The following is a 55451-nucleotide window of genomic DNA, read 5'->3' on the forward strand; positions in this document are numbered from 1 at the left end:
CGCGTGCGGCACCTTCACCGCCACGGGCGGTAGTGATGCCATGGGCGTGCTCGCGAACAAAGGCTGCCGCGTTGGCGACCGCCATGCCCAGGCCCACTCGGCGGATCACCGGCAAGTCGGGCAAGTCATCGCCCAAGTAGGCGACCTGCTCATAGCTTAGGTTGAGTTGGCCAAGAAGCTCGTCCAGAACCACCAGTTTATCCTCGCGGCCCTGATACAGGTGAGGAATCCCCAGGTTTTGTGCGCGACGTTCCACAACGGGGGTTTTTCTGCCGCTGATAATCGCCGTTTGCACGCCCGACGCCATCAGCATCTTGATGCCCTGGCCGTCGAGGGTGTTAAAAGTCTTGAATTCACTGCCGTCTTCGAGGAAGTACAAGCGGCCATCGGTCAGCACGCCGTCAACGTCGAAAATCGCCAGCTTGATGTTTTTACCGCGTTGCAACAGGTCGCTGGTCATTTACATCACTCCCGCACGCAGCAAGTCGTGCATGTTCAGGGCGCCAATCGGGCGGTCGTCGCCATCGACCACCACCAGTGCGCCGATCTTGTGGTCTTCCATGATTTTCAAGGCCTCGGCTGCCAGCATTTCGGGGCGCGCGGTCTTGCCGTGAGGTGTCATCACTGCGTCGATGCTGGCGGTGTGGATGTCGATGGTGCGGTCCAGGGTGCGGCGCAAGTCACCGTCGGTGAACACCCCGGCCAGGCGGCCATCGGCTTCCAGGATCACCGTCATGCCTAAACCCTTGCGAGTCATTTCCATCAGCGCGTCCTTCAGCAGGGTGCCGCGCTGGACGTGGGGCAACTCATCACCCGAGTGCATGACGTTTTCCACTTTCAGCAGCAGGCGGCGGCCCAGGGCGCCCCCCGGGTGCGAAAACGCAAAGTCCTCGGCGGTAAATCCACGCGCCTCCAGCAGCGCCACCGCCAGGGCATCACCCATCACCAGGGCGGCAGTGGTGGAGGAAGTCGGCGCCAGGTTCAGCGGGCAGGCTTCGTGGTCCACGTGAACGTTGAGGTTGACTTCGGCGGCCTTGGCCAGCGTCGATTCCGGGTTGCCGGTGATGCTGATCATCTGGATGCCCAGGCGCTTGATCAGCGGCAACAGGGTCACGATTTCGTTAGTGCTGCCGGAGTTGGACAGCGCCAGGATGATGTCATCCTTGGTGATCATGCCCATGTCGCCGTGACTGGCTTCGGCGGGGTGCACGAAAAACGCGGTGGTCCCGGTGCTGGCCAGGGTGGCGGCGATCTTGTTGCCAACGTGGCCCGACTTGCCCATGCCGACCACGACAACGCGGCCCTTGCTGGCCAGAATCATCTCGCAGGCGCGTACGAAATCTGCGTCGATATGCGCCAGCAAGCCTTCTACGGCTTCAAGCTCGAGGCGGATGGTGCGTTGTGCGGATTGAATAAGGTCGCTGGATTGGCTCATGTCTGAAATCGTATAGCCTGACGAAAAGTCGGCGATTATAGCGGTAATGATCAATTCCCTCACGCAAGTTCGTCAGGGTTTGTTCGCGGTGCGCTTGGGATTCCCTCCTTAGTAACATAGCTGGCAACGTTTTTTCCCTGTCCCGGATCTGAACAAGCACTGTTCCGGCCTTGGGCGCCCTGCACCAGCAGTGATATAGTTCGCGGCCAGTTCGGTCCGCTCTGCCCATGTGGCCATCGATTGCGCAACTATTGTGCGGCTGATGCAAACGTTTGTCGCAAGCGTGGTGTCTGAGTGAGAGGCTGCATCCCAAGGAGTTTAGATGAGTGCCGATAACGCCTACGCGGTCGAGCTGAAGGGACTGACCTTCAAGCGCGGGACGCGCAGCATCTTCAATAACGTCGATATCCGCATTCCGCGCGGCAAGGTCACGGGCATCATGGGGCCTTCTGGTAGTGGCAAGACCACCCTGTTGCGCCTGATGGGCATGCAATTGCGGCCCAGTGCCGGCGAAGTGTGGGTAAACGGCCAGAACCTGCCGACGCTGTCGCGCAGCGATCTGTTCGACGCGCGTAAGCACATGGGCGTGCTGTTCCAGAGCGGTGCGCTGTTTACCGACCTTGATGTGTTCGAGAACGTGGCGTTTCCGCTGCGTGTGCATACCCAACTGTCTGACGAAATGATTCGTGACATTGTGTTGCTGAAACTGCAGGCCGTAGGCCTGCGCGGTGCCATCGACCTGATGCCCGACGAACTGTCCGGCGGTATGAAGCGTCGTGTGGCCCTGGCCCGCGCCATTGCCCTCGACCCGCAGATCCTCATGTATGACGAGCCCTTCGTCGGTCAGGACCCTATCGCCATGGGCGTGTTGGTGCGCCTGATCCGCTTGCTCAACGATGCACTGGGCATCACCAGCATCGTGGTCTCCCATGATCTTGCAGAAACCGCGAGCATTGCCGATTACCTCTATGTCGTCGGCGATGGCCAGGTTCTGGGGCAGGGCACGCCCGAAGAACTGATGAACGCTGATAACCCGCGCATTCGCCAATTCATGACCGGCGATCCTGATGGCCCTGTGCCTTTTCACTTTCCGGCAGCGGATTACCGCTCAGATCTTCTGGGGAAGCGCTGATGCGCAAGACATCTCTTATCGAAAAGGTTCGCCTTTTCGGTCGCTCGGGCATCGACATCGTCGAAGTGCTGGGCCGTTCGACGATTTTCCTGTTTCACGCCTTGCTCGGCCGCGGCGGCATAGGTGGCGGCTTCGGCCTACTGGTCAAGCAGTTGCATGCTGTAGGTGTGATGTCCCTGGTGATCATCGTGGTCTCCGGGGTGTTCATCGGCATGGTGCTGGCGCTGCAGGGCTTCAATATTCTGTCCAGCTATGGTTCGGAGCAGGCGGTGGGGCAGATGGTCGCCCTGACGTTGTTGCGAGAGCTGGGGCCGGTGGTGACCGCTTTGCTGTTCGCCGGGCGTGCGGGTTCCGCGCTGACCGCCGAAATCGGCAACATGAAGTCCACCGAGCAGCTGTCCAGCCTGGAAATGATCGGCGTGGACCCGCTCAAGTACATTGTTGCCCCGCGTCTGTGGGCCGGCTTCATTTCCCTGCCACTGCTGACGATCATCTTCAGCGTGGTGGGTATCTGGGGCGGTTCGTGGGTGGCGGTGGACTGGCTCGGCGTCTACGACGGCTCTTACTGGGCCAACATGCAAAACAGCGTGACGTTCACGGGCGACGTGCTCAACGGCATCATAAAGAGCATCGTTTTCGCCTTTGTAGTGACCTGGATCGCCGTATTCCAAGGCTACGACTGTGAGCCCACTTCAGAAGGGATCAGTCGTGCCACCACCAAGACCGTTGTGTACGCCTCGCTGGCGGTACTGGGCCTTGACTTCATTTTGACCGCCTTGATGTTTGGAGATTTCTGATGCAAAACCGCACTGTGGAAATCGGTGTCGGCCTTTTCTTGCTGGCTGGCATCCTGGCTTTACTGTTGTTGGCCCTGCGAGTCAGCGGTCTTTCGGCCAGCCCCACCGCCGATACTTATAAACTTTACGCGTACTTCGACAATATCGCCGGTTTGACTGTCAGAGCTAAAGTGACCATGGCCGGTGTGACGATCGGCAAGGTCACTGCAATCGATCTGGACCGCGACAGCTTCACCGGTCGAGTGACAATGCAGCTGGATAAGAAGGTTGATAATCTGCCGACCGACTCCACTGCATCTATCCTCACTGCGGGGCTGCTGGGCGAGAAGTACATCGGTGTCAGCGTGGGCGGGGAATCAGCCCTGCTCAAGGATGGCTCGACAATCCACGACACACAGTCGTCGCTGGTGCTTGAAGACCTGATCGGTAAATTCCTGCTTAATACGGTCAATAAAGACGCCAAATGAGGAATCTGTACATGATCTCTACCTTGCGACGTGGCCTTCTGGTACTGCTTGCAGCGCTGCCGTTGATGGCCAACGCAGCGGGTTCTGCCCACGATCTGGTGCAGGACACGACCAACAAGATGTTGGCTGACCTGTCGGCCAACAAAGAAAAGTACAAACAAGACCCGAGTCAGTTCTACAACGCGCTCAATACCATTGTGGGGCCGGTGGTGGATGCTGAAGGCATCTCCAAAAGCATCATGACGGTCAAGTATTCGCGCAAGGCTACGCCGGCGCAGATGCAGACCTTCCAGGAAAACTTCAAGAAAGGCCTGTTCCAGTTCTACGGCAACGCTCTTCTTGAATACAACAACCAGGGCATTACCGTCGCTCCTGCCGGGGATGAGTCGGGTGATCGCACCAGCGTCAACATGAGCGTCAAGGGCAACAATGGTGCGGTCTACCCTGTGCAGTACACGCTGGAGAAGGTCAACGGCGAGTGGAAGCTGCGTAACGTGATCATCAACGGCATCAACATTGGCAAGCTGTTCCGTGACCAGTTCGCGGATGCGATGCAGCGCAATGGCAACGATCTGGACAAAACCATCAATGGTTGGGCCGGTGAAGTCGCCAAGGCCAAGGAAGAGACCGATAAAGCTGCTGGGAAGCCCGCGCAATGATCGAGTCGGCTGTTCGTCTCGGCGACGCCGGCGAGCTGTTCATCAGTGGCGTGCTGGATTACCGCACCGGGCCTGACCTGCGCAAGCAGGGTCAGGCACTGATCAAGACCAGCACTGCGCCTGCGTTGGTGCTGGACTGTTCGGCCGTGACCAAGTCCAGCAGCGTCGGTTTATCGCTGTTGCTGTGCTTCATGCGCGATGCCGAAGCGGCCAAAAAAGCGGTCAGCGTTCGGGCGTTGCCCGAAGACATGCGCGAAATTGCCGAAGTTTCCGGTCTGACCGAACTGCTGGCGCACCCCTAATACACATTATTAAAGAGGCCCCCCGTCAGAGTCCTGCTATGCGGGGTTCGCAGGCGCGGGGCTTTTTTGTATGATGTGCGACCCGCGCGCACTGGGCGCCGATAGAGGTTGAGCATGCAGGCCCTAGAAGTTAAGAGCTTTCTTGAAGGAAAGCTGCCGGAAACGACCGTAGAAGTTGAAGGCGAAGGCTGCAACTTCCAGCTGAACGTGATTAGCGATGAACTGGCGGCACTCAGCCCGGTCAAGCGTCAGCAGCAGATCTATGCCCATTTGAACCCGTGGATCACCGATGGCAGCATCCATGCGGTCACTATGAAATTTTTCAGCCGCGCGGCCTGGGCCGAGCGCACCTGAGCTCCCAAGGCGTCGAGATTCTTATGGATAAATTGATTATTACCGGCGGTGCCCGCCTTGATGGCGAGATTCGCATCTCCGGTGCAAAAAACTCCGCCTTGCCGATCCTGGCAGCGACCCTGCTGTGCGATGGCCCGGTCACCGTGGCCAACTTGCCGCACCTGCACGACATCACCACCATGATCGAGTTGTTCGGTCGCATGGGTATCGAGCCGGTTATCGACGAGAAATTGTCGGTTGAAATCGACCCGCGCACCATCAAGACCCTGATCGCTCCGTACGAACTGGTGAAAACCATGCGTGCGTCGATCCTGGTGTTGGGCCCGATGGTTGCCCGTTTCGGTGAAGCCGAAGTGGCCCTGCCTGGTGGTTGCGCCATCGGCTCGCGTCCGGTGGACCTGCACATCCGTGGCCTCGAAGCCATGGGCGCGACCATCGACGTCGAAGGCGGCTACATCAAGGCCAAGGCGCCGGAAGGCGGCCTGCGTGGCGCCAACTTCTTCTTTGATACCGTCAGCGTGACCGGTACCGAGAACATCATGATGGCCGCTGCCCTGGCCAACGGCCGCAGCGTCCTGCAAAACGCCGCGCGCGAGCCGGAAGTGGTCGACCTGGCCAACTTCCTGATCGCCATGGGGGCCAACATCACCGGCGCCGGCACCGACACCATCACCATCGACGGCGTAAAACGCCTGCACCCGGCCACCTACAAGGTGATGCCGGACCGCATCGAGACCGGTACCTACCTGGTTGCCGCCGCCGTTACCGGTGGCCGCGTCAAGGTCAAGGACACCGATCCGACGATCCTGGAAGCGGTCCTGGAAAAGCTGCGCGAAGCCGGTGCCGAAATCACCACCGGCGAAGACTGGATCGAGCTGAACATGCACGGCAAGCGTCCTAAAGCCGTCAACGTGCGTACCGCTCCGTACCCGGCGTTCCCGACCGACATGCAAGCGCAGTTCATTTCCTTGAACGCCATTGCCGAAGGCACCGGTGCCGTGATCGAGACCATCTTCGAAAACCGTTTCATGCACGTGTACGAACTGCACCGCATGGGCGCGAAGATCCAGGTTGAAGGCAACACCGCCATCGTCACCGGCACCGAGAAGCTCAAGGGCGCGCCAGTCATGGCCACCGACCTGCGGGCTTCGGCCAGCCTGGTGATCTCTGCGCTGATCGCCGAAGGCGACACCCTGATCGACCGCATCTACCACATAGACCGTGGCTACGAGTGCATCGAAGAAAAACTGCAGATGCTCGGCGCGAAAATCCGCCGCGTACCGGGCTAGTCCCCGGCGCTGCAAACACCTTAACCGTGGCGAGGGAGCTTGCTCCCGTTGGACTGCGCAGCAGTCCCGCTTTTGAGGGCCGCTTCGCGACCCAGCGGGAGCAAGCTCCCTCGCCACAGGAAGGTGTTTGTTGTTAAATGGTTTGTTTCAAATCGGGGCTGTAATGGCCTCGATCTGTGTCTGGCGCCGTTCGCGACCGGACAGCAATAGCCTGATGAAGGACTGACGTTTCCCATGTTGACCATCGCACTGTCCAAGGGCCGCATCCTTGACGACACGTTGCCGCTTCTGGCTGAAGCGGGCATCGTGCCGACCGAGAATCCGGACAAGAGCCGCAAGCTGATCATCCCCACGACCCAGGACGACGTTCGCCTGTTGATCGTGCGGGCTACCGACGTGCCCACCTACGTTGAACATGGCGCGGCCGACCTCGGTGTCGCGGGTAAAGACGTGCTGATGGAATACGGCGGCCAGGGCTTGTACGAGCCATTGGACCTGCGTATCGCTCTGTGCAAGCTGATGACCGCCGGCCGTGTCGGTGATGTCGAGCCCAAGGGCCGCCTGCGCGTGGCAACCAAGTTCGTCAACGTCGCCAAGCGCTACTACGCCGAGCAAGGTCGTCAGGTCGACATTATCAAGCTGTACGGCTCGATGGAGCTGGCGCCGCTGATCGGCCTGGCCGACAAGATCATCGACGTGGTCGACACCGGCAACACCCTGCGTGCCAACGGTTTGGAGCCGCAGGATTTCATTGCCGATATCAGCTCTCGCCTGATCGTCAACAAAGCATCGATGAAGATGCAGCACGCCCGTATCCAGGCGTTGATCGACACCCTGCGCAAGGCAGTGGAGTCGCGACACCGCGGTTGACCTACCTGCGTAGCTGAAAAGCTACGCCCGTCTATCCGCCTCATACCAGAATTCTCAGGTGCCCAAGCGGAAACGACTGCTGGAAAGGTGCGCTGACGTTCAATAACGAAGCGCGTTATTGAACGTCAGCGCACCTTCGGGCGCCTGAGTTTTTGCCAATTCTATTGAGGCCCTCGCTATGACCACGTCCACTGCAATTGCCCGACTCAACGCTGCCGACCCGGATTTCGCCCATCATCTGGATCATCTGCTGAGCTGGGAAAGCGTGTCCGACGACTCGGTCAACCAGCGGGTGCTCGACATCATCAAGGCCGTGCGTGAGCGCGGTGATGCGGCGCTGGTGGACTTCACCCGCCAGTTCGACGGCCTGGACGTCAAGTCCATGTCTGACCTAATCCTGCCACGCGAACGCCTTGAGCTGGCCCTGACACGCATCACCGCGCCGCAGCGCGAGGCCCTGGAAGTGGCGGCGTCTCGCGTGCGCAGCTACCACGAAAAGCAGAAACAGGACTCCTGGAGCTACACCGAGGCTGACGGCACGGTGCTGGGCCAGAAGGTCACGCCGCTGGACCGCGCTGGTTTGTACGTGCCGGGCGGTAAGGCGTCGTATCCGTCATCGGTGTTGATGAACGCAATCCCGGCCAAAGTGGCGGGCGTGACCGAAGTAGTCATGGTGGTACCGACCCCGCGCGGTGAAATCAACGAGCTGGTGCTGGCTGCCGCTTGCATCGCCGGTGTCGACCGCGTGTTCACCATCGGTGGCGCCCAAGCCGTCGCCGCCCTGGCCTATGGCACCGAAAGCGTACCGAAAGTCGATAAAGTGGTCGGTCCCGGCAACATCTACGTCGCCACTGCCAAGCGCCACGTGTTTGGCCAGGTCGGTATCGACATGATCGCCGGCCCTTCGGAAATCCTCGTGGTATGCGACGGCCAGACCGATCCGGACTGGATCGCCATGGACCTGTTCTCCCAGGCCGAGCACGATGAAGACGCCCAGGCGATCCTGGTCAGCCCGGACGCCGAGTTCCTCGACCAAGTGGCGGCCAGCATCAATAAGCTGCTGCCGACCATGGAGCGCGCCGAGATCATCGAGAAGTCGATCAATGGCCGTGGCGCATTGATCCTGGTGCGCGACATGGAGCAGGCCATCGAAGTGGCCAACCGCATCGCGCCGGAGCACTTGGAGTTGTCCGTAGCCGACCCACAAGCCTGGCTGCCGTCGATTCGCCACGCCGGTGCGATCTTCATGGGCCGCCACACCAGCGAAGCCCTGGGCGACTACTGCGCGGGCCCGAACCACGTGCTGCCGACCTCCGGCACCGCGCGTTTCTCGTCGCCGCTGGGCGTGTATGACTTCCAGAAGCGTTCGTCGATCATCTTCTGCTCGCCGCAAGGCGCCTCCGAACTGGGCAAGACCGCTTCCGTGCTGGCCCGAGGTGAATCCCTGAGTGCCCACGCCCGCAGCGCCGAATACCGCATCCTTGAAGAGAAGGGGAACTGAAACATGAGTAAATTCTGGAGCCCTTTCGTCAAGGACTTGGTGCCTTACGTACCCGGCGAACAACCCAAGCTGACCAAGCTGGTCAAGCTCAACACCAACGAAAACCCCTACGGCCCATCGCCCAAGGCGTTGGCGGCGATGCAGGCCGAGTTGAACGACAACCTGCGCCTGTACCCGGACCCCAACAGTGACCTGCTCAAGCAGGCGGTGGCCACGTATTACGGGATCGACGCCGGTAAAGTTTTCCTCGGCAACGGTTCCGATGAAGTCCTTGCACACATCTTTCACGGTCTGTTCCAGCACGATTTGCCGCTGCTGTTCCCGGACATCAGCTACAGCTTCTACCCGGTTTACTGCGGTCTTTATGGCATCAAGTCCGACCCGGTGCCGCTGGACGAGCAGTTCCAGATCCGCGTGGCGGACTACGCCAAGCCCAACGGCGGGATCATCTTCCCCAACCCGAACGCGCCTACTGGCTGTGTGCTGGCGCTGGACGCGGTGGAGCAGATCCTCAAGGGCAGTCCGGATTCGGTGGTGGTGGTCGATGAAGCCTATATCGACTTCGGCGGCGAAACCGCGATCAGCCTGGTAGACCGCTACCCGAACCTGTTGGTGACCCAGACCCTGTCCAAATCGCGCTCGCTCGCCGGTCTGCGCGTGGGCCTGGCCGTGGGCCACCCGGACCTGATCGAAGCGCTGGAGCGGGTCAAGAACAGCTTCAACTCTTATCCACTGGATCGCCTGGCGATTGTCGGTGCAGCGGCGGCGTTCGAAGACCGTGAGTATTTTGAGAATACGTGCCGGTTAGTCATCGATAGCCGTGACAAGCTGGTCGCTCAATTGGAGGAGAAGGGTTTTGAGGTGTTGCCGTCGGCAGCCAACTTCATCTTTGCCCGCCACCCTGAGCACGACGCTGCCAGCCTGGCGGCCAAGTTGCGGAAGCAAGGGGTGATCGTACGGCACTTCAAGCAGGCGCGGATTGCCCAGTTCCTGCGGATCAGCATCGGCACGCCTGAGCAGAACCAGGCGTTGATCGATGGGCTCGGTGAGCTCTAAGCCACACTGAAGAGCAAAATGTGGGAGGGGGCTTGCCCCCTCCCACATTGGGTTTCGCGGTGCTGGTTAGAGCAATGGCTCATCCGGCTTTTTGTTCTTCCAGCCATCATTGCCTGGCAGCAGCAGGTTCAAACCAATCGCCACCACCGCGCACAGGGCGATGCCCTTGAGGCCGAAGTCGTCCGGGCCGGTGCCGGTACCCACCAGCACACCGCCAATCCCGAACACCAACGTCACCGACACGATCACCAGGTTGCGTGCCTCGCCCAGGTCGATCTTGTGGCGGATCAGTGTGTTCATCCCCACCGCAGCAATCGAGCCGAACAGCAGGCACAGAATCCCGCCCATCACCGGCACCGGGATGCTCTGCAGCAGCGCGCCGAACTTACCGATAAACGCCAGGCTGATGGCAAACACCGCCGCCCAGGTCATGATCTTCGGATTGTAGTTCTTGGTCAGCATCACCGCGCCGGTCACTTCGGCGTAGGTGGTGTTCGGCGGGCCGCCAAACAGGCCGGCGGCCGTGGTGGCAATGCCGTCACCCAGCAAGGTACGGTGCAGGCCGGGCTTCTTCAGGTAGTCGCGACCGGTCACGCTGCCCACCGCAATCACACCGCCGATATGTTCGATCGCCGGGGCCAGGGCCACCGGGACGATAAACAGGATCGCCTGCCAGTTGAATTCCGGCGCGGTGAAGTGGGGCAGGGCGAACCAGGGGGCGGCGGCGATCTTCGCGGTGTCGACCACGCCAAAGTAGAACGACATGGCAAAACCCACCAGCACGCCGGAGATGATCGGCACCAGGCGGAAAATACCCTTGCCGAACACCGCCACGATCAGGGTGGTCAGCAGCGCCGGCATCGAGATCAGCATCGCCGTCTGGTAGTGGATCAGCTCGGCACCGTCGCCGGATTTACCCATCGCCATGTTGGCGGCAATCGGCGCCATGGCCAGGCCGATCGAAATGATCACCGGGCCGATGACCACTGGCGGCAGCAACCGGTCGATAAACCCGGTGCCCTTGATCTTCACCGCCAGGCCCAGGAAGGTATAAACGAAACCGGCCGCCATCACCCCGCCCATCGTCGCCGCGAGGCCGAACTGGTCCTTGGCGAGAATGATCGGGGTGATGAAGGCAAAGCTCGACGCCAGGAAGACCGGCACCTGTCGCCCTGTCACCACCTGGAACAGCAAGGTGCCCAGGCCTGCGGTGAACAGTGCGACGTTTGGATCAAGGCCTGTGATCAGCGGCATCAACACCAGCGCGCCAAATGCTACGAAGAGCATCTGTGCGCCAGACAGGATCTGGCGCCAAAGCGGGTCGTTGAATTCATCCTGCATGCTCACGCGTCCTTCTGCTTGGTGCCGAAGATCTTGTCACCGGCATCGCCCAGGCCTGGGATGATGTAGCCGTGTTCGTTGAGGCGCTCATCGATGGACGCGGTGTAGATCTGCACGTCCGGGTGGGCCTTCTCGACGGCAGCGATGCCTTCGGGCGCGGCAACCAGCACCATGGCGCGGATGTCCTTGCAACCGGCTTTCTTCAGCAGGTCGATAGTGGCAACCATGGAACTGCCGGTGGCGAGCATCGGGTCGATGATCATCGCCAGGCGCTCGTTGATTTCCGGGACCAGTTTTTCCAGGTAGGTATGGGCCTGCAGCGTTTCTTCATTGCGGGCGACGCCGACGGCGCTGACCTTGGCGCCCGGGATCAGGCTGAGTACGCCTTCGAGCATGCCGATACCGGCGCGCAGGATCGGCACCACGGTGATTTTCTTACCGGCGATCTTCTCGACTTGGACGGTACCGGCCCAGCCTTCGATATCGTAGGTTTCCAGGGGTAAATCTTTGGTGGCTTCGTAAGTGAGCAACGCTCCGACTTCCTGAGCGAGCTCACGGAAGTTCTTCGTGCTAATGTCGGCGCGGCGCATAAGGCCGAGCTTGTGTCGGATCAGCGGGTGGCGGATCTCGCGAGTGGGCATGGGAAAGGCTCCGGCGGCGGGCAAAAAAACCGGCCTAGATTAATCTATCCGAGGGTGTTGTCCTATAGACATCTAGTACGTTAGTCCATTAAGGCTTGCTCGGAGCGCATGAGAAGCGTACCTTCGCCCGCTTTTCTTGCCACAGCACCCCCTTGGAGAGCGCCATGTCCGCTGATCTCGAGCATATCCGTCAAATCATGCGCGAGGCTGACTGCCTGTACACCGAAGCGCAAGTCGAAGAGGCGATCGCCAAGGTTGGCGCGCACATCACCCGCGAGATGGCCGACACTAACCCGGTGGTCTTCTGCGTGATGAACGGTGGCCTGATCTTCGCCGGCAAATTGCTCACCCATCTGCAATTTCCGCTTGAAGCGTCCTACCTGCACGCCACCCGCTATCGCAACGAAACCAGCGGCGGCGACCTGTTCTGGAAAGCCAAGCCGGAAGTCTCCTTCATTGATCGCGACGTGCTGATCATCGATGACATTCTCGACGAAGGTCACACCCTGGGCGCGATCATCGACTTCTGCAAACACGCCGGCGCGCGCAAAGTGCACACCGCCGTGCTGATCGACAAAGACCACGACCGCAAGGCCCGCCCTGAGCTCAAAGCCGATTTCGTCGGCTTGCCGTGCATCGACCGTTACATCTTCGGTTATGGCATGGACTACAAGGGCTACTGGCGCAACGCCAATGGCATTTACGCCGTCAAAGGGATGTAAGCCATGGCCCGTTTTCTTGATCAGACGCTGTTTGCCGAACTGGCCGAGAAAGCGGGCGCCAGCCCTCGTGGCCGGCACCACCACAACTTCCACCAGATGGAAGAACCCTGTCATCGCCTGGCCGTGGGCCTGCAACCTGACACCTATGTCCCGCCCCATCGGCACCTGAGCGCGGATAAGGCCGAAACCTTGTTGGTGCTGCAGGGCCGTTTGGGCTTGCTGGTTTTCAGCGACACCGGCGAAGTGCTCGCCAAGCGCGTCATGCAGGCGGGTGGTGAATGCTCGGGCGTTGATCTGCCGCCGGGTGTATTCCATGGCCTGGTGGTGCTGGCGCCCGACACGGTGATGTTCGAGTGCAAGGCCGGGCCTTATCGTCCTGTGGGCGAGGGTGAGCTGGCCGACTGGGCGCCCCGCGAAGGCGAGGCCGGCGTGGCCGAGTATCAACGCTGGATGCTTACCCAGTTCAGTTGAGCTACAGTGCTGGGCTACCTCGCACGGAGCGGCCCATGAGCCTGTTGATTCGCACCTGCGCCGCCTTGGCGCTGACCCTCAGCTTACCCCTCGCAGCGGCGCCTGCGCCGATGCACAGCCAATTCCTGCCGGCGGACGACCTCACCCTGCGTGCCGAAATCCCTGAACAGCAGCAACTGCTGCAAGTCACTGAGTACGCAGTGGTGGTGGGCAACCAGCGCCAATCCAACCAGCAACCGATCCCGGTGACCTCGCCGCTGATGATCCGCCTCAAGGGCAAGTCCTTGAACAAAGGCGCAACAATCAGCCAAGTGGTGCTCAATTTTGACGCTGAAAGCAAAAGCCTGAAAAAGCCGGTGTATGACGACTCCAGCAAAACCCTGACGCTGTCTTACCCCATGGCTCAATACCGGGTGATTGTCGACCTGCTGCGCAATGACACGGTGTATGTGCAGTTCCTCAGTTATGCCAATGGGCATATCTGGGCAGATTTGCATACCGGTGCGGTACGTACCCAATAGCAAGAACACTGAAAAGCTAATGTGGGAGGGGGCAAGCCCCCTCCCACATCGAATCTCCAGCGCTTTCGAAGCCCGCGTCGCACAGGTAGACTTCAAACCCCGTGTAAATGTCTGCAGGCTGGAGTCGGTAATGCGTAAAGATAAGAAACAGGTGATTGGTGACGAGATCGGTGACGATCAGATCAAGTTGTTCCTGGACTTCGAGCCGGTCGACGCGACTTCACCGTCCCTGCACAAACTGATCAAGGCCTACCGTGGCCTGCGTATCGACGACTTCGAACGGTTCCTGGGCTTCTTCAAGGAAGCTGGCCTGGACCTCGACGGCAAGGATGAGCATGGCCAGACCTTCGTCGATCTGATCAAGGATCAGCGCCACGCGGACGAGTACATCGAACTGATCGAAAACGCTCGCGGCTGATTATCCGAGACATAAAAAAACGCCCCGTTCTCATCACGAGAGCGGGGCGTTTTTTATGGCGTCACGACCTCAAGCGTAGCTCTCGGTCTCGGCGGCAGGTGCAACCAGCTCCAGGCTGATGTTGTTCTGCATGTTGATCTTGCGATACAGCTCGGCGTCGGTCTCCAGGACTTTCTCCCGCGCCGGGAAGATTTCCTGCAACTTGGTCGCCCATTCCCCGGCGGTTTTTTCCGGGAAGCAGCGTTCGATCAGTTCCAGCATGATCGAAACCGTCACCGAAGCGCCTGGGGATGCGCCCAAGAGTGCTGCCAGCGAACCATCTTTGGCCGCGACCAGCTCGGTACCAAATTGCAGCACGCCGCCTTTCTTCGGGTCTTTCTTGATGATCTGCACCCGTTGGCCGGCCACTTCCAGGCGCCAGTCTTCGGCTTTCGCCTCCGGGTAGAAGCGGCGCAGGGATTCCAGGCGCTGCTCCATGGACTGCATCACTTCGCTGACCAAGTATTTGGTCAGGTCCATGTTGTCCCGGGCCACGGCCAGCATCGGGCCGATGTTGCCGGCGCGAACCGACAGGGGCAGGTCAAGGAATGAGCCGTGCTTGAGGAACTTGGTGGTGAACCCGGCGTATGGCCCGAACAGCAGGGACTTCTTGCCATCCACCACGCGGGTGTCCAAGTGCGGCACGGACATCGGTGGCGAACCCACCGCCGCCTGGCTGTAGACCTTGGCCTGGTGATGCTTGACCACTTCCGGGTTGTCGCAACGCAGCCATTGGCCGCTGACCGGGAAGCCGCCAAAGCCTTTGCTTTCTTCGATGCCCGAGGCTTGCAGCAGCGGCAGGGCCGCGCCACCGGCGCCGAGGAACACGAACTTGGCATCGACTTCACGGCTGTTGCCGCTGTTGACGTCCTTGATGCTCACGGTCCAGCCCGCGCCATTGCGCTTGAGGCCGGTGACACGCTTGCTGTACTTGACCTGGGCATCCGGCGAGCTGGACAGGTGGCTGAGCAGCTGGTTGGTCAGCGCGCCGAAGTTGACGTCGGTACCGTTCATCACGCGGGTGGCCGCGATTTTTTCGTCGAGCGGGCGGCCCGGCATCATCAGCGGCATCCACTCGGCCATCTCGTTGCGGTCTTCGGTGTAGTGCATGTCCGAAAACGCGTGATGCTGGCTGAGGGTTTCAAAGCGCTGCTTGAGGAAAGACACACCTTTTTCGCCCTGCACGAAGCTCAGGTGCGGCACCGGGCTGATAAAGGACTTGGACGAGCCAAAGGTGCCCTTTTGGGTCAGGTACGCCCAGAACTGCTTCGACACCTCGAACTGGGTGTTGATGTGCACGGCTTTCTTGATGTCGATGGAGCCATCTGCGGCCTGCGGCGTGTAGTTGAGCTCACACAGGCCGGCGTGGCCGGTACCGGCGTTGTTCCACGGGTTGGAACTTTCCGCGGCACCCGAATCCATCAGCTCAACGACTTCCAGCTTGAGGCCGGGGTCGAGCTCTTTGAGCAGTACGGCCAGGGTGGCACTCATGATGCCGGCCCCTACCAGTACTACGTCGACTGCTTCGTTATGCGCCATTTAACGCGTCTCCAAAATCTGCAGCACCAAATTGACGGCATGGCTGCCAGGAGTGACGGGGCGGTTCACGTGTTGCCCCAGGTTACCCATGGCCAGGATCGCCATGTCCGATTCGCAATTCTTTGCAACTTCAGCACACGCTTCCTGCCGGGCGAATCTGCCTATGAACGCATTCATGGGCGCCTGTGGCAATTCGACTTATGGTCAAAGCGTGTGATTCGTGCAATCAATCCGTAGCGGACAGGCTCAAGCTCCGGTTGTTGAGGAGTACTTGGTCCTGTGTGGTTGGGCTGTTCCAGACGCTGATGGTGCTTGTACAAACGCCAAACTATTCATTTGCTCGCCACACTCTTGTGAAGTTGTGAAAACCCGTTTTTTCACGCTCTTTTGAAGACGTGAACCTCAAAAAAGGGCTGCCCCAGCCTGGCACCTGGCCCGGATACCTTGCCGACATGCGGCAAAACGGGCAAACAACTCAAGTGGCCGAGCGCAATGGCAGCTCTGGCAGATTCGGTAAAGACGGGTGGTTTGCAAAAAAACAGCAAGCGCGCCAGCTTCACTCGATCTGTGTGGGCGGCTCTCTGTGGGCGATTCTTGGGGTTAATGCCGAGGCATTAACGATGCTGCGAGGCCCGATCAGGAGACGTCCTTATAATCGGGGGGAGATTGTAGCGAAGAACGCCAAGGAAATGGGCGTGTTTTATGACTTTTATTAGGCGTTCGGTCAGGCGGCCAACGGCTGGTGCCGGGGTGACTGCGCTGGACGCGGGCTGACACGGGCGCGGGCCGGCAGCGGGTGGTGCATCCAGCTCAGGCGGATTTCGTCGATTTCCACCCAGCCGTCACCTACAGGAGGCTGGCTGCACTCCTTGAAGGCCTGGCAACGACCTTGCGCATCGAGCAGGGCGTACTGGCGAAGGGCGGTCTTGCGCGTGAACAGTGACCAGAAAAAGTGCATGGCGATCAACCTCCTGAGATTGGGGCCAAGCTTGCCTGTCGGGCATGACGGGTCTGTGTATCGGTCATGACATATCAGTGACATCGAACCGCTACAGTCCGCAGGGGTCTCAGGATGTAACTGGCGCTAGTTCCCGGCACTGGCGCACCGCTATACTGCCCGCCTGTCGGTACTCGATTTCTGGAGAGAAGAGCATGTTGCAACGCCTGTTGTTCGGTTTGATCACTGTGACCAGTTTGACCTTGGTTGGCTGCGCCAACAGCCCGCAACAACTGACCCCGGAACCGAAGATCACCACCCAGTTGGCCCCAGTCGGCCACGGCCAGGCGGTATCGGTGCGTGTGGTGGATGGTCGTCCATCGCCGACACTCGGCTCGCGCGGTGGCCTATACCCGGAAACTGCCCTGGTCTCGGTGAACGCTCAGGACGTACTGCCCAAGCTGCAAGCCCAGGCTGAAGCCGCCGTGCGCCTGCTGGGTTTCACCCCGAGCCCCAACGCGCCGGGTGCTCCGCAGTTGACCATCACCCTGGCCGAATTGAAATATCAGTCGCCTAAAGACGGTCTGTACGTGACCGAGGCGTCCATCGGCGCGACCTTCAAGTCCGACGTCAGCGCCGGTACCCGTCGCTACAGCGGTCGCTACGGTGCGTCCCTGAACCAGCGGTTCGGTATGTCGCCGAACCAGGAAACCAACACCAAGTTGGTCAGCGATGTCCTGAGTGACGCCTTGACTCGACTGTTCAAGGACCCAAGCATCGGTTCATTGCTCAGCTCGCAATAACCGCTTCCCCAAAAAAAACCGGACGCTGCGAGGCGTCCGGTTTTTTTTCGCCTTCAGTTTCATGCGGCGGTGTCGATACAGAAGTCCAGCAGGCTCACCCCCGTCAACAGATCGGTCTCCGGCAAGTCCGCATGCTGGTGCCCGCCAAGCGCGCAATACACCAGCCAGTGGCGGTCCTGGACGTTGAAGGCCAGGCCGCCGATCAGCGCCTCTTGCTCTTCGCTTTGGGCGATCAGGTACAGCCGATCCTGGTTTTGCGCGTGCAACATGACAAGCTCCTAAAGCGTCGAAGGGCAACAGAGTGGCCTGTTAAGGTGACGTTCAGGTGACGACGTAAATTACTGGATACATTAGCCGTCAATGGGGGAGGGAGCATTTGCGGCGCTGGAGGCCACTATCGTTCAGGTTTGTATCTGAACTGATACCAAGACACTGTCTACTGAGGTTTGCGATGGCGCTGCCCGCACTATTGATTAATGTTGTGGCTTTACTGGTGGCCTGCCCGGGTGCCGCGCTGCTGTTCATCACCCGCCTGCACGAACAGCGCGCGATGGCCGAACTGACCGCACAACGCGAAGACCGCGCGATCGACCAGCCGATGTTGTTTCTGGATGTGCGCACCGAGCGGGCGCATCGCCTGGCTTACCGCGTCGGGTTCGCCTGCCTGGGGTTGGCGCTGGCCCTCTCCTGGCTCAGCACCCGTCTTTAAACACGCCATAAAGCAAATGTGGGAGGGGGCTTGCCCCCGATAGCGGTGTGCCAGTCAATTAGATGTCGACTGACACTCCGTCATCGGGGGCAAGCCCCCTCCCACATTTGGATCGGTGTTTTACAGCGGAATGCCCGCTTTGACCCGATACTGATTGCGCACCGGGGTTGCATATTGCACCACCAGGAACGGCCGGTGCTCGGCCGGGCATTCGTTCAGGCGGCGCTCCCATTCAGCCTTGGCCTTGGCCAGTTCGTCCGCCGGGAACACTTCGGCCGCCGTCGGCACCTGCAATTGCGGGTCGGCGTCGCTCCACTGCTGGTACGCCAGGTAGTGCACCGGGAACAGCCTGTAACCGCCCAAAATCTGCCGGTCCATTTCCACCGCCAGCAGCTTGGTGTCTTCGAAGCGTTCGGTAATCGGCGGTGCGAAGTTGATATGCACCCGGCCCTTGTAGCCCGTGATGCCAAGGGCGATGCTCACGTCATCCTCACCCGGTGCCTTGCAGTAGGTACCCGTCGTGGCGCGGATATACAGCTCGCGAGCCTTGGCGGTATCGCAAGGGTCGTACTCGTAGCTGATCGATACCGGCGTCAGGTTCAGCGACTGGATCACCTCGGCAAACGGCTCGTCCTTGCGGCTGACGTGGAACATCTTGAGGATCGCCGACTCGGTGCGATCGTCCCCATCCTTGGCGCGCCCTTCGGCCTGGGCGATCCAGATCGACTGGCAGTCGTTGCGGATCGAGTGGTTGATGTAGGCCGACAGCAGGTTGTAGGCCGCCATCTTCTCCTTTCGCCCGGTGATCGAGCGGTGCACGATAAAGCTCTTGTTCAGGCGCATCAGGTCGCTGACAAACGGCTTTTGCAGCAGGTTGTCGCCGATGGCGATGCGGGGCGTCGGCAGGCCGGCGTGGTATACGGCATAGTTGACGAAGGCCGGGTCCATTACGATATCGCGGTGGTTGGCCAGGAATACGTAGGCGGTGCCAGACTTGAGTTGCTCTACACCGGTATAAGTGACGCCGTCGGTCGCTCGATCAATGGTGTGATCGACGTAATACTCGACTTTGTCCTGCAGCGTGGCCACGGTGGTGACGCCGGCGAATTCACGGCGCAGCTTGCGGGCGATCATTGGCTTGAGCAGCCAGCCCAGGGCGCCGGCAAAGCGCGGGAAGCGAAAGTGGGTCAGGATGTCCAGAAAGGCCTTGTCACTGAACAGCCGGTCCAGTACTGCCGGGACTTCGCTGTCGTTGTAAGGTCGGATGGTATCGAATTGGCCCATCATGCTCTCTTGTTAGAAACGGCTAGGGTAAGTAAAGGAAATACCAGGGCGCGGCCTGAGTAATGGGCTCAGCCGAACGATAACCCTGTAAATAGACCGGCGATTATACGCACAAGTCACCTTGGAGGCTGCGATGCTGGAAAGCGCGACGTACGATTGTCCTTATTGTGGTGAAGTGGTCGAGACAACGGTGGATTTGTCGGGTGGTGACCAGACCTATATAGAAGACTGCCAAGTGTGTTGCCGACCGATTATTTTCGATCTGCAGGTCCATGGTGAAGAATGGATGCTTGAAACCCGCAGCGAGAACGAATAACGGGGACGCCCATGCAGCGAATCTACGAACCGGAAAACCTGATGGAAGGCGAGCTGCTGCAACAGATGCTCGCCAGCGAGGGCATCGAGGCGCACCTGGTGGGGCGCCATTTGCTGGGCGGCACTGGCGAATTGCCGATCTTCGGCCTATTGGGGCTGGAGGTGGACAACGACCGGGCCGTTGACGCCCGCGAGCTGATCACTGCCTACATTGGCGCGCAACCCTTGCCCGGCGACGAACCGGACAGCTTCCCCGACGTGCTGGTCTGTTAGGCTGTCGGTCGGTTTACCCAAGAGTCATGTTGCCCCATGTGTGGACGTTATGCCCTGTTTCGCTGGAACCCTGCTTTTGCTGCCTTGCCGGGCTTCCCGGCCGACCAGCAGGCCCAGTGGAACATCTCTCCGAATGATTCGGTACTGATCCAGCGCGCCACCGACGGCCAACGCACCCTGGCGCGAGCCCGCTGGGGGCTTACACCGCCTTGGCTGACCGACCTGTCCCGCACGCCTGCGCATGCGCGAGCCGAAACCTTGGCCGAACAACCAATGTTCCGAGAAGCGTTCCGCCAGCGTCGCTGCCTGCTGCCCGCCAACGGTTTCTACGAATGGCGCGGTACCCAGCGCAAACGCCCGTACTGGTTGACACCGGGGGAGGGCTCGACGCTGTTTTTCGCCGCGATCTGGGAAGCTTACCCCGTGCAGGAGCAGGTGTGGCTGAGCACGGCGGTGGTGACCCAGGCCGCACAGGCTCAGCGCCGGCCGTTAATCCTGGATGCAGCAGGGCAGGAGGCCTGGCTTGATCCCGAGACGCCGTTGCCTGTGTTGCAAGGCTTGTTGGCCAGTGAGCCGACCGCGTTGCGCGAGCGGGTTTTGGCCAACATGGTCAATGACCCGAAGCTCAATGGGCCGGAGTGCCTGACGCCGGCGTGAGTCAGTAAGTGTTGGGTTAGGTTGACTGGTCCCTTCGCGAGCAAGCCACCGAAAATCCCTAGACTTTGAACTGATTGATCAACCGCCGCTGCTGTTCCGCTAACTTGGTCAGGTCCGCACTGGCCGCGCTGGACTCATCCGCGCCGCCCGCCACCTCATTGGCCACCTGGCCAATATTGATCACGTTGCGGTTGATATCCTCGGCCACTGCGCTCTGCTCCTCGGCCGCGCTGGCGATCTGGGTGTTCATGTCGTTGATCACCGACACGGCCTGGCTGATGGTTTCCAGTGCTTCGGCCGCCTTGGCCGCGTGCTGCACGCTTTCATCGGTACGGCTCTGGCTGTCTTCCATCAGCCGCACCACATCCCGCGTGCCTTGTTGCAACTGCTGGATCATGGCCTGGATTTCTTCGGTGGCCTTCTGGGTTTTCTGCGCCAGGTTGCGCACTTCGTCGGCGACCACGGCAAAGCCACGCCCTTGCTCGCCGGCACGCGCCGCCTCGATGGCCGCATTGAGTGCCAACAGGTTGGTCTGCTCAGCGATCCCGCGAATGGCCGTGAGGATGGCGTTGATGTTCTCGCTGTCCTTGGCCAGGGTTTGCACCACGCCCACCGCCTTGCCGATTTCCTCGGCCAGTGCGCCGATGGACGTCGAAGTGTCGCGCACAATGCGCATGCCCTGGCTCGCGGCCTGGTCGGCATGGCTGGCGGCTTGCGCGGCCTGGGTGGCGTTACGCGCAACGTCTTGCGCCGTGGCGGTCATCTCATGCACCGCAGTCGCGACCTGATCGATTTCCACCATCTGTTTATGCACGCCCTGATTGGTGCGGATCGCGATGTCGGCGGTGTGCTCCGACGAGTCGCTGACCTTCTGCACTGAGCTGACCACTTGGGTGATCATGCCCTGTAGTTTGATCAGGAAGGTGTTGAAGCCGTTGGCAATAGCACCCAGCTCATCGGCGCGATCACTGGTCAGGCGCCGCGTCAGGTCGCCTTCGCCCTGGGCGATGTCATTGAGCATGGCCACCATTTGCTTGAGTGGGCGGGCGATGCCGTGGCCGACCAGCCAGATTACCAACAGGCCGATGCCCGCAATCAACAGGCCTGCAATGGCCATACCGACGATGTCGGCCTTGCGTTGTGCGTCCAAGTCGCTTTGCAGTGTGTGCAAGTCTGCCATCACCGCGTTCAGCGGCAGTTGCATCATCAAGGTCCAGCGCGCATCGGTCTGGCCAATATTGAAGGGCAGGAACAGCTCGATATGCCCGTGTTCCCTGTCGATGTCGTAACGCACTTCGCCGGCTTTCAGTTGGGCGAGGTTGGCCAGTTCGTTGGTGTCCAGCAGGTCGCTGGATTTTTCGCCAAGCTTGCTGGCGTCCTTGGTGTAGGCCACCAGGCGGCCGTTGCTGGAGATCAGCGCCAGTTCACCGGCCCCGTTGTAGAGGTTTTGATCGGCGCTGGTGAGCATGTCCTGGATGAAGTTCACCGAGAGGTCCGCCCCGACAATGCCCTGGAAGGTGCCATCGATCATGATCGGTTCGATAAACGAGGCCAGCATCACCATCGCGTTGCCGACCTTGTAAGGGGCAGGGTCGATGGCGCAGGCTTTTTTGCTTTCCTTGGAGCACAGGTAGTACTCGCTGGCGCGCACGCCGGTGGAGAGGATTTTCTGGTCGGCCACATCGGCGAGTTTATCCAGGCCCAGGCTGCCATCCGCGTTGCGGTACCACCACGGCAGGAAACGCCCGTCGGTGCCCATGCCCACTATCGGGCTGTCCACGTAGGCGGCGTCGTTGTGTTCGATCGCATTGGGTTCCCAGCCAATGTAGGCGCCGAGGATTTTCGGGTTGCGCACCACGGTTTCGTGCAGCAGGTTGATCAGTTGTTCGCGGCCGATCTGCAGGGCCGGTTGGCCCTTGGCGTCTTTCATGCCGAGCAAGGCGTTGGTGGTGGCCAGGGCCTTGGCGCTCACCAGCGGCGCTTCCAATTCGCGCTGGATCATGGTGGCCTGGGTTTGCGCGAGGGTCGTAAGGCGCTGCTCGATGATCTGCTCGAATTGAGCCTGGGTGCGCGCCTGCACCCTCTCCTGAGTCCGCGCGCCGGCAAACAAGGCATACAGCACCAGCACCGCGATCACGCTGAGGACGATGGCGCCGGCCAGTGCCGCGACAGAAAATTGAATCGACTTGAATTTCATGAACGCTCCGGGCGCAAACGAAGAGGGCTGCCTTTTTGTATCGGCCACTGGCCCAATGGGCATGAGGGGGCGCCCGGTAAAATAGTGGGGTGTGTCGCAAATGGAATGGTCGCGCCGCTGGCAAACTGTGCGATGTATCCGAAATTCAGCGGTTACACGTCTGGTGTATCTGGCGCCGATACACATGAGCGCCTACGATACGCGCCATGTTTTCAGGCGTCTTTTCAGGGAGAGTGTGTTGATGAAGAAATCAATGGCGATAAGTGGATTGGTTGCAGCGATGTTGCTGGCCGGTTGTCAGTCGGTCAACACCACCAGCGGCGGTGCCGTTGGGGTCGAGCGCAAGCAGTACATGTTCAGCATGCTGTCGAGCCAGGAAGTCGACCAGATGTATGCCCAGTCCTACCAGCAGACACTGGGCGAAGCCAGCAGCAAGGGCCAGTTGGACAAGACCAGCGCCAACGCCAAGCGCGTGCAGGCCATTGCCAAGCGCCTGATTGCCCAGGCGCCGACCTTCCGCCCGGATGCGGCGCAGTGGAAGTGGGAAGTGAACCTGATCAAGAGCGACGAGATGAACGCCAACTGCGGGCCTGGCGGCAAGATCTTCGTGTACAGCGCGTTGATCGATAACCTCAAGCTCACCGATGACGAACTGGCCGCGGTCATGGGCCATGAAATTGCGCATGCCTTGCGTGAGCATGGTCGCGAAGCCATGTCCAAGGCCTACGGGATCGAGATGGCCAAGCAGGGGGCCGGTGCACTCTTTGGCCTCGGCCAGGACAGCCTGGCATTGGCCGATACCGTGGCCAACTACGGCATGACCTTGCCCAACAGCCGCAGCAATGAAAACGAAGCAGACCTGATCGGCCTGGAACTGTCGGCTCGCGCGGGCTACAACCCGAATGCGGCGATCACGCTGTGGAATAAGATGGCCAAGGCCTCGGAAGGCTCGCCGCCTGAGTTCATGAGCACTCACCCGGCGTCCGACAGCCGAATTGCCTCGTTGCAGGCGGCGATTCCGAAAGTGATGCCGCTGTACCAGCAGGCCAAAAAATCCTGATCCACCGATAAGCACATGGCTGGATTTTTGTAGTGAGCGAGCTTGCCTCGCGCGGGGCAAGCCCGCTCACTACAGAACTGTGCTCATGAGCGCCTTAGATCCAGCCGCTGCTCTGCATGGCCTTGTACACCGCCACAATCGCCAGGACGAAAAACGCTGTCGCCGCCAGTCGACGAATCAAGGTCAATGGCAGTTTTTCCGCCGCAAAATTCCCCGCCAATACCACCGGCACGTTGGCAATCAGCATGCCCACGGTGGTGCCGATAATCACCAGCCACAGTTCCGGGTACTGCGCCGCCAGCATGACCGTGGCGATCTGCGTCTTGTCACCGATTTCCGCGAGGAAGAACGCAATCAACGTGGTCAGGAATGGCCCGAATTTGCGGCTGGTACTGGCTTCGTCATCATCGAGTTTGTCCGGCACCAGGGTCCACAGCGCCGTGGCGCAGAAGCTCGCCGCCAGGATCCAGTGCAGCACAGCATCCGAGAAGAAACTCCCGAACCAGGCCCCCACGGCACCGGCAGCCGCATGGTTGGCCAGGGTCGCGGCGACGATGCCGGCGATGATCGGCCAGGGCTTGCGGAAGCGAGCGGCAAGGATGAGTGCGAGCAGTTGCGTCTTGTCGCCGATTTCGGCCAAGGCAACGATTGCGGTAGGAACGAGTAATGAATCCAGCATCAGGTAGGTTTCCAGGGGCGGGTCGACACGGCTATGACACGTACAGCCTTCCCGCCCCGGGTAAGGTGTGCGTGTCATAGGTCTTGTCAAACCCCGGTCCGTCTGTGCGGACTCCTGGGTCGCATACGCCATGGTCTGCTGACCAAGTATGTTGACGTATGCCGGACGAGCGTGGCGCTCGTGGGAGACTACTCCCCTAGGACGGAGCGGATTCTGCCTAGGCAAAATCCATTCGGCAAGTGTTCTTTTTCAAACGCCCGTCAGCCGCGCTTGGCACGGTAGATGCGGAAACCATTGCCTTCGGCCTTCACCGCACACACGCCCAGATGCTCTTCGATCAGCGGCTGGTACTTCAGGAAGCTATTGGCGACCAGGCGCAATTCGCCGCCTTTTGCCAGATGTTTCGCCGCTTTTCGCAGCAGATTCTCGGTGGCGAAATAATCGGTATGCACCCCGACATGGAACGGTGGGTTGCTCAAAATTGCGTTCAACCCCATCGGCGCCGCGTCGATGCCATCACCGGTCAGCACCTCGGCTTCCAGGCCATTGGCGGCCAAGGTCAAGCGACTGCTGGCCGCAGCAAACGCATCCACATCCAGCATCGTGACGGTGTTGTGCGGGTAGCGACGTTTTACCGCAGCCCCCAGTACGCCAGCGCCGCAACCAAAGTCGAGCAGATGACCACTCGGCAGTTTGTCCAAATGCGCCAGCAACAGCTCGGTGCCGCGATCCAGGCGACCGTGGCTGAACACGCCCGGCAAGCTCACCACCTTCAGGGGGCCTTCGGCCAGCGGCACCTCGAAGACCTGCGCAAGGCTTTCCAGCTCGACCGCCTGCGGCGCGTTGGCCACGGTGACCTGCCACAGCTGGCAATGCCGCGCGTTGTCGAGCTTGCGCGGTTTGCCGAAGGGAATCATCTGCTTGGCGGCGCTTTCGATACCGGCCTTTTTCTCGCCGACCAGGAACAACTCGGCGCCGGGCAAGCGTGCAGCCACGGCGTTGAGCAGGTAGTCGGTGAGGTCCTTGGACTTGGGCAGGAAGATCACCGCCGCGTCAAAGGCGCGCTCCGGCACGGTCACACCGAAGTGGCTACGCTCGGCGAAGCGTGCGTCGAGTGCCGCCTGGTCGCCGGCATGCCAGCTCCAACCGTGGGCGTTGGGCAGGCGCCCCAGCAGGTCGTCGGCAGGCAAACCCACCAATAGCAGGTTGCCTTGAAAAAGTTCGGCCTGACGAAGCAGTACTTCACTGCGCGGATCCATGGTCTGCTCCTTGAAAAGGGGCGCAGTTTATCAACTGACGACGCGCAGCGGGGCGCCGCTGAAAAAGCTCCGGGCGTTTTCCGCCAGTTGACCGACGATGCGCTGGCGCGCTTCTCGACTGCCCCAGGCGTTGTGCGGTGTCACGATCAGCCGAGGGATATCGCCGGCCAGCAGCGGGTTGCCGTTGATCGGCGGTTCCACGCTCAGCACATCGGTCGCCGCGCCACCCAGGTGGCCGTTGCGCAACGCATCAGCCAGGGCCTGTTCGTTGATCAAACCACCGCGTGCGGTATTGACCACAAACGCACCCGGCTTGAGCAGCGCCAGTTCGCGGGCGCCGATAAAGTCGCGGGTGTGTTCATTGAGCGGACAGTGCAGGGTGAGGGCGTCGACCTGCGCGAGCAGTTCATCCAGCGGCACGCGGTCGGCACGGGCAGGGCGTCCCGGAATCGCACCGAGCACCACGCGCATACCAAAGGCTTGCGCCAGGCGTGCTACGGCGCTGCCCAATTCACCGTGACCGAGCAGGCCGAGGGTTTTGCCTTCCAGCTCGACGATGGGGTGGTCCAGCAGGCAGAACTGCTTGGCTTGCTGCCACTTGCCGGCGCTTACATCCCGTTGATAGTCCTTCAAGCGCGTCGCCAGGTTGAGCAGCAGCATGATCGTGTGCTGCGCCACCGACGGCGTGCCGTAGCCCTGGCAGTTGCTCACGGTGATGCCTTGGGCGCGGGCGGCTTCGAGGTCGACGTTATTGGTGCCGGTGGCCGACACCAGAATCAGCTTGAGTTCCGGGCAGGCCGCCAGGGTTTCGCGATTTAGGGCGATTTTGTTGCTGATGGCTACCTGAACGCCTTGCAGGCGTTCAACCACATTCTGCGGCGTGGTGCCTGTAAACAACTGCAACTCGCTGAAGCTGTTGCGCAGCTCGCTGAGGTCAAGGTCCCCCAAGTCCAGGGACGGGTGATCAAGGAAGACGGCGCGGCGATTGTTCGTCATCAACTGTACCTTTTGCGACAGGGTTCGAAGGCGTAATCTGCCGAGCCTATCAGATGAAATAATCAGTTACTTAAAGGGAGTGAGCATGTACGCCGCCGAGTTCTTGACTGTAGCCCTGATTCACTTATTGGCGGTGGCCAGCCCCGGCCCGGATTTCGCGGTGGTGGTGCGTGAAAGTGTGACCCACGGCCGCCGCGCCGGCACCTGGACCGCACTGGGCGTGGGCTCGGCGATATTCCTGCACGTGGGGTACTCGCTGCTCGGTATCGGCCTGATCGTGTCCCAGTCCATCGTGCTGTTCAACGCGCTCAAATGGGCGGCGGCGGCCTACCTGCTGTACATCGGCTTCAAGGCCCTGCGCGCGCAGCCGGCCAAGCCGGCCGCCGAGGGCGAGTTGCACCGCGAGGCGGGCGAGCGCACCCCGCGTGGGGCGTTCACTGCCGGCTTCGTGACCAACGGCTTGAACCCCAAAGCCACGCTGTTCTTCCTGTCGTTGTTTACCGTGGTGATCAACCCGCACACACCGCTGGCGATCCAGGCTGGTTACGGCGTGTACCTGGCGGTAGCGACGGCGCTGTGGTTCTGCCTGGTGGCGATGCTGTTCAGCCAGCAGCGCGTACGCGCCGGGTTTGCGCGGATGGGGCATTGGTTTGATCGGACCATGGGCGCGGTGTTGATCGCCATCGGGGTAAAGCTGGCCTTCACCAGCATGAAATAGGCTGGATGCTGGCGCAAAGCTAGCATTCATTGGGGTCTGCAAATCATTCCTTTGGGTGATTTGGTTGAAACATAAGGTCTCTAAAGTGCAGGTCTTCAAGCCAAGACCGTGCAGTCATAAAAGGGATTCGTATGTTGCAGACCCGTGTTATCCCGCCCGCCGAAGGTGCGTACCAATACCCGCTGTTGATCAAACGCCTGTTGATGTCCGGCACCCGTTACGAGAAGACCCGGGAAATCGTCTACCGCGATAAGCTGCGCTACACCTACCCGACGTTGATCGAGCGGGTCGCGCGCCTGGCGAATGTGTTGACCGATGCCGGCGTCAAGGCCGGTGACACCGTGGCGGTGATGGATTGGGACAGCCATCGCTACTTGGAATGCATGTTCGCCATTCCGATGATCGGCGCGGTGATCCACACCATCAACGTGCGCCTGTCGCCGGAACAGATCCTGTACACCATGAACCACGCCGAGGACCGCTTCGTGCTGGTCAACAGCGAGTTCGTGGGCCTTTACCAGGCCATCGCCGGGCAGCTCACCACCGTCGACAAGACCCTGCTGCTCACCGACGGCGAGACCAAGACCGCCGAGTTGCCCAACCTGGTGGGCGAGTACGAAACCCTGCTGGCCGCCGCCAGCCCGACATACGACTTCCAGGACTTCGACGAGCATTCCGTCGCCACCACCTTCTACACCACCGGCACCACCGGTAACCCCAAGGGTGTGTATTTCACCCATCGCCAACTGGTGCTGCACACCATCGGCGTGGCGACCATCATGGGCAGCGTCGACAGCGTGCGCCTGCTCGGCACCAACGACGTGTACATGCCCATTACACCGATGTTCCACGTGCACGCCTGGGGCCTGCCGTACGTGGCGACCATGCTTGGCCTGAAACAGGTCTATCCCGGCCGCTACGATCCGGAATACCTGGTGGAGCTGTGGCGCAAGGAGAAGGTCACCTTCTCCCATTGCGTGCCGACCATCCTGCAAATGGTGCTCAATGCCAAGGCCGCCCAGGGCGTGGATTTTGGCGGCTGGAAAATCGTCATCGGCGGCAGCGCGCTCAACCGTTCGCTGTATGAAGCGTCCAAGGCGCGTGGCATCCAATTGACCGCTGCGTACGGCATGTCCGAGACCGGGCCGCTGGTGTCCTGCGCCCACCTCAACGACGAGTTGATGGCCGGCAGCGAAGATGAACGCATTACCTACCGCATCAAGGCCGGCGTGCCGGGGCCGTTGGTGGAGGCGGCGATCATCGACGGCGACGGCAATTTCCTGCCTGCCGACGGTGAGTCCCAGGGTGAATTGGTGTTGCGTGCGCCGTGGCTCAGCGAAGGTTATTTCAACGAGCCGCAAAAGGGCGCCGAGCTGTGGGCCGGCGGCTGGATGCACACCGGCGACGTGGCCACGCTGGATGCCTTTGGCGTGATCGACATCCGCGACCGCATTAAAGACGTGATCAAGACCGGCGGCGAGTGGATCTCGTCCCTGGCCCTCGAAGACCTGGTCAGCCGCCACCCGGCGGTACGCGAAGTAGCGGTGGTGGGCATCGCCGACCCGCAGTGGGGCGAGCGCCCGTTTGCGCTGCTGGTGGTGCGTGATGGCCATGTGATAGGGGCCCGCGAGCTCAAGGAACACCTCAAGCCGTTCGTCGAACTGGGCCACTTGAGCAAGTGGGCAATTCCAAGCCAGATCGCCGTTGTTACGGAAATTCCCAAGACCAGCGTCGGCAAGCTCGACAAAAAACGTATCCGAGTTGACATCATTGAGTGGCAGGCCAACAACAGCACGTTCCTGTCGACGCTCTAATGCCCGCGCCGTGCCCATTCGGGCACGGCACTGCTCTATCTCGCGCCTTCACTTGTGATTTGCCAATTTTCAGCCATCCTTGCCGCGTCGGCCTTCGCCGACATGGCGAAAGGGTCGTGGCAGACGGGTTGGTGATGCAAATCACACTTTAGAGGGATCAAGCACTACCCCCTGCTGGCTATAGTCCCTTCCAGAGTTTTTCACGGATGTTCCGCTTCGGGCCATGGGGGCTCGGCTGCCGAGCGGCATTGGAATCGTTGTATTCCGGCCGTTACAAGCATCACAGAACGAACTCACTGCCATAACAATAATGCACATGGAGTAGCGTCGATGACCTCAGTAAACCAGTTCTGGCGCCGGGCAAAACTGCCCCTGGCCGTCAGTCTCGCCTCTACGCTCGCCGGGCCCGCATTCGGCGTCAGTTTCAATATCGGTGAAATCGAAGGGAGTTTTGACTCGTCTCTTTCCGTGGGGGCGAGCTGGTCGACGGCTGAACGCAACCGCAGCCTGATCGGCGTCAACAACGGCGGCAAGGGGTTGTCGCAAACCTCCGATGATGGGCACCTGAACTTCGACAAAGGTGACGCCTTCTCGAAGATCTTCAAGGGTATTCACGACCTTGAGCTGAAATACGGCGACACCGGTGTGTTTGTGCGTGGCAAGTACTGGTATGACTTCGCGCTGCAAAACGAAGAGCTCGACTTCAAGGACGTCAGTAACAACAACCGCAAAGAGGGCGCCAAGTCCTCTGGCGGGCAGATACTCGATGCCTTCATTTACCACAACTACACTATCGCTGATCAGCCAGGTAACGTGCGCTTTGGTAAGCAAGTGGTGAGTTGGGGTGAAAGTACCTTCATCGGTGGCGGTATCAACTCCATCAACCCGATCGACGTGTCCGCGTTCCGTCGCCCTGGGGCGGAAATCAAGGAAGGCCTGATTCCGGTCAACATGTTCTACGTGTCGCAGACGCTGACCGATAACCTGTCTGCGGAAGCGTTCTACCAGTTGGAGTGGGACCAGACCGTTACCGACAACTGCGGCACCTTCTTCTCCCAGCCCGATGTGGTCTCCGACGGTTGCAGCGATAACCTGCGCCTGCTTGCCAAACGCTCGACCATTGCAGCCACTGCGCCGGGTCGCGGGGCGCTCGCTCAATTCGCCGCGAGTGGCGTGGATACCAACGAAGAGGGCACCCTGGTACGGCGTGGCGGTGATAAGGATGCGCGTGACAGCGGCCAATTTGGCGTGGCCATGCACTACAACTTTGAGCCGCTGGACACCGAATTCGGTGCCTACTTCATGAACTACCACAGCCGTGCGCCGATCTTCAGCGCCACGGCGGCTCCTGCTTCGGCTTATGCAATTGCGCCCGCATTTGGCACGCTGGCTCCGGTGTTTATCGCGGGTAACTCTAAGTACTTTATCGAGTACCCGGAAGATATCCGTCTGTACGGCTTGAGCTTCTCAACCACATTACCAACGGGGACTGCCTGGAGCGGTGAGCTCAGCTATCGCCCTAACGCACCGGTACAGCTCAACACAACCGACATCCTATATGCGGGCGTGAAAGACCTGGGCGGTACATTTTCGAACGCTTCCCTACTCACCGGCGCCAAGGGCCAAGACCTGAATGGTTACCGTCGTAAGGAAATCACTCAGTTCCAGACCACACTGACGCACTTTTTTGATCAGGTGATGGGCGCCAGCCGCTTGACCCTGGTGGGCGAGGTGGGTGTAACACATGTGGGTGGTCTTGAGAGCAAGAACAAGGTTCGTTATGGCCGCGATCCAGTCTTCGGCCCGGGCGCTTTGCCGTCTACCGGCGGCCGTAATACCTGCGCGCAGATCCTTAACCCGTCCACTATCGGCGGCGCCGGCCCAGGTGCAGATGCCAGCAATGTCTCCAAGTACTGCGACAACGATGGTTTTACCACCGCCACCTCTTGGGGTTATCGCGGTCGCGCCATCTGGGAATACCCGGATACGTTTGCAGGCGTCAACCTCAAGCCAAGTGTGGCCTGGTCCCATGACGTCAAAGGTTATTCGCCAGGCCCTGGCGGCAACTTTGAGGAAGGCCGCAAGGCGGTCAGCCTGGGTGTGGATGCCGAATATCAGAACACCTACACCGTGGGCCTGAACTACACCAACTTCTTTGGAGGCAAGTTCAGCACCGTGGACGATCGTGACTTTGTTGCCTTGAGCGCGGGCATGAACTTCTAAGCACACTGTATTTTCAGGAAGACCAGAACATGAAAATAACCAAAAGTCTGTTGCACGTGGGTGTGCTTGGGCTGTCGATCCTGGCGAGCAACGTCATGGCCGCAGTCTCGGCGGATGAAGCGGCCAAGTTGGGCACGAGCCTGACGCCGATGGGCGCCGAGATGGCCGGTAACGCCGCAGGCACCATTCCTAAATGGTCGCCGCTGCCTACCAACGCCGGCGCCGTCGACGCCCGTGGGTTCCTGGCCAACCCCTACGCCAGTGAGCAACCGCAATTCACCATCACTGCGGCGAACGTGGAGCAATACAAAGACAAGCTGGCACCGGGGCAGTACGCGATGTTCAAGCGTTACCCGGAAACCTTCAAGATGCCGGTCTACCCGACCCATCGCGGCGCCACCGTGCCGGCTGATGTGTTCGCCGCTATCAAGAAGAACGCCACCACCACCAACCTGGTGTCCGGCGGCAACGGCCTGGAAAACTTCGAAACTGCCGTGCCGTTTCCGATTCCCAAAAGCGGCGTTGAAGTCATCTGGAACCACATCACCCGTTATCGCGGTGGCAGCGTGACCCGTCTGGTAACCCAGGCTACGCCACAAACCAACGGTTCCTACAGCCTGGTGTACTTCCGCGACCAGTTTGTGTTCCGCGACAAGATGAAAGACTTCGACCCGAAAAACCCGGGTAACGTGCTGTTCTACTTCAAGCAGCAAGTGACCGCGCCGGCCCGTCTGGCCGGTGGTGTGCTGCTGGTGCACGAAACCCTGGACCAGGTGAAGGAGCCGCGTTCGGCCTGGGTCTACAACGCCGGCCAGCGCCGTGTGCGCCGGGCGCCGCAAGTGTCCTATGACGGCCCAGGTACCGCCGCCGATGGCCTGCGTACGTCCGACAACCTCGACATGTACAACGGTGCACCGGATCGCTACGACTGGAAGCTCGAAGGCAAGAAAGAAATCTACATCGCCTCCAACAGCTACAAGATCGATGATCCGAAGCTCAAGTACGCCGACATCATCAAGGCCGGCCACATCAACCAGGACTTGGCTCGCTACGAGCTGCGCCGCGTCTGGCACGTGGTCGCGACCTTGAAGGAAGGCCAGCGCCATATCTATGCCAAGCGTGATTTCTTCATCGACGAAGACACCTGGCAAGCGGCGGTCATCGACCACTACGACGGCCGTGGCCAGCTGTGGCGCGTCGCCGAAGCCCACGCCGAGAACTACTACGACAAGCAAGTGCCGTGGTACGCCCTGGAAACCCTCTACGACCTGCAGTCCGGCCGCTACCTTGCACTGGGCATGAAGAACGAAGAGAAACAGGCTTATGACTTCGGCTTCACCGCCACCACCAGCGACTTCACGCCAGCGGCCTTGCGCCAGGATGGTGTTCGCTAAGCTGAGTTAACTCGCAAATGTGGGAGGGGGCTTGCCCCCGATAGCGGTGTGACAGTCAAAAAGTGCATTGACTGATCCGTCGCCATCGGGGGCTTGCCCCCTCCCACATTTTTTGTCGCAGTTCTTTTTCAGGCAAATGTTGCAAAGATCTACAAACCTGCCGCTTTTACCGCTAGTCTGCGGACATCTGCAATGCCGACAACAGCCTTCTACAAGAGCCCGGCGATGACTGATCTGTCCCGAATCCAAGGGCCTGCCAGTGCGGTAATCCCCACCCTGGAAGGTCGTTTCTACAGGCCACCCCTGCCTGACGGCTACGTGCTGCGACCGCGCCTGTGCGAGCGCCTGAGTGCCGGGCTGGAAGGGCGGCTGTTGCTGGTCAGCGCGCCGGCGGGGTTCGGCAAGAGTTCGTTGGCGGTGGAGTTCTGCCAGAGTCTGCCGCCCCATTGGCAGAGTTTGTGGCTGGGCCTGAGCCCGCGTGACAGCGACCCCGGCCGTTTCCTCGAACGCCTGCTCGACGGTTTGCAGCAATTCTTCCCGCAACTCGGCGCCCAATCCCTGGGCCTGCTGAAAATGCGCCAGCGTCACCAACCCTTTGCCTTCGAAGAATGGCTGGATGGCCTGCTCGATGAGCTGACGGTCCACTTGTCCACCCGCGCGCCGCTGTTGCTGGTGCTGGATGACTATCACCTGGCCCAAGGGCCGGTGCTCGATCGCTGCCTGCAGTTTTTCCTCAACCATTTGCCCGATGGCCTGGTGGTGCTGGTCACCAGCCGCCAGCGCCCGGACTGGCATCTGGCGCGGCTGCGGTTGTCGCGCCACCTGCTCGAGCTGCACGAACAAGACCTGCGCCTGACGCATGGCGAATCCCTGGCGGTGCTAGATCGCCACAGCAGTTCCTTGCGCGGCGAAGCCCTCGACAACCTGATCCGCCGCAGTGAAGGCTGGGTCGCCGGTTTGCGCTTCTGGTTGCTGGCCGCCTCTGAAGCCGGCAGTGATGGTGCCCTGCCCCAGAGCCTGCACGGGGGGGAAGGGCTGATCCGCGATTACCTGCTGGAAGAAGTGATCGACTGCCTGCCGGCCGACGTGCAGGCGTTTTTGTACGACACTGCCCCTCAGGATCGTTTTTGCAGCGCGCTCTGCGACGCCGTGCGCGAAGCTCATGACAGCGCCGAAATCCTGCGTTACCTGCAAGCCCACCAAGTGTTCCTGGTACCGCTCGACGAGCAGGGCCATTGGTACCGTTACCACCATTTGTTTTCCGACCTGCTGCGCACCCGACGCGCCAGCAGCAACGTGCTGCCGGCGGCCAGCCTGCACCTGCGTGCGTGCCGGTGGTTCAATGCCCAGGGCTTGATCGATGAAGCGGTGGAGCAGGCGTTGCGCGCCGGTCACCTGGATGTAGCCGCCAACCTGGTGCAGAACCTGTCCGAAGAGCAACTGTTGGCCGAGCAGAATGTGGGCATGCTGCTGCGCTGGAAAATGGACTTGCCCGACAGCCTGCTGATCAGCACGCCGCGCTTGATCGTGCTCTACAGCTGGGCTTTGGGCCTGGCCTGTCAGTTGGACGCGGCGGAGGAGCTGTCCAGCTACCTCAGCCGCTTCCTGCCGGCACCGTCGGCCACCGCGCAGAAATCGATGCTGGCTCAATGGCTGGCGCTGAGCGGGATCATCGCCCGGGGCCGGGGCGATCGCGAGCTGACCCAGCGCTATTGCAGCGAAGCGTTGGAAAGCCTGCCGCAACGGCGTTACGGCCAGCGACTGATGTGCCTGTCGACCCTCTCCAACCTGGCCATTGTCGATGCCGACCTGTGGCGTGCCCGTGGCTTGAATCGCGAATCCCTGGAGCTGGCGCAGCGCGTCGGCAACCCGTTGTTCGAGGCCCTGGCCCATTACGACCGTGCGCGTGTGTTGCAGGCGCGCGGCGAAATCCTGCGCTCCCTGGATGAAGTGCGCCAGGGCCTGCAACGCCTACAGGGCCTGGCGCCTCAACGGTTGTACGCGGTGCGCGCGCGTCTATCGCTCTATGAAGGTTTTTTGCTGCTGGTGCGGCTCCAGCCCGAAGCCGGGCTCGCCCGCTTGCGCGCCGGCCTGGCCGAAGCCCGCGCTTGTCGCGACATCAGCGTGTTGATCGGCCATTGTGTGATCGCCAGTTTCGAAGGCCGTCGTGGCGACTTCGCCCGTGCCTTTGCCGAGCTCGCCGAGGCGGAGCGGCTGATGCATATCTGGGACGTGCCACCGATCTACTACCTGGCGATGATCACCCTGATCAAATGCGAGCTGTGGCTTGCCCAGGGCCGCACCGACCTGGCCGACGCCTGGCTGACCCGCCTGGCGCAAACCTACAACGGTGAGCAGGCTGCCGCCGCGCCAGAGTTTCATCCACACCTGCCGCAACATATCGGGTTGCAGCAGGCGGCCCTGGATGCCATTCGCCATCAACCCGTGGCGGCGCTGCTCCGGCTTGAAGAGTTGGCACAACAGGCCCACAACAGCGGCCGCCAGATGATTGCCCTCATGGCCCTGACTCAACAGGTGCAACTGCTGATTGAAGGCGGTCAGGAAACCAAGGCGCGTCCGGTGCTGGTCCAGGCACTGGAGGCGGGTGCCGGTGGCGCGTTGCAACCCTTCCAGCGGTTGTTGGAAGCCCACCCGGAATGGATGCGCGAGCAACTCGCCAAAGATCCTCATGGTTTACTCAACGAGAGCCTGCAGGCGCTGCTGCCGGCGGTCGTGGTGGTGGAGGCTGCTTCAACCCATGAAACCTTGAGTGCGCGGGAGCTGGCGGTGCTGCAATTGATCGCCCAGGGCTGTTCGAACCAGGAGATCAGCAATCGGCTGTTCATCTCGCTACACACCGTCAAGACTCACGCCAGTCACATCAACAGCAAACTGGGGGTTGAGCGGCGCACACAGGCGGTGGCGCGGGCGCAGGAACTGAGGTTGATTGGCTAGAGATACCCTGTGGCAAGCGAGCTTGCTCACGTTGGGCGGCGAAGCGGGCTCAGTCTGTTTTAATAGTGCAATTATTCTGGCGATACTCGCCTGAAAACGTCATTTCATTTGCACGAGAGCCCTTCCATGGAATCCGCCAAGCCGACTCTTATCCGCGAAACCTTCCCCGTCGGCCCCCTGCAGTGCAATTGCACCATCATCGGCGACCCGATCAGCAAAAAAGCCATCGTAGTCGACCCGGGCGGCAACCATGAGCTGATCCTGGCGCGGCTCGATGCCTTGGGCCTCAAGGTGGTCAGCATCATCCACACCCATGCCCACCTGGATCACTTCCTGGCGTCCGGACAGTTGAAAGAGAAGACCGGCGCTACATTGCACTTGCACAAGGAAGATCAATTCCTCTGGGACAATCTGGAAATGCAATGCCAGATGTTTCGCGTTCCCTACACCCCGGTGCCTTCGCCTGATCGCTGGCTGGAAGATGATGAGGAATTGGCCTGCGGTTGCGGCGTGGCGTTGCACACGCCGGGGCACACGCCGGGTTCGATGAGTTTCTGGTTTGCCGACGCCAAGCTGCTGATTGCGGGCGACACACTGTTTCGGCGCGGTATCGGGCGCACGGATCTATGGGGCGGGGACCAGGCGACCATTGTGCGTTCGATCAAACAACGGTTGTACACGCTGGATGAAGGGGCGACGGTGGTGACTGGCCATGGGCCGGATACTCGCTTGGGTGATGAAATGCGTGAAAACCCTTTTGTGCGGGCGTGAAGGAATAATTGCGGGGGCGGCGCTGTTCTCTGGCCAGGCTTGGCAAGCGTTGTAGCAAAAACTCAGGTCGTGTTCAGCGTGGGTCTGCTACGGTTTCTGTAGGCACGGAATTTTTACCGTTTGTCGCGTTCAAAACTCGGCACAGGTCCATTGCCAATGTCCTCTGCACCTCAGAATGCAAAAGTAGGAGCTCCCTTCATGTTCACTTCGCGTCGTCTGCTTGTTGTTGCTACGGTCGTAGCCCTGTTGTCTGGCTGCGCATCACCTAACCCTTATGACGGCAGCAGCCAGGGACAGGCGAGTAATGAATCCGGCGGTATGAGCAAGACTGCCAAGTACGGTGGCCTGGGTGCCCTGGCCGGTGCATTGGCCGGTGCCGCCATCGACCATAATAACCGTGGCAAAGGCGCGCTGATCGGCGCGGTCGTTGCAGGTGCCGGTGCCGCAGGCTATGGCTACTATGCCGACCAGCAAGAAAAGAAACTGCGTGAAAGCATGGCCAACACCGGTGTTGAAGTTCAGCGCCAGGGCGACCAAATCAAGCTGATCATGCCCGGCAACATCACCTTCGCCACCAACTCCGACGCGATCTCCAGCAGCTTCTACCAGCCGCTGAATAACCTGGCCAACTCCCTCAAGCAGTTCAGCCAGAACACCATCCAGATCGTGGGCTACACCGACAGCACCGGTAGCCGCCAACTGAACATGGACCTGTCCCAGCGCCGTGCGCAGAGCGTGGCCAACTACCTGACCTCCCAAGGCGTCAACGGTGCGAACTTGAGCGCTCGCGGTGCTGGCCCGGATAACCCGATTGCCAGCAATGCTGACGTCAACGGCCGTGCCCAGAACCGTCGCGTGGAAGTGAACCTCGGCCCGATCCCAGGCCAGCAGTACGGCCAGCCAGGTGCCCAGCAACAGGCGCCACAGCAGAACAACCAGTTCCAGGGCAACCCGTACTCGCAGTACCAGTAAACATTCGTTAATAAAAAAGGGCGCCTGTGTAAGGCGCCCTTTTTTGTGGCTGTCCGTTACATCAATCGATGTACTCGAAGACCTTGACGATTTTCTGTACGCCCGACACGCCCTGCACCAGGTTGGCGGCGCGAGTGGCTTCAGCCTGGGTCAGCAGGCCCATCAGGTAAACGATGCCGTTGTCGGTCACGACCTTGATGCGCGAGCCGGGAATCGCGTTATCGGTGAGCATCTGCGCCTTGATCTTGGTGGTCAGCAGGGCATCGTTGCTGATGGCCAGCAGGGTGATCGGGTCCATCACCTGCAGTTCGTTATGAACCTTCTTGACCCGCTGCACGGCCGCGGCGGCTTGTTCGGCCTGGGCCTTGAGGTCGGCACGCGGTGTCTGGCCGGCCAGCAGTACCACGCCGTTGAAGCTGGTGACGACGATGCGTGAAGCACCGTTGCCCAGGTCTGGAGCGGCTTTGGCGACGTTGACTTCGACCTTGGTTTCGATCAGCGAGTCATCGATCTTGCTGCCGAAGGTACGGGTGCCCTTGTCATCCTGAATAGGGGTGTCACGTGTTGCAGTGATGGCCGTGCTGCAGCCGCTGATAGCGAGGCACAGGGTGATGGCCAAAAGGCTGAGGCGGTTAACGGTCATTCTTCACTCCCAAACAGTTGGCTGTCGATCAGATCGCACAGGCAATGGATCGCCAGCAGGTGGACTTCCTGGATACGTGCGGTGACATTGGCCGGAACGCGAATCTCCACGTCTTCGGGCAACAGCAGCGAGGCCATGCCTCCACCATCGCGTCCGGTCAATGCTACGACAATCATTTCGCGATCATGTGCGGCCTGGATCGCTTGAATAATATTCGCCGAGTTGCCGCTGGTGGAAATCGCCAGCAGCACGTCACCTGGTTGGCCCAGGGCGCGGATCTGCTTGGAGAAGATTTCGTTGTAGCTGTAATCGTTGGCGATCGAGGTGATCGTCGACGAGTCGGTGGTCAAGGCGATGGCCGGCAGGCTCGGACGCTCACGCTCGAAGCGGTTGAGCAGCTCGGACGAGAAATGCTGGGCATCGCCGGCCGAACCGCCGTTGCCGCACGAAAGCATTTTGCCCTCGTTGAGCAGCGCATTGACCATGACCTGACTGGCTTGCTCGATGTGCGGTGCAAGTACGTCCATCGCCTGTTGCTTGGTGTCGATGCTGGCCTGGAAAAGCTGGCGAATTCGGGATTGCATGTCCATCTGTGTGACCTTAAGTAGCGCGGCTGTTTGGCACAGGAATGTGCAGCCCGCAAAGCAAAGAGCAAAAGTGTTGGGTGAAGATGTCCGGTGAATCAGCTGTCGAAGGCATCTTTGAGCCAGTTCAGATCAGCCTGACCAGACGGTGTGCTTTCTAGGGCAACCACATCGAAACGGCAGGGGGCGTCGGCCCAGCGATGCTCTTTTTGCAGGAAGAACTGCGCGGCGAGTATCAGCTTCTGACGCTTGCGCCCGTCAATACTGGCGAGCGCGCCACCCCATTGTGCGTGTTTTCTGTAGCGGACTTCGACGAATACTACTGTATCGCCGTCAAGCATGACCAGATCAAGCTCGCCACGTTTACATAACCAGTTCTGCGCCAGTAGGCGCAGACCCTGGTGTTGCAGGTATTTCAGCGCTTGAAGTTCGGCATCCTTGCCGCTTTGTGCGCTGGACCTCTCAGGCATCAGCGAGGGGTGTCCGGCAGGCGCTGGATCTCGCCGCCGACGAATTTCGCCCAAGGCATCTGGCGATCAACGCGTTGGTTGGCGCTGATGCCCAGGTTGCCCGACAGGCCGTCAACGCGGGTATCCGGCAACGCCTTGAGTTGCCCCAGGCGTGGCGCCAGGCGGTAGGCGTCGACGCCCATCGCGTACAGACGGCCAAGGCTGCCGTTGGCCTGCGGCCATTGTGCGGCAACCTGGTTGCGCAGCGGGTCGGTGGTGTTGAGCAGCCAAGGGGTTTCGCAGAACATCACGTTGGTCATGTCCAGGTACTGGTTCTTGTCGCCGCTGGCACTGAATACGTGGGAGGTGGCGTACACCGGCACATCGCCGGCGTATTGGAAGTTCAGGGTCGGCTTGATCTGCTGGGCCAATTGCGGGGTCACGGCCAGGAAGATGAACTCGATGTCCTGGCGACGCGACGGCTGCGCGGCTACGTCGGTGCCGACGGTGCTTTGCAGGCTCTTGGCACGGCCTTCGCTTTTGCGCAGTTGGAACAGGTCGGCGATCTGCTGGGCCAGTGCCACTGGCTGATCAACGTACTCAACCCCCATGACCGTGCCGCCGTTGGCTTCCCAATCCTGACGGAAGGCCTTGTAGACACGCTCACCCCATTCGCCACGCGGCACCATGGCCGCAGCACGATGCAGGCCGTCGGCCCGTGCACGGCGCGAGACTTCGCGGGCTTCGTCTTCCGCGGCCAGGCCGAACTGGAACAACTGCGCAGGGCTGCGATCCGTCTCGCTGTAGTTCAGTGCCAAGGTGGTGATTGGCAATTGCGGGCGTGCGCTGAGTTGTTTGACCAGCGGCTTCTCCAGCGGGCCGACCACCAACTGCACGCCGGCGGCCTGGGCTTTGGCGTAGAACTCATCGATGGAGGTCAGGCGCGAGCTGTCATAGAACTCGATCACCGGCGGCTTCTGCCCGGCCTGTTCGGCCTGGTAGTGCGCAGCCATGAAACCTTCACGCAGCGCCTTGCCGACGGAGGCCAGCGGGCCATCCTGCGGCAGCAGCAGGGCGATCTTGTTCAGGGGCTGGCTGGCCAGTTCCTTGAGCTTGGTGAGCGGCGTCGGCAGTTGCACGGCAGCCGGGTGGCCCGGGTTCTGCGCGCGCCAGGTGTCGATGGCGGCTTGTTGTTGCTCCAGCGTACCGGCGCCCTTGACCGACTGGGCCAGGGTGATCCAGCCATCCAGCACCGGGTTGCCGCTGGCTTGCAGTTGTTCGGCCGGCAGGGCGGCGATCAATGCCCAGATGGCTTCGTGGTTGCTGTTGGCGGCATCGCCTGTGAGCAGCGGGGCCATGGCAACGCGCTCGCGGGCGGCGGCCAGGGTCTGGCCATCGGCTTCATAAGCGCGGGCATGCACAGTACCGGTGCGGATCTGCTGTTCAGGCGGCAGGTCCTTCAGGTTTTGCAGGCTCGGGTGGTTCAAGGCGGTCAGCGCGGCCTTGGGCTGGTTGCGCGTCATGGCCAGTTCGGCGGCCAGGGTGCTGGCAAATACTTGCGCGGCTGGCTTGAGGACATCCAGGGGCACCTGCGCAAGTATCTGCGACGAGCGGCCAGGATTGTTCTGTTTGTAGGCCAGGTCGGCTGCGCTCAGGCGCAGCATAGCCGCCTGTTCTGGCGTCTTGGCGGTAGTGGCCTGTTCGAGCAGTTGCTCGATACTGGCGTCCGGGGTCCGTGGAAGGTCGCCAAGGCTGGACGAGGGCGAGCTGGCACACGCGGCCAATAAGGCAGCGAGGCAGAGGGCGGAGAGCAGCCGCAGGCAAGCGATCATGTAAGTGTTCCTGATACCGATCAAATTAGCGTGGAATTGTACCCAAGCACTGGCCCAGGCGCGATGTTACTGGCGTGAAACCGTCGATTTAGGTTGTGCAAATGTTGATATTGGTGACGGAAGGCTGAAAAGGCATCGGCCGTGATGGCATATTTTCAAGGCGCCTACGCGCTACAATGTGGCTTTTGCCAACCATCGAGGTGTGCGTTTTGACTGCTCCAGGTCCTTTGAATTCCACTGCAGGCTCGCTTTTTGTCGTGGCGACGCCCATTGGCAACCTGGACGACATCAGTGCCCGGGCGCTTAAAGTGTTGCGCGAGGTTAAATTGATCGCGGCCGAAGACACACGGCACTCCCAGCGGTTGATGCAGCATTTTGGTATCAGCACGCCCTTGGCGGCCTGCCATGAACACAATGAGCGCGAAGAAGGCAGCCGTTTTATCGTGCGCCTGCTGGCGGGCGACGACGTGGCGCTGATCTCCGACGCGGGTACCCCGCTGATCTCCGACCCTGGCTACCATCTGGTGCGCCAGGCGCGGGCCGCTGGTATCAATGTAGTGCCTGTTCCGGGAGCCTGCGCGCTGATCGCTGCATTGTCGGCGGCCGGCCTGCCTTCCGACCGCTTTATCTTCGAAGGTTTCTTGCCGGCCAAGGCGGTAGGGCGGCGTGCGCGTCTTCAAGCGCTAAAGGAAGAGCCGCGCACCTTGATTTTCTACGAAGCGCCTCATCGCATCCTTGAATGCCTGCAGGACATGGAGCTGGTCTTTGGCGGCGAGCGCCTGGCGCTGCTGGCCCGTGAGCTGACCAAAACGTTCGAAACCCTCAAGGGGCTGCCCTTGGAGGCGCTGCGTGGGTTTGTCGAAGGCGACAGCAATCAGCAGCGCGGCGAGTGTGTGGTGCTGGTGGCGGGTTGGACGGCACCGGAAAGCGAGGACGCCGTCAGTAGCGAGGCGATGCGTGTGCTGGACCTGCTGCTCAAGGAAATGCCCCTCAAGCGTGCTGCGGCGTTGGCCGCTGAAATTACCGGTGCACGCAAGAATGTGCTGTATCAAGTTGCGCTGGATAAACAGAAAGCCGAATAGTTCCGGGGTTAAACCGGTATTTCGTCCGAAGGTGATGGCATTGCTGTACTTTTAATACTTGTCCTAACTCCGCCGTGCCGTTAACCTGCGCGGCGGAGAGTCGATTGGACAGTCGCTGCCTTCTATGAAAATTAGGGGGGGGAGGAAAGTCCGGGCTCCATAGGGCGAAGTGCCAGGTAATGCCTGGGAGGCGTGAGCCTACGGAAAGTGCCACAGAAAATAACCGCCTAAGCGCTTCGGTGCCGGTAAGGGTGAAAAGGTGCGGTAAGAGCGCACCGCGCGACTGGCAACAGTTCGTGGCTAGGTAAACCCCACTTGGAGCAAGACCAAATAGGGTCCCAAGGCGTGGCCCGCGCTGGGACCGGGTAGGTTGCTAAAGATGTCCAGTGATGGCCATCGTAGACGAATGACTGTTCAAGACAGAACCCGGCTTATAGATCGACTCTCCACCTTTTTCCTTCTGTCCGAATCTCGGGCAGAAACCCGGTAGTAACGCAAGAATCCCTCCCTGCCAAATCATTGGCAGATGCATCTTCGTAATACCAAAAAAATCTTACTCTTAATAAATTACTTTAACTTTGGCCTATAGCGCTTTGAGCTATCTGCGCTTGTTGGGCCAAAAATACCGTCGAACTCTGGTTTCTCCTCCGTTTGCGCTCCTAAATCTCCGTTCTGTAAGGCTTTTCCTTGAATCCGCGCCTTGACGGTGTGGTGGGCGCATTCCTATAGTGTGCGCAAGTGGCGGAAAGTGGCACAAAGTGGGTTTTTTGAACGTAAAACGCTAAAATTTGGAGAAACGCATCTGTGTTTCGCGGAGCTAACGCTATCAGTCTCGATGCAAAAGGCCGTCTCGCCATGCCGAGCCGGTATCGTGACGAGCTCATTTCGCGAAGTTCCGGACAGTTGATCATCACCATTGATGCCGTTGACCCTTGTTTATGTGTTTACCCGCTCGATGAGTGGGAGTTGATTGAAACCAAGTTGCGCGCCCTGCCTTCATTGCGTGAAGAAAACCGCCGCCTGCAGCGTTTGCTGATCGGTAATGCCGTCGACCTCGAGCTCGATGGCAGCGGTCGTTTCCTGGTGCCCCCGCGTTTGCGCGAGTACGCCAAGCTCGACAAGCGCGCAATGCTGGTCGGCCAACTGAACAAGTTCCAATTGTGGGACGAAGATGCCTGGGATGCTGTTTCTGCAGCTGACCTGGCTGCTATTCAACAACCGGGCGCCATGCCTGATGAACTGCGTGATTTGATCCTGTGACTATTGATAGCGGCTTTAACCACATCACCGTACTGCTTGACGAAGCCGTTGAGGCTCTCGCCGTACGCGCGGATGGCTGCTATTTGGATGGCACGTTCGGCAGGGGCGGGCATAGCCGGTTGATACTCAGCCAGCTCGGGTCCGACGGTAAGCTCCTCGGGTTCGACAAAGACCCCCAAGCGATTGCCACCGGGCAAGCGCTAGCGGCCGAAGACGGCCGCTTTGTCGTTGTGCAGCGCAGCTTTGCCGAGCTGGGTGCCGAAGTCGCCGAGCGCGGCATGGCAGGCAAGGTGGCCGGGGTTTTGCTCGATCTGGGCGTGTCTTCGCCACAGCTCGATGACCCTGAGCGCGGCTTCAGTTTCATGAACGATGGTCCGCTCGACATGCGTATGGACCCGACCCGTGGCGTGAGTGCTGCGCAGTTCATCGCCACCGCGCCAGTGGAAGAAATCGCCCGTGTGTTCAAGGAATACGGTGAAGAGCGCTTCGCCGGTCGCATGGCTCGCGCCGTGGTCGAGCGTCGCGAAATCCAGCCGTTTGAACGCACCGCTGACCTGGCCGAAGTGCTGAAAGTCGCCAACCCAGCCTGGGAAAAGGGCAAGAACCCGGCCACCCGTGCGTTCCAGGGCCTGCGCATTCACGTCAACAACGAATTGGGCGACCTGGAGGCTGGCCTCGAGGCTGCCCTCGAGGCGCTGGAAGTGGGGGGGCGCCTGGTGGTGATCAGCTTCCACTCCCTGGAAGACCGTATCGTCAAATTGTTCATGCGCCGCCTGGTCAAGGGCGAATCCGACAACCTGCCGCGCAACCTGCCGGTGCGTTTCGAAGCCTTTGTGCCGAAAATCAAAATCCATGGCAAAGCGCAGTTCGCTTCCGAAGCCGAACTCAAGGCCAACCCACGTTCCCGTAGCGCTGTCATGCGTGTTGCGGAGAAATTGCGGTGAGCAAGCTTTTCGCCAAGCCCCTCCCGGGCGGCAGCTTCTTTATGTTGCTGTTGTTTGTCGGCGTGCTGGTTTCCGCGATTGCGGTGTCCTACAGCGCCCACTACAACCGTCAACTGCTCAATACCCTGTACGGGGAATTGAGCGTGCGTGACAAGGCGCAAGCGGAATGGGGTCGGTTGATCCTGGAGCAAAGCACCTGGACGGCCCATAGCCGCATCGAAGTGCTGGCCACCGAACAGCTGAAAATGCACATTCCGGGCGCTGCTGACGTTCGCATGGTGGCGCCATGATGAAACTCGAGGGCGCACTCTACCCATGGCGTTTCCGCCTGATGCTCGGCTTGCTGGCATTGATGGTGGGTGCGATCGCCTGGCGGATCATCGACCTGCAAGTGGTCGACCGCGACTTCCTGATCGGCCAGGGCGACGCCCGCAGCCTGCGGCATATTCCGATTCCTGCGCACCGCGGCCTGATCACCGACCGTAATGGCGAGCCCCTGGCCGTCAGTACACCGGTAACTACCCTGTGGGCCAACGCCAAAGAATTGCAGGTCGCCAAAGACCGCTGGCCGCAACTCGCTGCCGCCCTGGGCCAGGACCCGAAAGCCTTGGCTGAACGCCTTGAGGCCCAGGCCAACAAAGAATTCATCTACCTGGTGCGCGGCTTGACGCCCGAGCAAGGCCAGCAAGTGCTCGACCTTAAAGTCCCCGGTGTCTACGGCATCGAGGAATTCCGTCGTTTCTACCCGGCCGGTGAAACCACCGCGCATATGGTTGGCTTTACCGACATTGATGACCACGGCCGCGAAGGTGTGGAACTGGCCTACGATGAATGGCTGGCCGGGGTTCCCGGCAAACGACAAGTCATCAAGGATCGGCGCGGTAGGCTGATCAAGGATGTCCAAGTCACCAAAAACGCCAAGGCCGGTAAGCCCTTGGCGTTGTCGATTGACCTGCGCCTGCAATACCTGGCCAACCGCGAGCTGCGTAACGCGATCATCGAGAACGGCGCGAAGGCCGGGAGCCTGGTGATCATGGACGTCAAGACCGGCGAGATCCTCGCCATGGTCAACCAGCCGACCTACAACCCTAACAACCGTCGCAACCTGCAACCGGCGATGATGCGCAACCGCGCCATGATCGACGTGTTCGAGCCGGGTTCGACCATGAAAGCCATCTCCATGAGTGCCGCCCTCGAAACCGGGCGCTGGAAACCCAGCGACAAGGTCGAGGTGTATCCGGGTACGTTGCAGTTAGGCAAATACACCATTCGCGACGTGTCGCGCACCGAAGGTCCGGTGCTGGATTTGACAGGTATCCTGATCAACTCCAGTAACGTGGGCATGAGTAAGGTCGCCTTCGATATTGGCGGCGAAACCATCTACCACCTCGCACAGAAGATCGGTTTGGGCCAACCCACCGGCCTGGATTTCCCCGGCGAGCGTGTGGGTAACCTGCCGAACTACCGCGACTGGAAAAAGGCCGAGACCGCCACGCTTTCCTATGGTTACGGCCTGTCGGTGACGGCGATCCAATTGGCTCATGCTTTCTCTGTATTGGCGAATAATGGCCGAATGGTTCCACTGAGCCTGATCCACGTCGACGAGGCACCGAAAGCCACCCAGGTGATTCCCGAAAACGTCGCCAAGACCATGCAAGGCATGCTGCAACAAGTGATCGAAGCCCCTCGTGGTGTGTTCCGTGCCCAGGTGCCGGCGTACCACGTGGCCGGCAAGTCGGGTACGGCGCGTAAGACATCGGTGGGCACCAAGGGCTACGCCGAAAACTCCTACCGCTCGCTGTTCGCCGGTTTCGGCCCGATGAGCGACCCACGCTACGCCATTGTCGTGGTGATCGATGAACCGAGCAAAGCCGGTTACTTCGGTGGCCTGGTCTCGGCGCCGGTGTTCAGCAAAGTGATGTCCGGCACCCTGCGCCTGATGAACATCACGCCGGACAACCTGCCGCCGACCCAACAAGCGAACGCCGGACCACCGGCCGCTGCTGTAAAAGCCAATGGAGGGCGCGGCTGATGTCTCTTAGCCTGAACAAGATTTTTGCCCACGCCGGTCGTGATCTGTTGATTCGCGAGTTGACGTTGGACAGCCGTAATGTACGCGCCGGTGACCTGTTCCTCGCGGTGCCGGGCGGTAAGTACGATGGCCGTGCGCATATCGCCGATGCGTTGCAGCGCGGTGCTGCGGCAGTGGCTTATGAAGTGGAAGGCGCCACCGTGCTGCCGATCACCGATGTGCCGTTGATTCCGGTCAAAGGGTTGGCAAAACAGTTGTCGGATATTGCCGGTCGCTTCTATGGCGACCCGAGCCGTCACCTCAACCTGGTGGGCGTCACCGGCACCAACGGCAAGACCAGCGTGACCCAGCTTGTCGCGCAAGCGCTTGACCTGTTGGGGCAGCACTGCGGCATCGTCGGCACCTTGGGCACCGGCTTTTATGGCGCGCTGCAAAGCGGCCTGCACACCACGCCGAACCCGATCGCCGTGCAAGCGACCCTGGCCGACCTGAAAAAGGCCGGTGCCAAGGCGGTCGCCATGGAAGTTTCTTCCCACGGCCTGGATCAGGGCCGCGTCACCGCCCTGGCTTTTGACGTGGCGGTGATAACCAACTTGTCCCGCGATCACCTGGACTACCACGGCACCATGGAGGCTTACGCCGCCGCCAAGGCCAAGCTGTTTGCCTGGAATGACCTGAAGTGTCGGGTGGTCAACCTGGATGACGCATTCGGCCGCCAACTGGCCGCCGAAGACAGCGAAGCGCGCCTGATCAGCTACAGCCTGGAAGATTCCAGCGCGTACCTGTTCTGCCGCGAAGCCCAATTTAATGACGAAGGCGTGCGCGCCACGTTGGTCACGCCTCAGGGCGAACACCATCTGCGCAGCACATTGCTCGGGCGCTTCAACCTGAGCAACGTCCTCGCCGCCATCGGTGCGCTGCTCGGCCTGGATTACGCCCTGGATGAAATCCTGCGCGTGCTGCCCAAGCTTGAGGGCCCGGCCGGTCGCATGCAGCGCCTCGGTGGCGGCAAGCAGCCGCTGGTGGTGGTCGATTACGCCCACACCCCCGACGCCCTGGAAAAAGTCCTGGAAGCCCTGCGCCCACACGCCAAGGGCAAATTGCTGTGCCTGTTCGGTTGTGGCGGTGATCGCGATCGCGGCAAGCGTCCGTTGATGGCCGAGATCGTCGAGCGCTTGGCCGATGGCGTGCTCGTCACCGACGACAACCCGCGCAGCGAAGACCCGAGCCAGATTTTCGACGACATCCGCGCGGGCTTCAACGACGTGTCCAAGGCCGCTTTCGTCGCCGGCCGCGGTGCGGCCATCGCCCAATTGATCGCCAGCGCCAGCGCTGACGATGTGGTGGTACTGGCCGGTAAAGGTCACGAGGACTATCAGGAAATCAACGGCGAACGCCATGCCTTCTCCGATCTGGTCGAGGCCGATCACGCCTTGACAGCCTGGGAGGTCGCCCATGCTTAAAGCGATGACATTCAACGAGCTGGCCCAGGCCCTGTCGGCCCGAATGCTGTCGAGCGATTGCAGTTTCGACGGCGTCAGTATCGACAGTCGCAACATCAAGCCGGGGCAACTGTTTGTCGCGCTCGCCGGCCCGCGCTTCGATGGTCACGACTACCTGAATGACGTCGCCGCCAAAGGGGCTGTAGGTGCCTTGGTGCAGCGTGAAGTGGCGGACTCTGCATTGCCGCAACTGCTGGTCGCCGACACGCGCCTGGCCCTCGGCCAGCTGGGGGCGTTGAACCGTGCCGCATTCACTAATCCCGTTGCGGCCATCACCGGCTCCAGCGGCAAGACCACGGTCAAGGAACTGCTCGCTGGTGTGCTGCGCACGCGCGGCCCGGTGCTCGCTACCCGTGGCAACCTCAACAATGATTTCGGCGCACCCCTGACCCTGCTCGAACTGGCCCCGGAACACACGGCGGCGGTGATCGAACTGGGGGCTTCGCGCATCGGCGAAATCGCCTACACCGTGGCGCTGACCAAGCCCCACGTCGCGATTATCAACAACGCCGGTACCGCCCATGTCGGTGAGTTCGGTGGCCCGGAAAAAATCGTCGAAGCCAAGGGTGAAATCCTCGAAGGCCTCGACGCTTCGGGCACAGCGGTATTGAATCTGGACGATAAGGCCTTCGAAACCTGGCGTGTACGCGCCGCCGGTCGCAAGGTCCTGACGTTTGCCGTGCTCAACGCTGCGGCCGATTTTCACGCATCCGCTATCACCGTCGATGCCCGTGGCTGCCCGTCCTTTACCTTGCACTCCCCGCAAGGCAGCGAACATGTGCAGCTGAACCTGCTGGGTAACCACAACGTCGCCAACGCCTTGGCCGCTGCCGCCGCGGCCTATGCCTTGGGCGTGTCGTTGTTTGGTATCGCCACTGGCCTGGGCGCAGTGCAGCCGGTCAAGGGCCGCACCGTCGCGCAACTGGCAACTAACGGCATGCGCGTGATCGACGACACCTACAACGCGAACCAGTCCTCGGTCTGCGCCGCTATCGACCTGCTCAAAGGCTTCGACACTCGCAAGGTGCTGGTACTGGGCGATATCGCCGAACTGGGCGACTGGGCCGAGCAGTCCCACCGCGAAGTCGGCGCTTACGCCAGCGGCAAAGTCGATGCGCTCTACGCCGTCGGCCCGAACATGGCGCATGCCGTCAACGCGTTCGGGCCCGGTGCGCGGCATTTCGCGACCCAGGCCGAGCTGATCCAGGCGCTGACGGCGGCTGAACACGACACGCACACAACCATTTTGATCAAGGGATCGCGCAGCGCGGTGATGGAAAACGTCGTCGCGGCCTTGTGTGGCTCAAGTACGGAGAAACATTAATGCTGCTGCTGCTGGCTGAGTATCTGCAACAGTTCCACAAAGGCTTCGCGGTCTTTCAGTACCTGACCCTGCGCGGGATTCTGGGTGTGCTGACTGCGCTGTGTTTGTCGCTGTTCCTGGGGCCGTGGATGATCCGCACCCTGCAGAACCTGCAAATTGGTCAATCGGTCCGTAATGACGGCCCGCAGTCGCACCTGTCCAAATCCGGCACCCCGACCATGGGCGGCGCATTGATCCTGTCGTCCATCGGCATCAGCACCTTGCTGTGGGCTGACCTGCACAACCGCTACGTATGGGTGGTGCTGTTGGTGACCTTGCTGTTCGGTGCCATCGGTTGGGTGGATGACTACCGCAAAGTGATCGAGAAAAACTCCAAAGGGCTGCCTAGCCGCTGGAAGTATTTCTGGCAGTCGGTGTTTGGCCTCGGCGCCGCGATTTTCCTCTACACGACAGCGCCAAGTGCGGTCGAAACCACCTTGATCATCCCGATGCTCAAGGACGCCAGCATTCCACTGGGCATCGGCTTCGTGGTGCTGACCTACTTCGTGATCGTCGGCTCCAGCAACGCGGTGAACCTGACCGACGGCCTCGACGGCCTGGCGATCATGCCGACGGTGATGGTGGGCGGCGCGCTCGGCATCTTCTGCTACCTGTCGGGTAACGTGAAATTCGCTGAATACCTGCTGATCCCTTATGTACCGGGCGCGGGTGAATTGATCGTGTTCTGCGGCGCGCTGATCGGTGCCGGCCTGGGGTTCCTGTGGTTCAACACCTACCCCGCACAAGTCTTCATGGGCGACGTCGGGGCACTGGCGCTGGGCGCGGCCCTCGGCACCATTGCGGTGATCGTGCGCCAGGAAATCGTGCTGTTCATCATGGGCGGTGTGTTCGTGATGGAAACCCTGTCGGTGGTCATCCAGGTGGCGTCCTTCAAGTTGACCGGGCGCCGCGTGTTCCGCATGGCGCCGATTCACCACCACTTTGAACTCAAGGGCTGGCCTGAGCCACGCGTGATTGTCCGTTTCTGGATCATCACCGTGATTCTGGTACTGGTCGGCCTTGCCACCCTGAAACTGAGGTAGAAACGAGTGTCCCTGATCGCTTCAGACCACTTCCGCATCGTTGTCGGCCTCGGCAAGAGCGGCATGTCCCTGGTTCGCTTCCTGGCGAACCGGGGCAAGCCGTTTGCTGTGGCCGATACGCGGGAAAATCCACCGGAGCTGGTCACGCTGCGCCGTGACTACCCGCACGTGGAAGTGCGTTGTGGCGAGCTGGATGTCGAGTTTCTGTGCCGCGCCGATGAGCTCTACGTGAGCCCCGGCCTGGCGTTGGCGACACCGGCCCTGCAAGCCGCAGCGGCGCGTGGCGTGAAACTGTCCGGCGATATCGACCTGTTCGCGCGTCACGCGAAGGCGCCGATCGTGGCGATCAGCGGTTCCAACGCAAAAAGCACCGTCACCACCCTGGTCGGCGAGATGGCTGTGGCGGCCGGTAAGCGTGTCGCCGTGGGCGGCAACCTCGGTACGCCGGCGCTGGACCTGCTCAGCGACGACATCGAGTTGTACGTGATGGAGCTGTCGAGCTTCCAGCTGGAAACGACTCACGACCTTGGCGCCGAAGTCGCCACCGTCTTGAACGTCAGCGAAGATCACATGGACCGCTACAGCGGCCTGCCGGCGTATCACCTGGCCAAGCACCGAATCTTCCGCGGCGCCAAGCAAGTGGTGGTCAACCGCCAGGATGCGCTGAGCCGTCCGCTGATGGGCGAGGGCCTGCCGTGCTGGACCTTCGGCCTGAGCAAACCCGATTTCAAAGCCTTCGGCATCCGCGAAGAGCACGGCGAGAAGTACCTGGCCTTCGAATTCCAGAACCTGATGCCGGTGCGCGAGCTGAAAATCCGTGGCGCGCATAACCAGTCCAACGCCCTTGCGGCCTTGGCGCTCGGGCATGCCGTGGGCTTGCCGTTCGACGCCATGCTCGCGAGCCTGCGCACCTTCGGCGGCCTCGAGCATCGCTGCCAGTGGGTGCGTGACCTCGACGGCGTCAGCTATTACAACGATTCCAAGGCCACCAACGTCGGTGCGGCCCTGGCTGCCATCGAAGGCCTTGGCGCCGATATTGAAGGCAAGCTGGTGCTGATCGCCGGTGGCGACGGCAAGGGCGCCGACTTCAAGGACCTTAAAGGCCCGGTGGCCGCGCATTGCCGTGCCGTGGTGCTGATCGGGCGCGATTCTGACTTGATCGCCGCCGCCCTGGGCGATGCCGTGCCGCAAGTACGCGCCACGTCGCTGGACGACGCCATCGCCCACTGCAAAGTGCTGGCCCAGCCGGGCGATGCGGTGCTGCTGTCGCCGGCGTGCGCCAGCTTCGACATGTTCAAGAACTACGAAGAGCGCGGCCAGCTGTTCGCCCGCGCCGTGGAGGTCTTGGCATGAGTATCGACTTCAGAAACATCATCAAGCCGTACCCGTCGCCGATCATTACCGGGCGCGGTATCGACCTGGATTTCCCGATGCTCGCCGGTTGCTTGGCGTTGCTGGGCCTGGGGTTGGTGATGATCACTTCGGCGTCCTCCGAAGTGGCTGCCGTGCAGTCGGGCAACACGCTCTACATGATGATTCGGCACTTGGTTTACCTGGTGATCGGCCTCGGCGCCTGCATCGTCACCATGATGATTCCCATCGCTACCTGGCAACGCCTGGGCTGGCTGATGCTGATCGGGGCGTTCGGCTTGCTGATCATGGTGATCCTGCCCGGCATCGGCCGCGAGGTGAACGGTTCGATGCGTTGGATCGGCTTCGGCGCGTTCAACGTGCAGCCGTCGGAAATCGCCAAGGTGTTCGTGGTGATTTACCTCGCCGGTTACTTGGTACGTCGCCAGAAAGAAGTGCGCGAAAGCTGGATGGGCTTTTTCAAGCCGTTCATCGTGCTGTTGCCCATGGCTGGCCTGCTGCTGATGGAGCCCGACTTCGGGGCCACCGTCGTGATGATGGGGGCAGCGGCGGCGATGCTGTTCCTCGGCGGCGTGGGTCTGTTCCGCTTTACCTTGATGGTGGTGCTGGCGGTGGCGGCGGTGACGGTGCTCGTGCAAGCGCAACCCTACCGGATGGCGCGTCTGATCACCTTTACCGACCCCTGGTCCGATCAGTTCGGCTCCGGTTATCAATTGACCCAGGCGTTGATCGCCTTCGGTCGTGGCGAGTGGCTGGGCGTCGGCCTGGGCAACAGCGTGCAAAAACAGTTCTACCTGCCGGAGGCGCACACCGACTTCGTGTTCTCGGTGTTGGCCGAAGAATTGGGCGTGGTGGGTTCGCTGTGCACCGTCGCGTTGTTCGTGTTCGTGTGTGTGCGCGGCATGTACATCGGCATGTGGGCCGAGAAGGCCAAACAGTATTTCGCTGCTTACGTGGCGTACGGCTTGTCGTTCCTGTGGATCGGCCAGTTCCTGATCAATATCGGCGTGAACGTCGGCCTGCTGCCGACCAAGGGCCTGACGTTGCCGTTCCTCAGCTACGGCGGCAGTTCGTTGGTGATCTGCTGCGCCTGTCTTGGCTTGTTGCTGCGCATCGAGTGGGAGAGTCGTACCCACCTGGGCAGCGAAGAGATGGAGTTCAGCGAAAGCGACTTCGCCGAGGAGCCGACCCATGGGCGCTAACGTGCTGATCATGGCTGGCGGCACCGGGGGCCACGTGTTCCCGGCTTTGGCCTGCGCGCGGGAATTCCAGAACCGTGGCTACACCGTGCACTGGTTGGGTACACCGCGTGGCATCGAAAATGAACTGGTGCCCAATGCTGGCTTGCGGCTGCACTTGATCAACGTCACCGGCCTGCGCGGCAAGGGCAAACTGTCTCTGCTCAAGGCGCCGTTCGTGTTGCTCAAGGCGGTGTGGCAGGCGCGCAAAGTGATTCGCGACGTGCAGCCGGTGTGTGTGCTCGGGTTTGGCGGTTATGTGACCGGTCCTGGTGGTGTGGCGGCGAAGCTCGCCGGCGTGCCGGTGATCGTGCACGAACAGAACGCCGTCGCCGGCACCGCCAACCGTTTGCTGGTGCCCTTGGCCGCACGGGTGTGTGAAGCGTTCCCGAATACGTTCAGTGCGTCGGACAAGCGCCGCACCACCGGCAACCCGGTGCGCACCGAACTGTTCATGGACATCGCCCGCCAGGCGTTGGCCGGGCGCAAGGCGCACCTGCTGATCCTGGGCGGAAGCCTGGGCGCCGAGCCGCTGAACAAATTGCTGCCGGAAGCGGTGGCGCAACTCCCTGCGGAATTGCGCCCGGAGATCTTCCACCAGGCCGGCAAGAACCACGATGAAGTCACCGCCGCGCGTTACCGCGAAGCCGGTGTGGAGGCAAACGTACAGCCTTTCATCAAAGACATGGCCCATGCCTATGGCTGGGCCGACCTGGTGGTCTGTCGCGCTGGTGCGCTGACCGTCAGTGAACTGGCCGCCGCCGGTCTGCCGTCCTTGCTGGTGCCTTTGCCCCATGCGATTGACGATCATCAGACCCGCAACGCCGAATATTTGGCCGGGGAGGGCGCTGCCTTCCTGCTGCCGCAAAGAACGACTGGCGCCGCCGATTTGGCCGCACGCCTGACCGAGGTTTTGATGCAACCGGAACGACTCAACAGCATGGCGAGCACCGCAAGCCGCCTGGCCAAACCTGACGCAACCCGCACCGTGGTCGATATCTGCCTGGAGGTGGCCCATGGTTGAGAATCAGAAAGCCATGCCACAACCTGAGATGCGCCGCATCCGTCGCATCCACTTCGTTGGTATCGGCGGCGTGGGTATGTGCGGCATTGCCGAAGTGCTGCTGAACCTGGGTTATCAGGTATCCGGCTCTGACTTGAAAGAGTCGCCGGTCACCGATCGCCTGAAATCCTTTGGCGCACAGATTTTTATCGGCCACCGTGCCGAGAACGCCGCTGAGGCTGACGTGCTGGTGGTTTCCAGCGCCGTGAACACCTCCAACCCGGAAGTGGCGACGGCCCTTGAGCGCCGCATTCCCGTGGTGCCACGCGCCGAGATGCTGGCCGAGCTGATGCGCTACCGCCACGGCATTGCCGTCGCCGGTACCCATGGCAAGACCACCACCACCAGCCTGATCGCCTCGGTGTTCGCCGCCGGTGGCCTGGACCCGACGTTTGTCATCGGTGGCCGCCTGAATGCAGCCGGTACCAATGCCCAGCTCGGCACCAGCCGTTACCTGATCGCCGAAGCCGACGAAAGTGATGCCAGCTTCCTGCACCTGCAACCGCTGGTGGCCGTGGTTACCAACATCGACGCCGACCACATGGCGACCTACGACGGTGACTTCAACAAGTTGAAGAAAACCTTCGTCGAGTTCCTGCACAACCTGCCGTTCTACGGTCTGGCCGTGGTGTGCCTGGATGATCCGGTGGTGCGTGAAATCCTGCCGCAGGTCAAGCGCCCGACCGTGACCTACGGCTTCAGCGAAGACGCCGACGTGCGCGCGATCAATGTGCGCCAGGAAGGCATGCAAACCTACTTCACCGTGCTGCGTCCCGACCGTGAGCCGCTGGACGTCTCAGTGAACATGCCGGGCAACCACAACGTGTTGAATTCCCTGGCGACCATTTGCATCGCCACCGATGAAGGCGTCAGCGATGAAGCCATCGTCGAAGGCCTGTCGCGCTTTGCCGGTGTTGGCCGTCGCTTCCAGGTCTACGGCCAACTGCCGGTAGAAGGCGGCGATGTGATGCTGGTGGACGATTACGGTCACCACCCGACCGAAGTCGCCGCCGTGATCAAGGCTGTGCGGGGTGGCTGGCCGGAGCGCCGCCTGGTGATGGTGTACCAGCCGCACCGCTACAGCCGTACCCGCGACCTGTATGACGACTTCGTCAATGTACTGGCCGATGCCAACGTGCTGCTGCTGATGGAAGTCTACCCGGCCGGTGAAGAGCCGATCCCGGGCGCCGACAGCCGCAAGCTGTGCAACAGCATCCGCCAGCGTGGCCAGTTGGACCCGATCTACATCGAGCGCGGTGTGGACCTGGCGCCGATCGTCAAGCCGCTGCTGCGTGCCGGCGACATCCTGCTGTGCCAGGGCGCTGGTGATATCGGTGGTCTAGCACCTAAGTTGCTCGCCAGTCCGCTGTTTGCAGCCGCCCAGGGGAAGTCGAAATGACCACTGACTACGGCTCCCTGTTCTCGACCATCACGCCTGCCGACTTCGGCCGCGTGGCGGTGCTGTTCGGCGGCAA

Annotated in this window: 57 protein-coding genes, 1 other RNA gene, 1 pseudogene and 1 riboswitch (2 of these 60 running past the window's edge); of the genes and pseudogenes, 42 read left to right on the top strand and 17 right to left on the bottom strand. The window is 60.9% G+C overall.

Features of this window, described 5'->3' with window-relative positions:
- Both ACI512_RS08435 and ACI512_RS08440 read right to left on the bottom strand, forming a co-directional pair.
- A protein-coding gene (locus ACI512_RS08435) for an HAD family hydrolase (RefSeq protein ID WP_010213109.1) crosses the window boundary here: on the bottom strand, nt 1-460 show its 5' portion. The gene continues 65 nt to the left of window position 1, outside the view; 460 of the gene's 525 nt are visible here — the first part of the coding sequence; its start codon is at nt 458-460; the stop codon falls past the left edge of the window.
- The gene (locus ACI512_RS08440; RefSeq protein ID WP_012722243.1) at nt 461-1435 is read right to left on the bottom strand and encodes a KpsF/GutQ family sugar-phosphate isomerase; all 975 of its coding nucleotides are present in this window, start codon (nt 1433-1435) and stop codon (nt 461-463) included.
- A gap of 322 nt (nt 1436-1757) precedes the next feature.
- On the opposite strand from ACI512_RS08440, the gene ACI512_RS08445 reads away from it, so the two are divergent.
- The 10 genes from ACI512_RS08445 (at nt 1758) to hisC (ending at nt 9862) form a co-directional block, all read left to right on the top strand.
- Nucleotides 1758-2567 carry an ATP-binding cassette domain-containing protein gene (locus ACI512_RS08445; RefSeq protein ID WP_012722244.1) on the top strand — a complete coding sequence of 270 codons (810 nt, stop codon included), beginning with the start codon at nt 1758-1760 and terminating at the stop codon, nt 2565-2567.
- Nucleotides 2567-3364, top strand: a complete 798-nt coding sequence (gene mlaE, locus ACI512_RS08450; RefSeq protein ID WP_012722245.1) for a lipid asymmetry maintenance ABC transporter permease subunit MlaE — start codon at nt 2567-2569, stop codon at nt 3362-3364. The genes ACI512_RS08445 and mlaE overlap by 1 nt, the downstream gene beginning before the upstream one ends.
- Complete coding sequence (gene mlaD, locus ACI512_RS08455; protein WP_012722246.1) at nt 3364-3831, top strand: outer membrane lipid asymmetry maintenance protein MlaD; 468 nt, start codon at nt 3364-3366, stop codon at nt 3829-3831. The genes mlaE and mlaD overlap by 1 nt, the downstream gene beginning before the upstream one ends.
- Nucleotides 3832-3842: 11 nt before the next feature.
- Nucleotides 3843-4490, top strand: coding sequence for a phospholipid-binding protein MlaC (locus ACI512_RS08460; protein ID WP_012722247.1), 648 nt, complete (start codon nt 3843-3845; stop codon nt 4488-4490).
- Nucleotides 4487-4792 (top strand): lipid asymmetry maintenance protein MlaB, encoded by a 306-nt coding sequence (locus ACI512_RS08465; RefSeq protein WP_012722248.1) that lies wholly within the window; start codon nt 4487-4489, stop codon nt 4790-4792. Before ACI512_RS08460 ends, ACI512_RS08465 begins: the two co-directional genes overlap by 4 nt.
- 114 nt (nt 4793-4906) lie before the next feature.
- Nucleotides 4907-5146, top strand: coding sequence for a BolA family protein (locus ACI512_RS08470; protein ID WP_003188597.1), 240 nt, complete (start codon nt 4907-4909; stop codon nt 5144-5146).
- 23 nt (nt 5147-5169) lie between these two features.
- On the top strand, nt 5170-6435 hold the full coding sequence (gene murA, locus ACI512_RS08475) for a UDP-N-acetylglucosamine 1-carboxyvinyltransferase (protein WP_024073479.1): 1266 nt from the start codon (nt 5170-5172) through the stop codon (nt 6433-6435).
- 234 nt (nt 6436-6669) lie between these two features.
- Complete coding sequence (gene hisG / locus ACI512_RS08480) at nt 6670-7305, top strand: ATP phosphoribosyltransferase (RefSeq protein ID WP_003188599.1); 636 nt, start codon at nt 6670-6672, stop codon at nt 7303-7305.
- Between the two features lie 178 nt (nt 7306-7483).
- On the top strand, nt 7484-8806 hold the full coding sequence (hisD, locus tag ACI512_RS08485; RefSeq protein ID WP_064054769.1) for a histidinol dehydrogenase: 1323 nt from the start codon (nt 7484-7486) through the stop codon (nt 8804-8806).
- Between the two features lie 3 nt (nt 8807-8809).
- Nucleotides 8810-9862, top strand: coding sequence for a histidinol-phosphate transaminase (gene hisC / locus ACI512_RS08490; RefSeq protein WP_236378539.1), 1053 nt, complete (start codon nt 8810-8812; stop codon nt 9860-9862).
- 66 nt (nt 9863-9928) lie between these two features.
- Here hisC and ACI512_RS08495 read toward each other — a convergent pair whose 3' ends face one another.
- Together ACI512_RS08495 and upp are read right to left on the bottom strand one after the other, a co-directional pair.
- The gene (locus ACI512_RS08495; protein WP_236378537.1) at nt 9929-11203 is read right to left on the bottom strand and encodes a uracil-xanthine permease family protein; all 1275 of its coding nucleotides are present in this window, start codon (nt 11201-11203) and stop codon (nt 9929-9931) included.
- Between the two features lie 2 nt (nt 11204-11205).
- Nucleotides 11206-11844 carry a uracil phosphoribosyltransferase gene (upp, locus tag ACI512_RS08500; RefSeq protein WP_012722253.1) on the bottom strand — a complete coding sequence of 213 codons (639 nt, stop codon included), beginning with the start codon at nt 11842-11844 and terminating at the stop codon, nt 11206-11208.
- Nucleotides 11845-12008: 164 nt separating this feature from the next.
- Between upp and ACI512_RS08505 the strand changes: the two genes are divergently transcribed.
- The 4 genes from ACI512_RS08505 (at nt 12009) to ACI512_RS08520 (ending at nt 13976) form a co-directional block, all read left to right on the top strand.
- A complete protein-coding gene (locus ACI512_RS08505; protein WP_012722254.1) occupies nt 12009-12566 on the top strand; it encodes a hypoxanthine-guanine phosphoribosyltransferase in 558 nt (185 codons plus the stop codon).
- Nucleotides 12567-12569: 3 nt separating this feature from the next.
- Nucleotides 12570-13037, top strand: coding sequence for a WbuC family cupin fold metalloprotein (locus tag ACI512_RS08510; protein WP_236378535.1), 468 nt, complete (start codon nt 12570-12572; stop codon nt 13035-13037).
- A 35-nt stretch (nt 13038-13072) separates the two neighbouring features.
- A complete protein-coding gene (locus tag ACI512_RS08515; RefSeq protein ID WP_236378533.1) occupies nt 13073-13558 on the top strand; it encodes a hypothetical protein in 486 nt (161 codons plus the stop codon).
- Nucleotides 13559-13688: 130 nt separating this feature from the next.
- A complete protein-coding gene (locus ACI512_RS08520; protein ID WP_012722257.1) occupies nt 13689-13976 on the top strand; it encodes a PA4642 family protein in 288 nt (95 codons plus the stop codon).
- A gap of 69 nt (nt 13977-14045) precedes the next feature.
- Here ACI512_RS08520 and mqo read toward each other — a convergent pair whose 3' ends face one another.
- Entirely contained in the window at nt 14046-15554 is a 1509-nt protein-coding gene (gene mqo, locus ACI512_RS08525; protein WP_012722258.1) for a malate dehydrogenase (quinone), read from the bottom strand.
- A gap of 395 nt (nt 15555-15949) precedes the next feature.
- Between mqo and ACI512_RS08530 the strand changes: the two genes are divergently transcribed.
- Entirely contained in the window at nt 15950-16270 is a 321-nt protein-coding gene (locus ACI512_RS08530; RefSeq protein ID WP_231808448.1) for a hypothetical protein, read from the top strand.
- Nucleotides 16271-16278: 8 nt separating this feature from the next.
- On the opposite strand, the gene ACI512_RS08535 is transcribed toward ACI512_RS08530, so the two are convergent.
- The gene (locus ACI512_RS08535) at nt 16279-16512 is read right to left on the bottom strand and encodes a hypothetical protein (RefSeq protein ID WP_064054775.1); all 234 of its coding nucleotides are present in this window, start codon (nt 16510-16512) and stop codon (nt 16279-16281) included.
- A 194-nt stretch (nt 16513-16706) separates the two neighbouring features.
- On the opposite strand from ACI512_RS08535, the gene ACI512_RS08540 reads away from it, so the two are divergent.
- Nucleotides 16707-17294 carry a YajG family lipoprotein gene (locus ACI512_RS08540; protein WP_012722262.1) on the top strand — a complete coding sequence of 196 codons (588 nt, stop codon included), beginning with the start codon at nt 16707-16709 and terminating at the stop codon, nt 17292-17294.
- A gap of 59 nt (nt 17295-17353) precedes the next feature.
- Here ACI512_RS08540 and ACI512_RS08545 read toward each other — a convergent pair whose 3' ends face one another.
- A complete protein-coding gene (locus ACI512_RS08545; RefSeq protein WP_012722263.1) occupies nt 17354-17563 on the bottom strand; it encodes a hypothetical protein in 210 nt (69 codons plus the stop codon).
- Nucleotides 17564-17745: 182 nt separating this feature from the next.
- On the opposite strand from ACI512_RS08545, the gene ACI512_RS08550 reads away from it, so the two are divergent.
- Nucleotides 17746-18003 carry a hypothetical protein gene (locus tag ACI512_RS08550; RefSeq protein ID WP_012722264.1) on the top strand — a complete coding sequence of 86 codons (258 nt, stop codon included), beginning with the start codon at nt 17746-17748 and terminating at the stop codon, nt 18001-18003.
- A 120-nt stretch (nt 18004-18123) separates the two neighbouring features.
- Here the strand turns inward: ACI512_RS08550 and ACI512_RS08555 are convergent, their stop codons facing one another.
- The gene (locus ACI512_RS08555; RefSeq protein ID WP_173390377.1) at nt 18124-19287 is read right to left on the bottom strand and encodes a 1-acyl-sn-glycerol-3-phosphate acyltransferase; all 1164 of its coding nucleotides are present in this window, start codon (nt 19285-19287) and stop codon (nt 18124-18126) included.
- Between the two features lie 133 nt (nt 19288-19420).
- Between ACI512_RS08555 and ACI512_RS08560 the strand changes: the two genes are divergently transcribed.
- Genes ACI512_RS08560 through ACI512_RS08570 form a run of 3 tightly spaced genes read left to right on the top strand, consistent with a single transcriptional unit; the run spans nt 19421 to nt 20532 of the window.
- Complete coding sequence (locus ACI512_RS08560; RefSeq protein ID WP_012722266.1) at nt 19421-19603, top strand: CPXCG motif-containing cysteine-rich protein; 183 nt, start codon at nt 19421-19423, stop codon at nt 19601-19603.
- An 11-nt stretch (nt 19604-19614) separates the two neighbouring features.
- Nucleotides 19615-19875, top strand: a complete 261-nt coding sequence (locus ACI512_RS08565) for a putative signal transducing protein (RefSeq protein WP_003171843.1) — start codon at nt 19615-19617, stop codon at nt 19873-19875.
- A 36-nt stretch (nt 19876-19911) separates the two neighbouring features.
- Complete coding sequence (locus tag ACI512_RS08570; RefSeq protein WP_012722267.1) at nt 19912-20532, top strand: SOS response-associated peptidase; 621 nt, start codon at nt 19912-19914, stop codon at nt 20530-20532.
- A 58-nt stretch (nt 20533-20590) separates the two neighbouring features.
- Here the strand turns inward: ACI512_RS08570 and ACI512_RS08575 are convergent, their stop codons facing one another.
- Both ACI512_RS08575 and ACI512_RS08580 read right to left on the bottom strand, forming a co-directional pair.
- Nucleotides 20591-21433: a methyl-accepting chemotaxis protein gene (locus ACI512_RS08575; protein ID WP_405121886.1), complete on the bottom strand. Its 843-nt coding sequence runs from the start codon at nt 21431-21433 to the stop codon at nt 20591-20593.
- 15 nt (nt 21434-21448) lie between these two features.
- Nucleotides 21449-22915: pseudogene (locus ACI512_RS08580) on the bottom strand (HAMP domain-containing protein); the annotation flags it as partial.
- Between the two features lie 55 nt (nt 22916-22970).
- Between ACI512_RS08580 and ACI512_RS08585 the strand changes: the two are divergent.
- Nucleotides 22971-23789, top strand: coding sequence for a M48 family metallopeptidase (locus tag ACI512_RS08585; RefSeq protein WP_043204803.1), 819 nt, complete (start codon nt 22971-22973; stop codon nt 23787-23789).
- A 94-nt stretch (nt 23790-23883) separates the two neighbouring features.
- Here ACI512_RS08585 and ACI512_RS08590 read toward each other — a convergent pair whose 3' ends face one another.
- The 3 genes from ACI512_RS08590 to ACI512_RS08600 form a co-directional block, all read right to left on the bottom strand.
- Entirely contained in the window at nt 23884-24468 is a 585-nt protein-coding gene (locus ACI512_RS08590) for a TMEM165/GDT1 family protein (protein WP_012722270.1), read from the bottom strand.
- Between the two features lie 89 nt (nt 24469-24557).
- Nucleotides 24558-24677: riboswitch (yybP-ykoY riboswitch) on the bottom strand.
- 51 nt (nt 24678-24728) lie between these two features.
- Entirely contained in the window at nt 24729-25727 is a 999-nt protein-coding gene (locus ACI512_RS08595; RefSeq protein ID WP_093542172.1) for a class I SAM-dependent methyltransferase, read from the bottom strand.
- Nucleotides 25728-25757: 30 nt separating this feature from the next.
- The gene (locus ACI512_RS08600) at nt 25758-26723 is read right to left on the bottom strand and encodes a 2-hydroxyacid dehydrogenase (protein ID WP_046034332.1); all 966 of its coding nucleotides are present in this window, start codon (nt 26721-26723) and stop codon (nt 25758-25760) included.
- A gap of 85 nt (nt 26724-26808) precedes the next feature.
- Here ACI512_RS08600 and ACI512_RS08605 point away from each other — a divergent pair, with 85 nt between their 5' ends.
- From ACI512_RS08605 to ACI512_RS08635, 7 genes are all read left to right on the top strand, one after another.
- Nucleotides 26809-27441 (top strand): LysE family translocator, encoded by a 633-nt coding sequence (locus ACI512_RS08605; protein ID WP_010213066.1) that lies wholly within the window; start codon nt 26809-26811, stop codon nt 27439-27441.
- 131 nt (nt 27442-27572) lie between these two features.
- A complete protein-coding gene (locus ACI512_RS08610; protein WP_012722274.1) occupies nt 27573-29255 on the top strand; it encodes a fatty acid--CoA ligase in 1683 nt (560 codons plus the stop codon).
- A gap of 330 nt (nt 29256-29585) precedes the next feature.
- Nucleotides 29586-31478, top strand: a complete 1893-nt coding sequence (locus tag ACI512_RS08615; RefSeq protein ID WP_236378530.1) for a DUF1302 domain-containing protein — start codon at nt 29586-29588, stop codon at nt 31476-31478.
- 29 nt (nt 31479-31507) lie between these two features.
- On the top strand, nt 31508-32872 hold the full coding sequence (locus ACI512_RS08620; RefSeq protein WP_012722276.1) for a DUF1329 domain-containing protein: 1365 nt from the start codon (nt 31508-31510) through the stop codon (nt 32870-32872).
- Nucleotides 32873-33097: 225 nt separating this feature from the next.
- On the top strand, nt 33098-35827 hold the full coding sequence (locus tag ACI512_RS08625) for a LuxR C-terminal-related transcriptional regulator (RefSeq protein ID WP_236383430.1): 2730 nt from the start codon (nt 33098-33100) through the stop codon (nt 35825-35827).
- Between the two features lie 126 nt (nt 35828-35953).
- Entirely contained in the window at nt 35954-36598 is a 645-nt protein-coding gene (locus ACI512_RS08630) for an MBL fold metallo-hydrolase (RefSeq protein ID WP_064054783.1), read from the top strand.
- A 198-nt stretch (nt 36599-36796) separates the two neighbouring features.
- Entirely contained in the window at nt 36797-37570 is a 774-nt protein-coding gene (locus ACI512_RS08635) for an OmpA family protein (protein ID WP_236383429.1), read from the top strand.
- 61 nt (nt 37571-37631) lie between these two features.
- Here the strand turns inward: ACI512_RS08635 and ACI512_RS08640 are convergent, their stop codons facing one another.
- From ACI512_RS08640 to ACI512_RS08655, 4 genes are all read right to left on the bottom strand, one after another.
- Entirely contained in the window at nt 37632-38213 is a 582-nt protein-coding gene (locus tag ACI512_RS08640; RefSeq protein WP_012722284.1) for a BON domain-containing protein, read from the bottom strand.
- Nucleotides 38210-38803 carry a phosphoheptose isomerase gene (locus ACI512_RS08645; RefSeq protein ID WP_007904374.1) on the bottom strand — a complete coding sequence of 198 codons (594 nt, stop codon included), beginning with the start codon at nt 38801-38803 and terminating at the stop codon, nt 38210-38212. Before ACI512_RS08645 ends, ACI512_RS08640 begins: the two co-directional genes overlap by 4 nt.
- A gap of 92 nt (nt 38804-38895) precedes the next feature.
- A complete protein-coding gene (locus tag ACI512_RS08650) occupies nt 38896-39267 on the bottom strand; it encodes a YraN family protein (protein WP_043204808.1) in 372 nt (123 codons plus the stop codon).
- The gene (locus ACI512_RS08655; RefSeq protein ID WP_064054784.1) at nt 39267-41078 is read right to left on the bottom strand and encodes a penicillin-binding protein activator; all 1812 of its coding nucleotides are present in this window, start codon (nt 41076-41078) and stop codon (nt 39267-39269) included. Before ACI512_RS08655 ends, ACI512_RS08650 begins: the two co-directional genes overlap by 1 nt.
- Before the next feature lie 176 nt (nt 41079-41254).
- Between ACI512_RS08655 and rsmI the strand changes: the two genes are divergently transcribed.
- The 14 genes from rsmI to ACI512_RS08725 all read left to right on the top strand — a co-directional run.
- On the top strand, nt 41255-42160 hold the full coding sequence (rsmI, locus tag ACI512_RS08660; protein ID WP_162471070.1) for a 16S rRNA (cytidine(1402)-2'-O)-methyltransferase: 906 nt from the start codon (nt 41255-41257) through the stop codon (nt 42158-42160).
- A 96-nt stretch (nt 42161-42256) separates the two neighbouring features.
- An RNA gene (gene rnpB, locus ACI512_RS08665) (RNase P RNA component class A) lies at nt 42257-42610 on the top strand.
- 354 nt (nt 42611-42964) lie between these two features.
- A complete protein-coding gene (gene mraZ / locus ACI512_RS08670) occupies nt 42965-43420 on the top strand; it encodes a division/cell wall cluster transcriptional repressor MraZ (RefSeq protein WP_003171868.1) in 456 nt (151 codons plus the stop codon).
- Nucleotides 43417-44364, top strand: coding sequence for a 16S rRNA (cytosine(1402)-N(4))-methyltransferase RsmH (gene rsmH / locus ACI512_RS08675; protein WP_012722289.1), 948 nt, complete (start codon nt 43417-43419; stop codon nt 44362-44364). Before mraZ ends, rsmH begins: the two co-directional genes overlap by 4 nt.
- A complete protein-coding gene (gene ftsL / locus ACI512_RS08680; RefSeq protein ID WP_004371991.1) occupies nt 44361-44654 on the top strand; it encodes a cell division protein FtsL in 294 nt (97 codons plus the stop codon). Before rsmH ends, ftsL begins: the two co-directional genes overlap by 4 nt.
- The gene (locus ACI512_RS08685; protein ID WP_163825657.1) at nt 44654-46396 is read left to right on the top strand and encodes a penicillin-binding protein 2; all 1743 of its coding nucleotides are present in this window, start codon (nt 44654-44656) and stop codon (nt 46394-46396) included. Before ftsL ends, ACI512_RS08685 begins: the two co-directional genes overlap by 1 nt.
- Nucleotides 46396-47859, top strand: a complete 1464-nt coding sequence (locus ACI512_RS08690; protein ID WP_405121736.1) for a UDP-N-acetylmuramoyl-L-alanyl-D-glutamate--2,6-diaminopimelate ligase — start codon at nt 46396-46398, stop codon at nt 47857-47859. The genes ACI512_RS08685 and ACI512_RS08690 overlap by 1 nt, the downstream gene beginning before the upstream one ends.
- The gene (murF, locus tag ACI512_RS08695; protein WP_236383161.1) at nt 47852-49222 is read left to right on the top strand and encodes a UDP-N-acetylmuramoyl-tripeptide--D-alanyl-D-alanine ligase; all 1371 of its coding nucleotides are present in this window, start codon (nt 47852-47854) and stop codon (nt 49220-49222) included. The genes ACI512_RS08690 and murF overlap by 8 nt, the downstream gene beginning before the upstream one ends.
- Nucleotides 49222-50304 carry a phospho-N-acetylmuramoyl-pentapeptide-transferase gene (mraY, locus tag ACI512_RS08700; RefSeq protein ID WP_064054787.1) on the top strand — a complete coding sequence of 361 codons (1083 nt, stop codon included), beginning with the start codon at nt 49222-49224 and terminating at the stop codon, nt 50302-50304. The genes murF and mraY overlap by 1 nt, the downstream gene beginning before the upstream one ends.
- Before the next feature lie 6 nt (nt 50305-50310).
- The gene (murD, locus tag ACI512_RS08705; protein WP_236383170.1) at nt 50311-51657 is read left to right on the top strand and encodes a UDP-N-acetylmuramoyl-L-alanine--D-glutamate ligase; all 1347 of its coding nucleotides are present in this window, start codon (nt 50311-50313) and stop codon (nt 51655-51657) included.
- Nucleotides 51654-52877: a putative lipid II flippase FtsW gene (gene ftsW, locus ACI512_RS08710; protein ID WP_012722295.1), complete on the top strand. Its 1224-nt coding sequence runs from the start codon at nt 51654-51656 to the stop codon at nt 52875-52877. Before murD ends, ftsW begins: the two co-directional genes overlap by 4 nt.
- Complete coding sequence (gene murG / locus ACI512_RS08715) at nt 52867-53937, top strand: undecaprenyldiphospho-muramoylpentapeptide beta-N-acetylglucosaminyltransferase (protein ID WP_405121737.1); 1071 nt, start codon at nt 52867-52869, stop codon at nt 53935-53937. The genes ftsW and murG overlap by 11 nt, the downstream gene beginning before the upstream one ends.
- On the top strand, nt 53930-55375 hold the full coding sequence (murC, locus tag ACI512_RS08720; protein WP_012722297.1) for a UDP-N-acetylmuramate--L-alanine ligase: 1446 nt from the start codon (nt 53930-53932) through the stop codon (nt 55373-55375). The genes murG and murC overlap by 8 nt, the downstream gene beginning before the upstream one ends.
- A protein-coding gene (locus ACI512_RS08725; RefSeq protein ID WP_122810004.1) for a D-alanine--D-alanine ligase crosses the window boundary here: on the top strand, nt 55372-55451 show its 5' end (the start). Its footprint extends 877 nt past the window's final position; only the first 80 of its 957 coding nucleotides appear in the window; its start codon is at nt 55372-55374; the stop codon falls past the right edge of the window. Before murC ends, ACI512_RS08725 begins: the two co-directional genes overlap by 4 nt.

The sequence above is a fragment of the Pseudomonas petroselini genome (assembly GCF_045037875.1).
GTDB classification, from domain to species: domain Bacteria; phylum Pseudomonadota; class Gammaproteobacteria; order Pseudomonadales; family Pseudomonadaceae; genus Aquipseudomonas; species Aquipseudomonas petroselini.

Bases quoted from the DNA above. Each gene is read 5' to 3' on its own strand.
- ACI512_RS08440 (WP_012722243.1), bottom strand. From the start codon at position 1,435: ATGAGCCAATCCAGCGACCTTATTCAATCCGCACAACGCACCATCCGC.
- ACI512_RS08445 (WP_012722244.1), top strand. From the start codon at position 1,758: ATGAGTGCCGATAACGCCTACGCGGTCGAGCTGAAGGGACTGACCTTC.
- mlaE (WP_012722245.1), top strand. From the start codon at position 2,567: ATGCGCAAGACATCTCTTATCGAAAAGGTTCGCCTTTTCGGTCGCTCG.
- mlaD (WP_012722246.1), top strand. From the start codon at position 3,364: ATGCAAAACCGCACTGTGGAAATCGGTGTCGGCCTTTTCTTGCTGGCT.
- ACI512_RS08460 (WP_012722247.1), top strand. From the start codon at position 3,843: ATGATCTCTACCTTGCGACGTGGCCTTCTGGTACTGCTTGCAGCGCTG.
- ACI512_RS08465 (WP_012722248.1), top strand. From the start codon at position 4,487: ATGATCGAGTCGGCTGTTCGTCTCGGCGACGCCGGCGAGCTGTTCATC.
- ACI512_RS08470 (WP_003188597.1), top strand. From the start codon at position 4,907: ATGCAGGCCCTAGAAGTTAAGAGCTTTCTTGAAGGAAAGCTGCCGGAA.
- murA (WP_024073479.1), top strand. From the start codon at position 5,170: ATGGATAAATTGATTATTACCGGCGGTGCCCGCCTTGATGGCGAGATT.
- hisG (WP_003188599.1), top strand. From the start codon at position 6,670: ATGTTGACCATCGCACTGTCCAAGGGCCGCATCCTTGACGACACGTTG.
- hisD (WP_064054769.1), top strand. From the start codon at position 7,484: ATGACCACGTCCACTGCAATTGCCCGACTCAACGCTGCCGACCCGGAT.
- hisC (WP_236378539.1), top strand. From the start codon at position 8,810: ATGAGTAAATTCTGGAGCCCTTTCGTCAAGGACTTGGTGCCTTACGTA.
- ACI512_RS08495 (WP_236378537.1), bottom strand. From the start codon at position 11,203: ATGCAGGATGAATTCAACGACCCGCTTTGGCGCCAGATCCTGTCTGGC.
- upp (WP_012722253.1), bottom strand. From the start codon at position 11,844: ATGCCCACTCGCGAGATCCGCCACCCGCTGATCCGACACAAGCTCGGC.
- ACI512_RS08505 (WP_012722254.1), top strand. From the start codon at position 12,009: ATGTCCGCTGATCTCGAGCATATCCGTCAAATCATGCGCGAGGCTGAC.
- ACI512_RS08510 (WP_236378535.1), top strand. From the start codon at position 12,570: ATGGCCCGTTTTCTTGATCAGACGCTGTTTGCCGAACTGGCCGAGAAA.
- ACI512_RS08515 (WP_236378533.1), top strand. From the start codon at position 13,073: ATGAGCCTGTTGATTCGCACCTGCGCCGCCTTGGCGCTGACCCTCAGC.
- ACI512_RS08520 (WP_012722257.1), top strand. From the start codon at position 13,689: ATGCGTAAAGATAAGAAACAGGTGATTGGTGACGAGATCGGTGACGAT.
- mqo (WP_012722258.1), bottom strand. From the start codon at position 15,554: ATGGCGCATAACGAAGCAGTCGACGTAGTACTGGTAGGGGCCGGCATC.
- ACI512_RS08535 (WP_064054775.1), bottom strand. From the start codon at position 16,512: ATGCACTTTTTCTGGTCACTGTTCACGCGCAAGACCGCCCTTCGCCAG.
- ACI512_RS08540 (WP_012722262.1), top strand. From the start codon at position 16,707: ATGTTGCAACGCCTGTTGTTCGGTTTGATCACTGTGACCAGTTTGACC.
- ACI512_RS08545 (WP_012722263.1), bottom strand. From the start codon at position 17,563: ATGTTGCACGCGCAAAACCAGGATCGGCTGTACCTGATCGCCCAAAGC.
- ACI512_RS08550 (WP_012722264.1), top strand. From the start codon at position 17,746: ATGGCGCTGCCCGCACTATTGATTAATGTTGTGGCTTTACTGGTGGCC.
- ACI512_RS08555 (WP_173390377.1), bottom strand. From the start codon at position 19,287: ATGGGCCAATTCGATACCATCCGACCTTACAACGACAGCGAAGTCCCG.
- ACI512_RS08560 (WP_012722266.1), top strand. From the start codon at position 19,421: ATGCTGGAAAGCGCGACGTACGATTGTCCTTATTGTGGTGAAGTGGTC.
- ACI512_RS08565 (WP_003171843.1), top strand. From the start codon at position 19,615: ATGCAGCGAATCTACGAACCGGAAAACCTGATGGAAGGCGAGCTGCTG.
- ACI512_RS08570 (WP_012722267.1), top strand. From the start codon at position 19,912: ATGTGTGGACGTTATGCCCTGTTTCGCTGGAACCCTGCTTTTGCTGCC.
- ACI512_RS08575 (WP_405121886.1), bottom strand. From the start codon at position 21,433: ATGATCACCCAAGTGGTCAGCTCAGTGCAGAAGGTCAGCGACTCGTCG.
- ACI512_RS08585 (WP_043204803.1), top strand. From the start codon at position 22,971: ATGAAGAAATCAATGGCGATAAGTGGATTGGTTGCAGCGATGTTGCTG.
- ACI512_RS08590 (WP_012722270.1), bottom strand. From the start codon at position 24,468: ATGCTGGATTCATTACTCGTTCCTACCGCAATCGTTGCCTTGGCCGAA.
- ACI512_RS08595 (WP_093542172.1), bottom strand. From the start codon at position 25,727: ATGGATCCGCGCAGTGAAGTACTGCTTCGTCAGGCCGAACTTTTTCAA.
- ACI512_RS08600 (WP_046034332.1), bottom strand. From the start codon at position 26,723: ATGACGAACAATCGCCGCGCCGTCTTCCTTGATCACCCGTCCCTGGAC.
- ACI512_RS08605 (WP_010213066.1), top strand. From the start codon at position 26,809: ATGTACGCCGCCGAGTTCTTGACTGTAGCCCTGATTCACTTATTGGCG.
- ACI512_RS08610 (WP_012722274.1), top strand. From the start codon at position 27,573: ATGTTGCAGACCCGTGTTATCCCGCCCGCCGAAGGTGCGTACCAATAC.
- ACI512_RS08615 (WP_236378530.1), top strand. From the start codon at position 29,586: ATGACCTCAGTAAACCAGTTCTGGCGCCGGGCAAAACTGCCCCTGGCC.
- ACI512_RS08620 (WP_012722276.1), top strand. From the start codon at position 31,508: ATGAAAATAACCAAAAGTCTGTTGCACGTGGGTGTGCTTGGGCTGTCG.
- ACI512_RS08625 (WP_236383430.1), top strand. From the start codon at position 33,098: ATGACTGATCTGTCCCGAATCCAAGGGCCTGCCAGTGCGGTAATCCCC.
- ACI512_RS08630 (WP_064054783.1), top strand. From the start codon at position 35,954: ATGGAATCCGCCAAGCCGACTCTTATCCGCGAAACCTTCCCCGTCGGC.
- ACI512_RS08635 (WP_236383429.1), top strand. From the start codon at position 36,797: ATGTTCACTTCGCGTCGTCTGCTTGTTGTTGCTACGGTCGTAGCCCTG.
- ACI512_RS08640 (WP_012722284.1), bottom strand. From the start codon at position 38,213: ATGACCGTTAACCGCCTCAGCCTTTTGGCCATCACCCTGTGCCTCGCT.
- ACI512_RS08645 (WP_007904374.1), bottom strand. From the start codon at position 38,803: ATGGACATGCAATCCCGAATTCGCCAGCTTTTCCAGGCCAGCATCGAC.
- ACI512_RS08650 (WP_043204808.1), bottom strand. From the start codon at position 39,267: ATGCCTGAGAGGTCCAGCGCACAAAGCGGCAAGGATGCCGAACTTCAA.
- ACI512_RS08655 (WP_064054784.1), bottom strand. From the start codon at position 41,078: ATGATCGCTTGCCTGCGGCTGCTCTCCGCCCTCTGCCTCGCTGCCTTA.
- rsmI (WP_162471070.1), top strand. From the start codon at position 41,255: ATGTGGCTTTTGCCAACCATCGAGGTGTGCGTTTTGACTGCTCCAGGT.
- ACI512_RS08685 (WP_163825657.1), top strand. From the start codon at position 44,654: ATGAAACTCGAGGGCGCACTCTACCCATGGCGTTTCCGCCTGATGCTC.
- ACI512_RS08690 (WP_405121736.1), top strand. From the start codon at position 46,396: ATGTCTCTTAGCCTGAACAAGATTTTTGCCCACGCCGGTCGTGATCTG.
- murF (WP_236383161.1), top strand. From the start codon at position 47,852: ATGCTTAAAGCGATGACATTCAACGAGCTGGCCCAGGCCCTGTCGGCC.
- mraY (WP_064054787.1), top strand. From the start codon at position 49,222: ATGCTGCTGCTGCTGGCTGAGTATCTGCAACAGTTCCACAAAGGCTTC.
- ftsW (WP_012722295.1), top strand. From the start codon at position 51,654: ATGAGTATCGACTTCAGAAACATCATCAAGCCGTACCCGTCGCCGATC.
- murG (WP_405121737.1), top strand. From the start codon at position 52,867: ATGGGCGCTAACGTGCTGATCATGGCTGGCGGCACCGGGGGCCACGTG.
- murC (WP_012722297.1), top strand. From the start codon at position 53,930: ATGGTTGAGAATCAGAAAGCCATGCCACAACCTGAGATGCGCCGCATC.